Raw genomic sequence first — 56,720 nt, 5'->3', positions numbered from 1 at the left:
ACGCACAGCGACCCGAAGATCCGCCAGAAGGCCATCGACCACCACTTCGCCTGCATCGACGTCATGCACGCGACGGGGTCGCAGGACCTCAAGATCTGGCTCGCCGACGGCAGCAACTACCCGGGCCAGCAGGACATCCGGGGCCGCCAGGACCGCCTCGCCGACTCCCTGCAGCAGATCTACGCCCGGCTCGGTGACGAGCAGCGCCTCGTGCTCGAGTACAAGTTCTTCGAGCCGGCGTTCTACCACACCGACGTCCCCGACTGGGGAACCTCCTACGCCCAGGTGGTCGAGCTCGGCGACCAGGCGCTCGTCTGCCTCGACACCGGACACCACGCGCCCGGCACGAACATCGAGTTCATCGTCGCGCAGCTGCTCCGCCTCGGGAAGCTCGGCTCCTTCGACTTCAACTCCCGGTTCTACGCCGACGACGACCTCATCGTCGGCGCGGCAGACCCGTTCCAGCTGTTCCGCATCCTCTACGAGGTCGTGCGCGGCGGCGGCCTGGACGACGACTCCCCCGTCGCGTTCATGCTCGACCAGTGCCACAACGTCGAGGACAAGATCCCCGGTCAGATCCGTTCGGTGCTGAACGTGCAGGAGATGACGGCCCGCGCGCTACTCGTCGACCGCGACGCCCTGACGACGGCGCAGGAGGCCGGCGACGTCCTCGGCGCGAACGGGATCCTCATGGACGCGTTCTACACCGACGTCCGGGGCCCGCTCGCCGCGTGGCGCGAGAGCCGCGGACTGCCGGCGGACCCGTTCGCCGCCTACCTCGCCTCGGGCTACCAGCAGCGGATCGCCGAGGAGCGCGTCGGCGGCACGCAGGCCGGCTGGGGCGCGTAGGCACCCGAGGACGACGAAGCCCCGCGACCATCCCGGTCGCGGGGCTTCATCCACATCCAGACGTCCACAATTCAGGACGCCCGCGGCGTGTCACGCCCGGCGCGCCGGCCGAGGTCGCCGACGCGCCGGAGCGGTCCTGAATTGCGAACCGACAGTGCCGCCTACTTCGCGAGGAAGGCGAGCAGCTGCTCGTTGACCTCGCGGTAGTGCGTCCACAGCATGCCGTGCGGTGCGCCTTCGATCTCGACGTACTCGGCCGACGGCAGCGCCTTCGCGAACACGCGGCCGGTCGAGTCGATCGGGAGGACGCGGTCGCCCGTGCCGTGCACGATCAGCGAGGGCACGTCGATCTTCGCGACGTCGGCTCGGAAGTCCGTCAGCCAGGTGGGCTGCGCGGCGAGCGAGGCGAACGGCGAGGCGTTGTACGCGAGCTGGGTGTTGGCCCGCAGCGCCTCCTCGCTCAGGCGGGAGCCGAGGTTCTCGTCGGTGTTGAAGAAGTTCTCGAAGAAGCTCGTGAAGAACGCGTAGCGGTCGTCGGTCGCCGCCGCGAGGAGTCCGTCGAACACGTCCTGCGGCACGCCGGTCGGGTTGTCGTCGGTCTGCAGGAGGTACGGCTCGAGCGAGCCGACGAAGACGGCCTTCGCGATCCGCTCGGAGCCGTAGGTGCCGAGGTAGCGGCCGACCTCGCCGGTACCCATCGAGAAGCCGACGAGGACGGCGTCCTGCAGATCGAGCCCGTCGACCACGGCCTTGAGGTCGGCCGCGAAGGTGTCGTAGTCGTAGCCGACGGTGGGCTTCGAGGACTTGCCGAAGCCGCGGCGGTCGTAGGTGATGACGCGGTAGCCGGCGTCGAGGAGCGCGGCGGTCTGCTTCTCCCACGAGGAGCCGTCGAGCGGGTAGCCATGGATGAGGACGACCGGCTGGCCGGTGCCGTGGTCTTCGACGTAGAGCTCCACGGAGGTGCTGTTCTCGGTTCCGACGGTGATGAACGACATGGTTCGATTCCTTTCGTCTCGGCGCCCGAGCTGATCGCCCGGTCCCGCGCCTCGAATGAGAACGCTCGTTCTCCTCGATGGACACCAGCATAGGGAACGATCGTTCTCAATGCAAGTACACTGAGGGGATGACGACCGAACAGACCACGACCGCGGCCCGCCTGCCCGCCCCGGCCGCGACCGCGCTCGTCCGCGACACCATCGTCGATGCGGCCGACCGCCTCTACTACGCCAAGGGCATCCAGGCCGTGGGGATGGACGAGTTGCGCGCCGCAGCGGGCGTCTCGCTCAAGCGTCTGTACGCCGAGTTCCCGAGCAAGGAGGACATCGTCCTCGCCGTGATGGACCACCGGCACCACCTCTGGACCACGGGCGTGAGCGCCCTCGTCGACGACGCAGGCACCCCGCGCGACCGCATCCTCGCCGTGTACGACTACCTGGCCGGCTGGTTCAGCGAGGACTCGTTCCGCGGCTGCGGCTTCATCAACACCTTCGGTGAACTCGGCGGCGTCTCGCCGGCCGTCGCGACGATCACCCGGGAACACAAGGCCTCCTTCCAGGCCTACGTGGCCGACCTCGTCGCCGACGCGGGCGCTCCGGCGTCGCTCGCACCTCAACTCGCGATCCTCGCCGAGGGCGCCCAGACCACCGCGGCGATCACCGGTTCCCCCGAAGCGGCCCTGCACGCCCGCCGTGCGGCCGAGACGCTGATCGACGCCTCCACCTGACACCCGCTGTGACATCCTGTTGAGACGGACAGGAACGGACGCGTCCGACACCGGCGGACAGGGGACGACATGGCAACGACGGGGACGCTCGGCGCCGAGGAGCGACGCGCCCGCCTGACCGCGATCCTCGAGCGCGACGGCAGCATCCGGCTCGACGACGCGGCCACCGAGCTGGACGTCTCGTCGATGACGGTCCGCCGGGACCTCGCCGACCTCGAACAGGCCGGCATCGTCCGCCGCGTCCGAGGTGGTGCCATCCCGACCCTGCGACCGCGCACCTTCACCGAACGATCTGCGACGGGCGTCCGGGAGAAGGGCGTCATCGTCGAGAAGCTCCGCGCCCTCCTCCCGACTGACGGCGCGATCGCGATCGACGCGTCGAGCACCGCCGGCGGCATCAGTCGCCTGCTCGCCGATTCGCGCCTCACGGTCGCGACGAACTCCTACCCGAACTTCCTGCTTGCCACGGCGAACCGCGACATCTCCGCGATCCTCGTCGGCGGCCAGGCCGAGTCGCGAACCGACAGCTTCATCGGTCCGATCGCCTGCCAGGCGGCGTCATCCCTCCTGTACCGGCGGTTCTTCCTCTCCGCCGCGGCGGTCGATCCCGTGATCGGCAGTTCGGAGGTCACCCTCGAGGAGGCGCAGGTCAAGCAGGCCTTCGCACGCGCCTCGGACGAGACGATCCTCGTCGCCGCCTCCGCGAAGCTCGACCAGCGGGCGATGGCGACCGGCTTCGCGCTGGCCGACGTCGACCTGCTCGTCACCGAGCTGGACCCGGCCGACCCTCGCCTCGACGCCTACCGCGACGCCGTCGACCTCCTCTGACTCCCCCGTCCACAATTCAGGACGACTGCGGCGCGCCGCACGCGACACCACGGACACCGGGGGCGACACGCCGGAGCGTTCCTGAATTGCGAACGGACTTCCGCCATTGCGTCGCCTGTCACTTCTTGTCATACTTAACACGAATGAACATCGGGCACGGACGTGCCCCGACGAAGGAGTGCGAATGTCCGTGAACCCAACAGCTGCAGAGCTCATCGCCCGCAGCAACCGCCTCGGCAGCGACCCGAAGAACACGAACTACGCGGGCGGCAACACCTCCGCCAAGGGCACCGGGACCGACCCCGTCACGGGCGAGCCGGTCGAACTGCTCTGGGTGAAGGGCTCCGGCGGTGACCTCGGCACGCTCAAGCCAGCAGGGCTCGCCGTCCTCCGCCTCGACCGCATGCGCGCCCTCCAGGACGTCTACCCCGGCCTCGACCGCGAGGACGAGATGGTCGCAGCGTTCGACTACACGCTCCACGGCAAGGGCGGCGCCGCGCCCTCCATCGACACCGCCATGCACGGCCTCGTCGACGCGGCCCACGTCGACCACCTCCACCCCGACTCCGGCATCGCCATCGCGACCGCCGCCGACGGCCCCGAGCTCACCGCGACGATCTTCGGCGACAAGGTCGTGTGGGTCCCGTGGCGTCGCCCCGGCTTCCAGCTCGGTCTCGACATCGCCGCCATCAAGGCCGACAACCCGGAGGCGATCGGCACGATTCTCGGCGGCCACGGCATCACCGCGTGGGGCGACACCTCCGACGAGGCCGAGGCCAACTCGCTCTGGATCATCGACACCGCGGCCGCCTACATCGAGGCGAACTCGCGTCCCGAACCGTTCGGGCCGGCACTCGACGGCTACGCGGCACGCCCCGAGGCGGAGCGACGCGCGAAGGCCGCGGCCCTCGCCCCCACCATCCGCGGGCTGGCCTCCACCGACCGCCCCGTCGTCGGGCACTTCACCGACAGCCCCGAGGTCCTCGACTTCCTCGCCGCGGCGGAGCACCCCCGCCTCACCGCGCTCGGCACGAGCTGCCCCGACCACTTCCTCCGCACCAAGGTGAAGCCGCTCACCGTCGACCTGCCGGCCACGGCGCGCGTCGAGGAGATCGTCGAGCGACTTGGCGTGCTGCACACGGCGTACCGCGAGGACTACCAGGCGTACTACGACCGTCACGCCACGTCCGACAGCCCGGCCATCCGCGGCGCGGATCCGCTCATCGTCCTCGTCCCCGGTGTCGGCATGTTCAGCTTCGGCAAGGACAAGCAGACCGCGCGCGTCGCCGGGGAGTTCTACGTCAACGCCATCAACGTCATGCGCGGCGCGGAGGGTCTCTCCACCTACGCACCCATCGATGAGGCCGAGAAGTTCGCGATCGAGTACTGGGCGCTCGAGGAGGCGAAGCTGCAGCGGATGCCGAAGCCGAAGCCACTCGCCACCCGCATCGCGCTCGTCACCGGAGCCGCGTCCGGCATCGGCAAGGCCATCGCGACCCGCCTCGTCGCCGAGGGCGCGGTCGTCGCCATCGCCGACCTCTCCCTCGAGAAGGCCCAGGCGGCCGCGGCGGAACTCGGCACCACCGACGTCGCGATCGGGATCGCCGCGGACGTCTCGAACGAGGCCGCGGTGCAGGCCGCGATCGAGGAGACGGTCCTCGCCTTCGGTGGGCTCGACCTCGTCGTCAACAACGCCGGTCTCTCGCTCTCGAAGTCGCTGCTCGAGACCACCGAGGCCGATTGGGATCTGCAGCACAACGTCATGGCGAAGGGCTCGTTCCTCGTCTCGAAGGCGGCGGCGCGCGTCCTCATCGACCAGAAGCTCGGCGGCGACATCGTCTACATCTCATCGAAGAACTCCGTCTTCGCCGGACCGAACAACATCGCGTACTCCGCGACGAAGGCCGACCAGGCCCACCAGGTCCGTCTCCTCGCCGCCGAGCTCGGTGAGTTCGGCGTGAAGGTGAACGGCATCAACCCCGACGGCGTCGTCCGCGGCTCGGGCATCTTCGCCTCCGGTTGGGGCGCGAACCGGGCGAAGACGTACGGCATCGAGGAGCAGGACCTCGGCAAGTTCTACGCGCAGCGCACCATCCTCAAACGCGAGGTCGTCCCGGAGAACGTGGCCAACGCGGTCTTCGCGATCTGCACGAGCGACTTCAGCCACACGACCGGCCTGCACATCCCCGTCGACGCGGGCGTCGCCGCGGCCTTCCTGCGATGAGCGCGACGGCGACGGGTGCGGCGAGCGCCGTCGGCTCCAGCGGCACGGTCGCGGCGGTCGACCTCGGGGCGACGAGTGGCCGGGTCATGCTCGGTCACGTCGGTCCGGGCGAGCTCCGCCTCGTGCCCGTCGCCCGGTTCCCCAACACCCCGGTCCGCACGCCGGACGGCCTCCACTGGAACATCCTCGAGCTGTACCGCTCGGTCGTCGCCGGGCTGTCGGGGGCGGCGAGGCAGGAACCGCATCTGTCGAGCATCGGCATCGACTCGTGGGCGGTGGACTACGGGCTCCTGCGGCAGGGGCGGCTGCTCGGCGCTCCGTTCCACTACCGCGACGAGCGGACGGCGGCCGGGGTCGAGGCGGTGCACGCGCGTGTGCCGTTCGCCGAGCTCTACCGGGGCAACGGGCTCCAGTTCCTCCCGTTCAACACCGTCTACCAGCTGGCGACGGAGCGCGACGCCGGCATGCTCGACGTCGCCGACACCGCCCTGCTCATCCCGGACCTCATCGCGCACTGGCTGACCGGTGCGCGCGTCGCCGAGGCCACCAACGCGTCGACGACGGGACTCGTCCGCGCCGGTGGATCGACCGACTGGGACTTGGAGCTGCTCACCAGACTCGGCATCCCGGCCGCGATCCTGCCGCCCATCGTCCAACCCGGCGATCCCATCGGGACGCTGCTCCCGGGCGTCGCCGCCGAGGTCGGTCTGTCGTCCTCGACGCCCGTCACGGCGATCGGTTCCCACGACACGGCGTCGGCGGTCGTCGCCGTCCCGATGACGAGCCAGGACGCCGCGTACATCTCCTGCGGCACCTGGGGCCTCGTCGGCGTGGAGCTCGAACATCCCGTGCTCACCGAGGCGAGCCGGGCCGCGAACTTCACGAACGAGGGCGGTGTCGACGGTCGCACCCGGTTCCTCCACAACGTGATGGGGCTCTGGCTCCTGAGCGAGTCGGTGCGCACCTGGGAGCGGGGCGGCGAGACCATCGACCTCCCCGGGCTCATCGCCCAGGCGGCCGCCGTCGACACCGCGGTCTCCGTGTTCGACGCGAACGACCCGCGCTTCCTCGCCCCTGGCGACATGCCGGCCCGCATCGCGGAGGCCCTCGTCGAGCAGGGCTCCCCGGTGCCGCGGTCACGCGCCGAGTTCGTCCGGTGCATCGTCGAGAGCCTGGCGCAGGCGTTCGCCGATGCGGTCCACACGGCCTCCGAGCTGTCCGGCGTCCGGGTCCGCACGATCCACGTCGTCGGCGGCGGATCGCAGAACGCCCTGCTCTGCCAGCTGACGGCCGACCGCGCCGGCATCCCGGTCGTCGCGGGCCCCGTCGAGGCCACCGCGCTCGGGAACGTGCTCGTGCAGGCGCGTGCCGTCGGGATCATCGACGGCGACCTCGAGACCCTGCGCGCCCTCGTCGCGCGGAGCTTCGAACCGACCCGCTACGAGCCGCGCAAGTCTTCGGGCCACGACGCGGTCACCCGGTAGCGTCGCAGCATGACTGCTTCTCCGCTCATCGTCAGCCTGCCCACCGAGCTCCGCGAGGAGGTGCTGTCGCAGGGCCCGGCTCCTGAGGGGGTCGAGTTCGTCGAGTGGGACCTCCGGACGGAGCCGCCGGTGGAACACATCGACCTCGTGGTGCCCGTGTACCTCGGTTCGAACAAGCCGCTCGCGAACGTGGCCGCCGTGACGCCGCAGCTCGTGCAGGTCCAGTCGATCGGCTACGACGGCCTGGAGGACCTCCTTCCCGAGGGCGTCGTGCTGGCGAACGCGGCGACCGTGCATGAGGCGTCGACGGCGGAGCTCACGGTGGCCCTGATCCTCGCCTCACAGCGGGGTCTCCCCGACTTCGTGCGCGCCGAGCGGACGGGCGAGTGGTTGCAGAGGCAGCGTCCGAGCCTCGCGGACCGTCGGGTCCTCCTCATCGGCTACGGCGGTGTCGGCGCGGCCATCGAGGCGAGGCTCCTGCCGTTCGAGGTCGAGGTGACCCGCGTCGCCTCCACGGCTCGTGAGGACGAGCGCGGCACCATCCACGGCATCGACGAGCTGCCGGAGCTCCTGCCCCAGGCGGAGATCGTCATCGTCGTCGTCCCACTCACCGACAGCACCCGCGGTCTGGTGGACGACGCGTTCCTCTCGGCGCTTCCCGACGACGCCCTCGTGGTGAACGTCGCCCGAGGACCGGTGGCCGACACCGAAGCGCTGGTCCGGCACGCGAGCAGCGGCCGGATCCGCCTCGCCCTCGACGTCACCGATCCCGAGCCACTGCCGGTGGACCACCCCCTGTGGTCGCTGCCGAACGTGCTCGTCTCGCCGCACATCGGCGGTGCGACGAGCGCGATGCTCCCCCGGATGGCGCGGCTGTTGCGTCGGCAGATCGAGCACCTGCAGGCCGGCGAGGAACCCGAGAACATCGTCCTCCGCACCTGATCGGCCCGCTCGATGGGTCCGGAGCGGAAAAGTTCGCGTCAGGGCTCGCCTTGAATCGGTTCAAGAGGTATGGTTTGTGGTCTGACCACATCGAGGTGCCGAAGGAGGACCGATGAGCGCAGCAGCACCCGCACCGACGACGGAGGCCGCACCGGGATCGATCGCACCCGCAACACCGGCCCCCACACCCCCGCGTCCCGAGCCCCGCGCCTGGGAGGTCGTCCTCGCCCGCATCGAGTCGGACCTCCTCAGCGGCGTCCTGAAGCCCGGCGACCGACTGCCCGGCGAACGCCAGCTCGCGATCGACCTCGGCGTCGGCCGGTCGAGCGTCCGTGAGGCGATCCGCGTCCTCGAGGTCCTCGGCCTCATCCGCACGCACACCGGTTCCGGCCCCACCGCCGGCGCGATCATCGTCGCGACGCCCTCCGGCGGCATGGCGACGCTCATGCGCTTGCAGGTCGCCGCTCAGGGGTTCGCCGTGCAGGACGTCGTGGACACCCGACTCGTCATCGAGACCGCCGTCGTCCACAGCCTCGCCACGCGCGCCGGCGAACGCGCCGCGGACCTCAAGCACCCCGAGTCGCTCCTCGACGCGATGGACCAGCCGACGCTCACCGAGGCGGAGTTCCTCGCGCTCGACGCCCAGTTCCACCTGTCGCTCGCCGAGGCGGAGGGCAACCAGGTCCTCGTCGCCACGATGTCCGGTCTCCGCGACTCGATCGAACGCTACGTCCTCGCCGGTGTGCCGCAGCTGTCGTCCTGGTCCGCCACCGCCGACCGACTCCGGGCCGAGCACCGCGGCATCGTCGAGGCGATCCGCTCGGCCGACCCCGACCTCGCCCGTCAGTCCGTGCGCTCCCACATCACCGGTTACTACGACGCCCTGAACCCCGCACCCTCCCGTGAGAAGGAAGAACAGACCCATGGTTGAACGCCGCATCCCCAAGCCCCACGACCTGCTGCCCCTCATGCAGTTCAAGAAGCCCGAGTTCAACGCGCGCCGCCGCCGTCTCGCCGCGGCGACGACCATCAGCGACCTCCGCACGATCGCGAAGAAGGTCACGCCGACGGCCCCGTTTGACTACACCGACGGCGCGGCCGAGGGCGAGATCTCGCTGGCCCGCGCCCGTCAGGCCTTCCAGGACATCGAGTTCCACCCGGCCGTCCTCAAGAACGTGGCGAACGTCGACACCGGCTGGGACGTCCTCGGCGAGCGCGTCGCGTTCCCGTTCGGCATCGCCCCGACCGGCTTCACCCGCATGATGCAGACGGAGGGCGAGCGCGCCGGTGCGTCGGCGGCCGCGGCGGCCGGCATCCCGTTCACCCTCTCCACCATGGGCACGACGTCGATCGAGGACGTGCAGGCGGCGGCTCCCGGCGGCCGCAACTGGTTCCAGCTCTACATGTGGAGCGAGCGCGAGCGGTCGATGGCCCTCGTCGACCGCGCAGCCGCGGCCGGGTACGACACGCTCGTGGTGACGGTCGACACCCCGGTGGGCGGCGCTCGCCTCCGTGACGTCCGCAACGGCATGACGATCCCGCCGTCGCTCACACCGAAGACCATCGTCGACGCGCTCCCACGGCCTGCCTGGTGGATCAACTTCCTCACGACGGAGCCGCTGGCGTTCGCGAGCCTCGACCGCTGGTCCGGCACGGTGGCCGCCCTCATCGACACGATGTTCGACCCGACCGTCGGGCCCGACGAGGTCAAGTACATCCGCGAGCAGTGGAAGGGCAAGCTGATCGTCAAGGGCGTCCAATCGGTCGCCGACGCGAAGCTCGCCGTCGACCTCGGTGCCGACGCCGTGCAGCTGTCGAACCACGGCGGCCGTCAGCTCGACCGCGCGCCGATCCCGTTCCACCTGCTGCCGAGCGTCGTCCGCGAGGTCGGCAAGGACGCCGAGGTGCACCTCGACACGGGCATCATGAACGGTGCCGACATCGTCGCGTCCGTCGCCCTCGGCGCCCGCTTCACCTTCATCGGCCGTGCGTACCTCTACGGGCTCATGGCGGGTGGGCGCGAGGGCGTGGACCGCGCGATCCAGATCCTCTCGGGCGAGATCGTGCGCACGATGAAGCTCCTGGGCGTCGCCTCGCTCGAGGAGCTGCAGCCGCACCACGTGACCCAGCTCTCGCGGTTCACGACGCTGCAGCCGCTCCCGGAGCAGTCGACGCTGAGCGCGTCACGGCCGGCCGCGCCCAAGGCGGCTCCGGCCCCGCGCAAGGCTCCGGCCCGCAAGCCGGCGTCCGCGGCGAAGGCCTGACCACCCGAGCGACACGAGGAAGCCCCGGACCACCACGGTCCGGGGCTTCCTCGTTCCGACGGAGGATGAACGTCCGCCACGGCGGCATGCGCATCATCGTGGTGAGGCGCTCCCGCGGCGCTGGTCACGTCTCGGGTTGTCCCCGATGCCGCACGGCGCGCTCTGGTCCACGATGGGAACGTCCCTCGGTCCGAGCCGCCCGCGTCCATCCGGGCCCGACTCCCGGAAGGAGCGCTGTGGCCCACCTCCTCGTCATCGGCGGCAGCGGACGCACCGGTCGACTCGTGATCTCCGAGGCGCTGCGCACCGGCCACTCGGTGACCGCCCTCGTCCGCGACCCCACACGGGTCGTCCCGGGCGATCGACTGACGATCACCCAGGGATCACCGTTGCGGATCGACGACGTCGAGGCGGCCATGCACGGCACCCAGGCGGTCGTGGTCGCGCTCACCAACCTCGGCACCTCCGACTGGCCGTGGGCGCGCCAGGTGAGCCCGCCGGACCTCATCACGAGCGCCATCGACACGGTCACCGCCGCCATGCGCTCGCACGGCCTCCGGCGCATCGTGCTGCTCTCCGCACTCGGCACCGGGGAGTCACGGCGGAGCGTGCCGTCCCCGCTGCGATGGACGACGCGATTCCTGCGGCTCGGCACCGTCTACGCCGATCACGAACGCGCCGACGCCTCACTGCGGAGCTCGGCCCTCGACTGGACGATCGTGCGCCCGACCCTGCTGTCGGGGAGCGAGCGGCGCCGACCGGTCGTGACCTCGCCCGCCGGCCGTTGGCCGAGCTCCGTGCGGATCAGCCGCTCCGACGTCGCGGGGTACCTCGTCGACGCGGTCGACGACGAGACGCTCATCCGCTCGGCTCCCGTGATCTCCTCAGGCCCGAGCCGCGTCTGAGGCTCCGGCTCAGGAACCGGCGGTGGCGCGTGACGCCTCGGGGTGCCGCCCGATGACCCGGTCGGTCGCCTCGCAGATCCCCCACCAGGTGACGCGCAGCATGGCCTCGACGACGATGCCACCCGTCATCTTCGAGGCTCCGAGCGCACGCTCCGTGAAGGTGATGGGCACCTCGACGATGCTGAGGCCCGCCCGGTTCGCGTGCCACAGCATGTCGACCTGGAACCCGTAGCCGTGGGAGTGGACCTCGTCCAGCTGGAGCCTGCGCAGCGCATCCGCGCTGAACACGCGGTAGCCGCCGGTCACGTCGCGCGCGGGGAGCCGGAGCGCGAACCGGGCGTAGCCGCTGCCCACCCGCGAGATGGCCTCGCGGTGCTTGGGCCAGTTCACGACCGAGCCGCCCGGCACCCAGCGCGATCCGAGGACGACGTCGGCGGTCGCGGCGGCGGCCAGGAGCGACGGCAACTGCTCCGGGGCGTGCGAACCGTCGGCGTCCATCTCGACCACGCTGCCGAACCCGCGCCCGAGCGCCCAGGCGAAGCCGGCCTTGTAGGCGGCGCCGAGGCCCTCTTTGCCCGTCCGGTGGAGCACGTGCACCGCGGTGTCGGCTGCGGCGAGGCGATCGGCGATGTCGCCGGTGCCGTCGGGTGAGTTGTCGTCGACCACGAGGATCTGGACGTCGGGGGTGGCGACGCGGACGCGCGCGACGATCCGTTCCAGGTTCTCGCGTTCGTTGTAGGTGGGGATGATGACCACCGTGGAATCCATGTGCCGTCCTCGTGTCTGCTCAGTCAGCGTAGCGCGCTGGACAGGACGGTATCGGCGGTACGGGGCGGTCGATCGAACGCTCAGCCAACCATCGGCGAACGTGCGGCGGAGCGTCAGTTCCGGCTGGCGAAGTGCGCCGGCACGAAGAGTGCGAGCGCGATCATCAGGATGCCGCCGAGGAACCACACCGTCTGGAAGGCCTCGTTGCGGAACGCCTCACCGAACGACCACATGCCGCCCGCGAAGAGCGCGAGGGCGATGACGACCCAGAATCCGGTCGCGTCCCCCAGGGTGCTCGTCCGTCCCGACTTGTCTCGTTCGTGGTCACGTCGTTCTGCGGCGTCCATGGGTGCCCTCCGTCGGCGGTCGATCGTTCACAGCAGGTATACGCGGTGCCGCGCGTGACCCGCAACCCCTCGACAGCCTGGCCCTGAGCCCGACCCCGGTCCCTGAGCCCCACTCCGGTCCCTGAGCCTGTCGAAGGGCTAGCCGCGGAGTTCGAGGGTGCAGCACTTCACGCCGCCACCACCGAGCAGGAGCTCGGACAGGTCGACGCCGATCGGGCGGTAGCCGCGCTCCCGCAGCTGGCGCTCGAACCCGACGGCGCGAGCGGCGATGACGACCTCGCGACCGTTCGAGATGGAGTTGAGGCCGAGCACCGCCGCGTCCTCCGTGCTCACGTGGATCGCATCCGGGTACCGCTCCTCGAGGATGCGGTTGCTCGCCTCGTCGAACGCGGTCGGCAGGTAGGCGATGTTCGCGGGTGAACCGTCGCTGGGGGCCACCGGGTCGAGCACGGCGATGGCGGTGTCGAGGTGGTAGAAACTCGGGTTCACGAGATTCAGCGTGACGACCTCTCGGTCGAAGATGCGTCGCACCTCGTCGTGGCTGCGCGGGTCGGTGCGGAATCCGGTCCCCGCGAGGATCGTGTCGCCGACGAGCATGATGTCGCCCTCGCCCTCGTTCACGAACTCGGGGCGCTCGACGCGGAAGCCGTTTGCCTCGAACCAGTCCATGTAGGCGGGGCCCTCGGGGATGCGCTCGTCGTAGGTGAACTTGGCACCGTAGGCGACACCGTCGAGCGTGAACCCGCCGTTCGCCGCGAACACCATGTCGGGCAGGCCGTCGATGGGGTCGATGAGGTCGATCGTGTGCCCGAGGTCGAGGTACGCCTGGTGCAGCCGCTCCCACTGCGACACGGCGAGCGAGGTGTCGGTGGGGTCGTCCGGGTTCATCCAGGGGTTGATCCGGTAGCTGACCGTGAAGCGGTCGGGGCGGCACATGAGGTACCGGCGGCGATTCGCGATGCGACCCGCAGCGGCGGAATCCTGCGGGGCTGGGGTGGGGTGGTTGAGCGTCGACGACACGTCGGCCTCCAGATACGAGCGAGGAACGGCGGACGATGTCCAGGGGCCCGAAGGCACGCCACGTTCATCATCGCACGCAGTTCGCAGCGGTTTCACGGACTTTGGCGCAGGATTGCTGCGAAATGGCAGATTCTCACGCAATGATTGCGCTTACACTGACCCTATGGACAATCTCGACCGCGGCATCATCGACCTGCTCCGGCAGAACTCTCGCGCCGGATACGGCGACATCGGCGCGGTCGTCGGCCTGTCGGCTTCCGCGGTGAAGCGACGCGTCGACCGACTGGTGGCCGACGGCGTGATCCAGTCGTTCACGATCCAGGTCGACCCCACGGTGGACGGCATGCAGACGGAAGCCTACGTCGAACTCTTCTGCCGCGGCACGGTCTCCCCCAACGAACTCCTGCGGATCCTGTCCGGGGTGCCGGAGGTCGTCGACGCCGGCACCGTGACCGGGAGCGCCGACGCGATCGTCCACATGCGCGCCCGCAACATCCCCGCCCTCGAGGACGCCTTGGAGCGGGTCCGGATCGCCCCGAACGTCGATCACACCCGCAGCGCGATCGTCCTCACCCGCCTCATCCACCGGCACGTCGACTGATGCCGTTCCGGATCGAACCGACCTCCGGTGTCGCCGTGTTCGAGCAGCTGCGGACGCAGGTGATCGACGGGGTGCGCGAGGGCTCGATGCCGACGGGGTCGAAGCTCCCGACGGTACGGGGGCTGGCCGACGAGCTGGGCATCGCACCCAACACGGTCGCGAAGGCGTACCGACTCCTGGAGGCCGACGGGGTCATCGAGACCCGAGGCCGCGCGGGCACGTTCGTATCGGCGCACGGCGACGCGATCGAGCAGCAGGCGCAGCGTGCGGCGGCCGCGTACGCGGACCGCATCCGCGAGCTCGGGGTGCCGGCCGACGAGGCGCTCGAGCTCGTCGCCGCAGCCCTTCGGGCCTGAAGCGCTCGGTCGCTCCTCGCTCAGATGACGCCGTGGGACCATGGGTCCGGCGTGCCGAACCGGTGCGCGGTGATCGAGATCGCCTGCTCGTGCAGGAACGGCAGCAGCTCCACGCGCCCCGCCTGGGTGACCGGCCCCGCCCAGATCGCGATGTCCGGGTCGCCGCCGAGCGCCTCCGCGAGTCGCTTCGCCAACGGTTCGGAGTCCGAGGCCTCCGAGCCGGGCTCGGCTTCCGCGACGGTCTCCGGGCGTGGCACGACGATCCGCACCCGGGTCGCGAACGGGGCCTCCTGGCCGGATTCACCGGTGTCGATGGAGCCGCGGGCAGCCATGCGGGTGAGCCACTGCGCATCCGTCTCGAGCGAGACCGGGATGTTCAGCTCGGACAACCAGTCACGGACCTCACGGGGCAACCGCCCGCCGAGGCTCACGGTGAACCGCGACCGTGACCGCACCGCCGCGATGAGCACCCGGAGCGCGTCGCCCAGGTCGGCACCCGCCGCCACGCGCACGGAGACGGCGACCGGCCGGTATCGGAGGAGGTTCCGCTCCACGCCGAGCTGCGAGACGTCGGTGACCTCGCCGAACTCGTTCCCCCACGCCACGGCGTCGCTGAGCGCCGAGCGCCGCAGGACGTCGAAGGCCTCGTAGGTGAGGGACGGCTGCGCCGCCTCGATGAGCTTGACGATGCGGGTGTCGAGCCCGCGGAGATGCAGACTCTGGCTCGCGGAACCGGGATCGGGCTGCCAGTCGCCGAGCCCGAACAGGGCGTTCGGCCCGCCGGGCTTCGCGCCGGTGCCGACGGAGGAACGCTTCCAGCCGCCGAACGGTTGACGCTGGACGATCGCACCCGTGATCCCACGGTTGACGTAGAGGTTGCCCGCCTCGACCGTGTCGAGCCACTCGTCGAGGTCCGCGGGATCGAAGGTGTGCAGTCCGGCGGTCAAGCCGTACGGCGTCGCGTTCTGGAGGGTGATCGCCTCGCTCAGGGTCGCCGCGCGCATGACACCGAGCACCGGGCCGAAGTACTCGGTCAGGTGGAACGGCGAGCCGGGCTGCACTCCCGTGCGCACCCCCGGCGACCACAGACGCTCACTCGGTGCGCCGAAGTTGACCGAGGAGTCGTCCAGCAGCTTCGGCTCGACCAGCCACTTTTCGCCGAGTCGCAGCTCGGTGAGCCCCGCGAGAAGCTTCGCCCCCGCCGGCTCGATGATCGGACCCATCTGCGTGCGGGCGTCCGACGGCCAGCCGACGCGGAGGGAACGGACGGCGTCCTCCAGCTGCCGGAGGAAGCGGTCGGAGCGGCCGACGGATCCGACGAGGATCACGAGGGACGCCGCGGAGCACTTCTGGCCGGCGTGCCCGAACGCGCTCTTGACGATGTCGGCGACCGCGAGGTCGAGGTCGGCGCTCGGCGTGACGATGATGGCGTTCTTGCCGCTCGTCTCGGCCAGGAGCGGGAGGTCGGCCCGCCAGCTGCGGAACAGCCGGGCGGTCTCGTACGCCCCCGTGAGGATGACGCGGTCGACGGCCGGGTGCGAGACGAGTCGACGACCCAGCTCCCCCTCCTCGACGTCGGCGAGGACGAGCAGGTCCCGCGGGACACCGGCGTCCCAGAGGGCCTCGACGACGACCGCCGCACAACGCTTGGCCTGTGGGGCGGGCTTGATGATGACGCCACTGCCGGACGCCAGTGCCGCGAGGACACCGCCCGCCGGGATGGCGACGGGGAAGTTCCAGGGCGGCGTCACGACGGTGAGTCGGGAGGGGACGAAGCGTGCGCCGCGCACTCGCTCGAGTTCCGGCGCCGTGCTGGCGTAGTAGTGGGCGAAGTCGACCGCCTCGCTCACCTCCGGGTCTGCCTCGGCGATCGTCTTGCCCGTCTCGCTGGCCATGACCTCGATGAGCTCGGCTCGGCGGGAGGCGAGCACACGGCCGGCAGCGTGCAGGACGGCAGCGCGCTCGGCGGCCGGACGGGCACCCCATCGGGTTCCGGCGGCCTGCACCATCGTGATCGTGCGCTCGAGGACGCGTTCGTCGGTGAGGGCCGCGGCGGCGACCGCGGTGTTCCCCAGGGTCGACGCCGGCACCCGGGAGAGGATGGCCGCACCCCAGGCGCGGTTCGCCGCGAGGGACGGGTCGGTGTCGGCGGTGTTCTCGAAGCCGGGCGCGCCGTCCACGATGCCCCCACGCTCCGAGCGGGAGAAGACCGCGGTCTCGACGTAGCTCGACGACTCGGTACGGAACCGGTCCTCGCGGTCCGATCCGCGGTCCAGGCCGAGGACCTGCTGGGTGAGGCCGGCGTCCGAGTCCTGGGCGGGGTCGCGGAACCGTTCATCGGCCTCGCTGTCGTCGCGGACGGGCTCGACGGCCTCCTGGGAACGATCCTGCGTCCGGTTGGGGGTCGGCACGAGTCCGGGGGTCTCGTGCAGCGCTTCGACCGAGGCCAGGAAGCGACGACGCTCCCGCGCGAACAGGGTCGGCTTCTCGGCGAGGTCGAACACCGCCGACATGAAGTTCTCCTCGCTCGCGTTCTCCTCCAGCCGCCGGACGAGGTACGAGATCGCGACGTCGAACTCCTTCGGGTTGACGACCGGCGTGTAGAGGAGCACTGCGCCGACGTCACGCTTGATGGCCTCGACCTGGCCGGTGGCCATCCCGAGGAGCATCTCGAAGTCGACCCGGTCGCGCACGCCGCGGTCGCCCGCCAGCAGCCAGGCGTAGGCGATGTCGAAGAGGTTGTGGCCGGCGACGCCGACCCGGACGACGTCGGTGCGCGCGGGGGTGAGCGCCCAGTCGAGGACGCGCTTGTAGTTGGTGTCGGTCTCCCGCTTGGAGGCGGTCGTCGCGAGCGGCCACCCGTGGATCGCCGCGTCGACGCGCTCCATCGCGAGGTTCGCGCCCTTCACCAGGCGGACCTTGATGGGCGCTCCGCCGGCGGCCACGCGCTGCTTGGACCAGGCGGTGAGCTGCATCATGGCCTCGAGGGCGTCCGGGAGGTACGCCTGGATGACGATGCCGGCCTCGAACCGGAGCAGCTGCGGGTGGTCGAGGAGACGGGTGAAGACCGCGATGGTCAGGTCGAGGTCGCGGTACTCCTCCATGTCGAGGTTGATGAAGGTGCCGGTCGCCAGGCCCTCCTCGTACAACGGGACCAGGCGGCGGACGATGCGGTCGACGACCTGCTCGAACGACCACATGGAGAGTTGGCTGGCGATGGACGACACCTTGATCGACACGTAGTCGACGTCGGGCCGCTGCAGGAGTTCGCGGGTCCCGGCCAGTCGCCTGGCGGCCTCCCCCTCGCCGAGGACGGCTTCACCCAGGAGGTTCAGGTTGAGTCGCGAGCCGTCGGCCCGCAACTTCGCGATGGCCGCACCGAGTTCACGCGGTCGGCTGTCGACGATCAGGTGGCCGACCATGCCGCGCAGCACTCGACGGGAAGCCGGGACGACGACCCACGGCAGGACCGGCCCGACGAGGCCGCCGGTGCGGATGGCGGCCTGCTCGTACCAGGGGAGGAAGCTCGGCGTCCGGGCGGCGAGGGCCGCGAGGGCGTTACCGGCCACGAAGCCGTCCTCCGGCCGCATGACCCCGTCGACGAAGCCGACGGTGAACTCGAGCCCATCGGGATCGCGCAGGACGCCGGCCAGCCGGGCCGCCGCCGGGTCCACGGGCTCCTTCGCTCCCTCGGCCACCCACTTCGCGGCGAGGGCGACCGCACGATCCGCGAGGCCGACCGTCTCGGTGGGATCCTCGTACGCTTCGTTCGCCATGCCGCTCAGCCTATTCGCGGATCCGGCGTTCCCTCTCGAGGCTCGCGAGGGGTCGTGTGCGTCTGGCAGCCCCGGTCCCGCTCCCATCCCGGTCCTCGAGCCGGTCGGAGCGACGCCCGGGTCGCTCAGTGTCGGCGGTGGTCCTGGATCGTGATCTTCGGCCCTCGGCGCGGCTTGTGGATCCCGCTCCGGCCGATGAGCCGGAGCACTCGCTGCCGCTGCCCGTTCCACGGCGAGAGGAGTTCGAGCATGCCGTCGTCGTCGACCGGTGCCCCGGCGAGGGCCTGACCGACGGACGCCGCCAGATGGTAGTCGCCGACGCTCACGGCGTCCGGGTCGCCGTGCGCGCGGAGGGTCACCTCTGCGGCCGTCCACACCCCGATGCCAGGGAGGCTGCGCAGCCGCCGGGAGGCGTCGTCCGGGTGCTCGTCGACCGTCCGCTCGATCGCGCTCGCGAGACGGGAAGACCGCACCACCGTTTCGGAGCGCTGCGGCCCGACCCCGGCCTCGTGCCACTCCCAGCTCGGGATCATGCGCCAGGTGTCGGCCGCCGGCGCGACGATCATGCCCTCGGGCGCCGGGCCCGGTGCGGGTTCGCCGTGCCGCCGCACGAGCTGCCGCCACGCCCGCCAGGCCTCTATCGCGGTGACCTTCTGCTCCATGATCGACGGCACGAGCATCTCGAACACGAGCCGGTTCCGGCTGAGGCGCATGCCCGGGTTCCGGCGGAGCACCTCCGTCAGCAATGGGCTTCGGCTGACGTCGAGCCCGCTCCAGTCGTCGTCGCGACCGAGGAGCTCGGGCACGCCGTCGATCATCCACTCGGCGCCGGGTCCCCAGGCCGTCGCCTCGACCTCGCCGTCACGCATGGCCGACACGTACAGGGTCGCCCCACCCTGGGGTGTGCGCGCCGTCAACCAGACACCGCCGGGGGTCTTCCGGTAGCAGGGGCCATCGCCACCGCGGGACATCAGGCGCAGCGTCGCGTGGACATCCAGTGGCCCGGTCGGCCGGTACACCGTCCGCACGCTCGTCGACGTCGTCGCCCCCTCGCTCGGCACGCCGGCCAGCGGCGGCGCCGAGGGTCGCGGGCCCTGTTGGATGGATGGTGCGACTGCCGACATGCCGCTCACCCTACGTGGTGACCACCGACATCCGAGCGCACCGCACGACGACGCCCGGGTGGCGGACGCGGACCGGAGGGAACCGGTGCCGCGTCGCCACCCGGGCGTGAGTGGTCGACGGCTAGTTGCCGCTGCCGTGGAGGATGAAGTCGTACGCGAACTGATCGACGACCGTCCCGTTCACCGCCTGCTTGACGTGCCCGCCCGCGTACCGCCCGGGCTTGTAGTCGGTCGGCCACAGGATGCTCCAGGTCCCGTCGGGACGGACGACGTCGGAACCGAGGTCGGTGCCCCAAGCGCCCACGATCGAGATGGTCGAGCCGGGCGTCGCCGTGCCGGTGAACTCCGGCCGGGTGCCCGAGATCGTCTCGCCGACCGTCGGGGAGGTCACCACGAGCGGCTTGGCGATCGTGAAGTCGTACGTGACGCTTCCGGCCTGGACACCCTCGATGTACTGCTTGACGGTGCCACCCACGTATCGGGCGGGGAGGAGCGACTGGTCCCAGGTGATCGACCAGGTTCCGGTGCTGTCGACCCGGTCGACCGAACCGGCGACGCGTCCCCACTGGGTGCGGATCTCGACTCGCGCACCGGGCTGAGCGGTACCGGTGAACACGGGGACGGGACCGAGCAGCGCGCCACCGATCTTCGGCGAGGTCACGACGAGCGGCGCGGCTCCTGCACCGGGGCGCATGACGAAGTCGTAGGGCACTCGGGACTGCTCGACGCCCGAGATCTCCTGCACGACACGACCGCCACGGTAGGTGCCCGGGGTGATCGACTTGTTCCACTCGACGCGCCAGGTGCCCTCCTTCGTGACGAGGCCGTTGCCGAGCTCGGAGTTCCAGGAGCCGATGACCCGCACCGTGGCGCCGGGCTCGCCACGCCCGGTGAAGACCGGGACCGGCGTGGTGATGACGGCACCGATGGCGGGCGATTCGAGGGTCACGTCGACCACCGGACCCGGTTCCGGCGTGGGTTCGCGGTAGGTGAAGCGCACCGGTGCCGTGGTGCGCTGCTGCTCGAACAGCTGCGTCGCGGTCGCGACGTAGTCGCGCTCCTCCAGGGCGCGGAGCGACTGCTGCTCCCACGTGCCGGAGCTGGTGACCGTCGTGTCGACGAGGGTGACGTCGTCACGGTCGTCGAGGATCGTGATGGCAGCGCCGGGCTCTCCGCGACCGGAGAAGATCGGGCGATCGACCTCGACCGTGCTGTCCAGCGCCGGTGACTCCACCGTGATCGCGCGGACCGCGGCGTAGGTGAGCGACCAGGGCACCGTCGTGTCGTCGGCCACCTGCCGGACAGTGCCGGCGTGCGCGCCGGCGGCCAGTGCCGCCGACACCGGAGCGGTCCACGACCCCTGCGGATTCACGACGCCGGAGGCGATGACACCGCCACGAGCCTCGACGACCTCGATCGCCGAACCGGGGTGGCCCGTGCCGGTGAACGTGGGCTGGGGGATGCGGACGGTGGAACCGACAGCCGGTGCCGTGAGGACGAGCGGTTCGAAGACGGGCTGGGGGGCGTGTCCGTCCGGAAGGATCACCGCTCCCTCCGAGGGGATGCCGATGCCGCCGACGGCCAGCATGCCGGCGAACTGTCGCAGGAACCCGCCCTGTCCGCCGCTGGACACCAGACCGGAGCCGGACAGCTCCGAGGTTTCGATGTCCTGCCATGCCCACTCCTGGGCGAGCGAACCGTTGCAGGTCGCCGGGTACACGTACTTGTACCGCTGCTCGGGGTTGGGTTCGAGGCAGCGCTCCCACCCGTTCACGACACCCCGGATCGGGCCGACGCCGTCGAGTTCGGGGAAGGTCCATTCCGTGGCAGCGGCGAGCGCTTCGCCGACGGAGGTGTGGACCGATGCCGGCGTCGGGTTCGAGGTGTTCCCGGACGAACCCACGGCGAAGTACGAACCGACACCGCCGGCACGGACCTGCCCGACGAACCGGCCGGAGATCGACGCGGTGACACTGCTGTCGGGTGGGGCGACGTCGGCCGTGGTCGCTGAGGCCGGGGCACCCACCAGGCCGGCGGCGAGGACACCGACGAGCCCGATGGCGGATAAGGGGGCGAGGCGTTTCATAGGCGGAGTGGACCTTTCACGGATCTGTGCATCGGCAGGGGTGCCGTCGATGCACGCAAGAGTGTTCAGCTGAACTCCGTGAGCCTACAGATATACCAGTTGGTCAGGTGTGGGGTATCTCCGATCTGTGGAAAACTCACCCCCCAGGTACGCGACAACCGCCGATCCCCGGCGTCTGGGATCGGCGGCTGCAGTGGCGTCGGGCTATTCGGCCGCGACGAGGTTGTCCTGACCGCCGTCGGTGACGGCGGGGACAGACGGGGTGACGACCTTGTTGCCGTTGGCGCCCTCGCTGAACGTGACGTTCGCCACGTCGGCCACGGTCACGAGCGAGATGGAGCTGTTGAACGTGAGGTTCGAGACGGTCCCGGTGACGGTGACCATGCTGTTCGAGCCTTCGACGACGACGTTGTCGCAGTCGCCCTCGAGCGTGATGTTCGAGCTGTCCTCGACGATGGTGGCGGTGCCGTCGACACAGGTGCCGTCGATCTCGGGGACCACGTAGTCGGAACCGGCTTCGGCCGAAGCCGTGCTGTCGGCGGGTGCACCCGATTCGGTGGCCGTGCAGCCGGCGAGGCCGAGGGCGATGAACGCCGCAGCGGCGAAGATGGGGAACTTCTTCATGAGTTGATGTCCTTTCGGGAGGTTCGGGACCCTGTCTGCCGGCCGGGGGTACCGGCCGACAGACAGGGGTGCTGCAGGGGTGGCGCTGGAGTGGTGCTACGGACTACTTCGTGAGGATGAAGTCGTAGGTGAACGAGCCGATGACCTTGCCGTTCACGGACTCCGTCACCGTGCCGCCCGAGTAGCGGGCAGGCTTGTAGTCGCTCGGCCAGGTGATCGTCCACTCACCGTGCTCGTTCGCCGCCGTGTGCCCGAGGTCGGTCCCCCACGCCCCACGGATCTGGATCTCCGCGTTCGGGATTGCGGTTCCGGTGAACACCGGACGGGTGCCCGATATCGTCTCGCCGATCTTCGGCGAGCTCACCACGAGCTGGGACGGGACGATGGTGAAGTCGTAGATGAACTTCCCGCGCTCCTCACCGTTCACGAACTGCTTCACCGTGCCGCCCGAGTAGCGGGCGGGCAACACGGTCTTGTTCCAGGTGATGCTCCACTGCCCGTTGCTCGCAACGCTCTCGACACTGCCGAGGATCGTGCCGGACGCGCCACGGATCTCGACCTTCGCCCCCGGCTGTGCCGAACCGGTGAACACCGGCGTGGTCTCGTGGGTCGTCTCGCCGACCTTCGGCGAGGTCACCAGGAGCGGTGCGACGGTCGTGTTGCCGATCGTGAAGTCGTAGACGAACTTGCCACGCTCGACACCACCGACGAACTGCTTCACCGTGCCGCCCGAGTAGTGGCCAGGCACCACCGTCTTGTTCCAGGTGATGCTCCACTGCCCGTTGCTCGCGACGCTGTCGACACTGCCGAGGAGGCTCCCCGACGCGCCACGGATCTCGACCTTCGCGCCAGGCTGCGCGGTCCCGGTGAACACCGGCTTCGTCTCCTCGATCGTCGCACCGACCTTCGGCGCCGTCACGACCAGCGGCGCGACCTCGGCGGACTCGACGGTGAAGTCGTAGACGAACTTGCCACGCTCCACACCGTCGACGAACTGCTTCACCGTGCCACCCGCGTAGCGGCCAGGCACCACCGTCTTGTTCCAGGTGATACTCCACTGACCGTTGGAGGCGACGCTGTCGACACTGCCGAGCAGGTCACCCCAGCCGCCACGGATCTCCACCCGTGCGCCAGGCTGCGCCGTCCCGGTGAACACCGGCGTGGCCTCCTCGATCGTCTCACCGATCTGCGGCGAGGTCACGACGAGTGGTGCGACCTCGGCGGCCTTGACCGTGAAGTCGTAGGGCACGCTCGTGTAGGGCTTGTCGCCGACGTACTGCCGGACGGTGCCGCCCGAGTAGTGACCCGGGGTCAGCGAGGAGCTCCACGTGAGCGACCACGTTCCATCCGACTCGACCTCGGTCTCGCCCATCAGCTGCTGCGAAGCGCTGTAGACCTGGATCTTCGCACCCGCCTGGCCGGTTCCGGAGAACACCGGAGCACCGGGCTCGAGCACGGCACCGATCTCCGGCGACACGAGCACGATCGGCTCATCGGGGATGGGCGTACTCGCCGTGATCGTGGCGGACCACGGCACGTCGACGAGGCCACCACCGGTCACGGCACCGTCGAAGGTGCCCACGGCGGCGTCAGGCGCCGCCGCCAGGTGCAAGGTGATCGCCCGGTTCGCATCGGTGACCGTGCCGGTGAAGCCGTGCACACCCTCGGACCAGAAGAACCCGGCAGGAGCGTTTCCGACCGGTGAGAGTCCCTGCGGAACGATGATCCCGACCAGGCCGTTCACTCCGGCGTTGAAGATGACCGGCACGTCGACCGATTCACCCTGCTGCACGGTGACGGACTTGATCGTCACCGCAGGAGCGATCGGCGCCGCTTCGATCATCGCGGTGAAGTCCGCGATCTTCGTGTGACCCGAACCATAGGTGACCTTGCCGCCCGTGGCCGCACCGATCGGCGCGTCCGTGTTCGCCGTCAGGGTGAACTTCAGCGACGTCGTGCCGACCGGCAACGTCCCGCCCATGCCCAGCGCGTCGATCGTGAACGCCGAGTTCTGGACAGCCGTGATCTTCGTACCAGCGGGGTGGTAGACATCGATCCGCTTCCCACCCGCAGCAGTGTTGAACGTCGCCTCGACCTGAACCGACTGTCCCTGACGCAACGTCGGCGTCGGGATCGTCACCGCAGGCGGGATCGGGGCCGCAGTGATGGTCGCGGACCAGGGCTGCTCGAGGTGTGAACCGCGCACGACACCGTCGAAGGTGCCCACCGCGGCATCGGCAGCGGCGGTCAGGTTCATCGTGAACACCCGGTTGGCGTCCGAGACCGTTCCGCGGAAGCCGCCGATACCCGGCATCCACGTGAACCCGGTCGGCGCCGCCCCGGTCGGGGCGAGACCCTGGGGCAGGAGGATGTCGGTCAGCCCTGAAGCCGTCGCGTTGAATTCGACGTCGACACCAACCGACTGGCCCTGCTGCACAGTGACGGACTCGACCGTCACCGCAGGAGCGACCGGGGCCGCCGTGATCGTCGCGGACCAGGGCTGGTTCAGCCCAGCGCCGCGCACGACTCCGTCGAAGGTGCCCACCGCGGCATCGGCAGCGGCGGTCAGGTTCATCGTGAACGCCCGGTTGGCGTTCGTGACGGTGCCACTGAATCCGTTGATGCTCGGCAACCAGGTGAACCCGGCGGGCGCGTTGCCGGTCGGGGCGAGGCCTGCCGGTACGACGATCTCGACCTGGCCGGACACCGACGCGTTGAACTCGACGTCGACACCCACCGACTGGCCCTGCTGGACGTTAACGGACTCGATCGTCACCGCAGGAGCGATCGGGGCCGCCGTGATGGTCGCGGACCATCCCTGCTCGAGACCCGAACCGCGCACGGCACCGTTGAAGGTCCCGACCGCCGCATCGGCGGCCGCGGTCAGGTCCATCGTGAACACGCGGTTGGCGTCCGTGACCGTTCCCCGGAAGCCCTTGATGCTCGAGTTCCAGGTGAAGCCGGACGGCGCCGCCCCTGTCGGGGCGAGACCCTGCGGCAGGATGATGTCGACCTGACCGGACACCGACTCGTTGAACTCGACGTCGACATCGACCGAATCGCCCTGCTGCACGGTGACGGAGTCGATCTCCACCGCCGGTGCGACCGGAGGGGCTTCGATGTTGGCCGTGAAGTCGGCGAGCTTCGTGCGGTTCGCGCCGTAGGCGATCTGACCACCGCGGGCGGTGCCGATCGGAGCGTCCTGATCAGCCGTGAGCGTGAAGGTGACGGAGGTCGTGCCGCTCGGCAGCGTGCCGGTCATGCCCTGGCTGTTCAGGGTGAAGGCCGAATCGTCGACCGCGGTGATCGTCGTGTCGGCGGGGTGGTCGATGTCGATCCGCTGTCCGCCTGCGGCGGCGTTGAACGTCGCCGTGACCTGAGCAGACGCGCCAGGCTGCAGCGTCGGCGAACTGATGGACGCTGCGGGCTCCTCCACGGGAGCCATCTGACTCATGACCAGGCGGTCCTCATACGCCTCTCCGCCTTCGGCGACTGACCTCCATTCGAAGGTGCCTTGGATCATGTCCAACCGCCGGCCCACCTGGTTCCGGATCGTGCCGTCGGCCTCAACGTACATCCCGTCCGTGAACGCTGCGTCGCAGCTGGTCAGGAAGACTGGGCGATACTCGTTTGCAGATGGCACGCACAAGCCTTCGAACTGGATCTTCCCGGTGGTGCCGACCGCTGGGACGGTCAGCGGAGGAGCGACCTCCAGCGTCTCCTCAAGGGTTTTGAAGCCCCTGGAGATGAAGCCGAACGACGCGGGATAGCTCGTCCAGTAGTACGACGATGCCGAGTTCTTCAGAACGAACTGCCCCGTGAGCTGGGCCGATGTCGTGTCCGCGACGGTGACCTCGGGCGAGACCGCGCTTGCGGCGGCCGGGCCGGTGAGGACCCCTGACGCCGTGATGGCTATCAGGCCGAAGGCCGACAGCGTTTTCTTGAGCTTCATAGGGAGGAAGCTTCCTTTCGTGAGCAGGCGCTACGGCGGAGACCGACTCGATCTTCGGGTCGAGCGGGGCGTCGTAGCTGGGGAGGTGTTCGGGAGCCGAACACCTTTGATCGTAACAGATATTTTAGTATGTATAACATGAGTCCGATATGCCGGACCGGATTCCGATGCCCCTGGACAGACGAAACCGCCGACCCCGGGGAGGGATCGGCGGCTGCGCACTCGCCGGATCACTCGGCGGCGACGAGGTTGTCCTGCCCGCCGTCGGTGACGGCCGGGGTGGAGAGGGTGACGACCTTGTTGCCGTCGGCGCCCTCACCGAACGCGACCGTGGCCACCTCGGTCACCTTGACGAGCGAGATGGAGCTGTTGACGGTGAGGTTCGAGACGACGCCGGTGATGGTGACCATGCTGTTGGAGCCCTCGACGACGACGTTCTCGCAGTCGCCCTCGAGGGTGATGTTCGAGCTGTCTTCGACGATGGTGGCGGTGCCGTCGACACAGGTGCCGTCGATCTCGGGCACCACGTAGTCGGAGCCGGCCTCAGCGGAGGCGGAGGCACTGCTCTCCGTCGGCCCGGTGGACTCGGTGGCCGTACAGCCGGCGAGCCCGAGAGCGACGAACGTAACAGCGGCGACGACGGGGAATTTCTTCATGGGAGGTGTTCCTTTCGGGAGATGCTGGAGAATCCTGCCCACCCCGAGGCCGACAGGGTGTTCGGCGAGTTTCGTAGGGGCTTCCGTTCATGGACAGGCACCGCGGCACCGAGTGACTCGGCCTCCGGGTCGTCGGGGAGGACCGCGCAGCTGGAGAGGCGTCCGGAGACCGGACATGTTTGATCGTAACAGATATTTTAGTAGATATTACATGAGTGTGGTATTCAGGGTGGTCCGGGAGTCGGATCCGGTCCCAGAACTCGTCGAAGGGCACGCGAAACACCCCGCCGAGACGGGCTCGGCGGGGTGTGGGTGCAGCAGGCGTCAGCTGACGGGGACGTGCCGCTCGTCAGGACCGACGTACTCGGACAGGGGGCGGATGAGCGCGTTCGACGCCAACTGCTCCGCGATGTGCGCCGTCCAACCGACCACGCGGGCCGCGACGAAGAGCGGCGTGAACGTCTCCGTGTCGAAGCCGATCAGGTTGTAGGCCGGGCCGGACGGGTAGTCGAGGTTCGGCTTGATGTTCTTCCGCTCGACCATGTCGGATTCCAGCGCCGTGTACAGCTCGAGGACCTCCGGCTTGCCGTAGTGCTCAGCGAGCTTCTCCAACGACGCCAGCATCGTCGGCACCCGCGAGTCGCCGTTCTTGTACACGCGGTGACCGAAGCCCATGATCTTGCGCTTCTCGGCGAGCGCCGCATCGAGCCAGGCGCTGGCGCGGTCGGCCGTGCCGATCTCGTCGAACACGTGCATGACGGCCTCGTTCGCGCCGCCGTGCAGCGCACCCTTGAGGGCACCGATGCCGCCGACGACCGCCGAGTAGAGGTCGCTGAGGGTCGAGGTGATGACGCGGGCCGTGAACGTCGAGGCGTTGAACGAGTGCTCCGCGTACAGGATCATCGACACGTCGAACGCGTCCACGACGACCGGGTCCGCTTCCTCACCGAAGGTCATGAAGAGGAAGTTCTCGCTGTACCCGAGGTCGTCGCGCGGCGGGACGAGCTCAAGGCCGTGTCGGCGACGCTGGTCGTAGGCGACGATCGCCGGCAGCTTCGCGTACAGGCTCGCCGCCTTCACCGCGTTCGCCTCCACGGTGTTGGCCTCGGCGGTCGGGTCGTTCGCGCCGATGACGCTCACCGCGGTGCGGAGCGCGTCCATCGGGTGCGAGGTGGTGGGGAGGAGGTCGATCGCCGCCTTCACGTTGTCGTCGAGGGCGCGCTGCGACCGCTCCGATGACGTGAACTCGGCCAGTTCGGCCTCGCTCGGCAGCTCGCCGTTCCACAGGAGGTACGCCACCTGCTCGAAGGTGCAGTGCTCCGCGAGCTCCTGCACCGGATACCCGCGATAGAGGAGGGAGTTCGTCTCCGGGTTCACCTTCGAGACGCTCGTCACGTCGACGACGACGCCGGCGAGACCCTTCTTGATGTCGCTGGTCGCTTCGGTCATGCGGTGCTCCTTTGCGGTGGTGCAGTGGTCATGCGTGGGTCGAGCTTGGCACCCGGGTCGCCCCTCGACAAGCGCGGGGAGCGGAGACCCAGGTGGTGTTCATCGGGGCGATCGAGCGAGTGGCCTACCGGTCGACGGTGAAGTTGAACACCGAGGTGTCGAACCGGTTGTAGCCCTCGTAATCGATGAGTTCGTAGAGGTCGGCTCGGTGCTGCATCTCCCCTAACTTGCCCGTGAGCGAGCCCTCCTCGTTCAGGGTGTCCAGTGCGCGACCCGCCGCGCCCATGGCGATGCGCAGGAGCGAGACCGGCCAGATGACCAGGTTCACGCCCACGTCGGCGAGCTGTTGCGAGGTGAACAGCTCACTCTTGCCGAACTCGGTCATGTTGGCGAGGATCGGCACGTCGACGGCCGCACGGACGGCGGCGAACTCCTCGAGTGACCGCATGGCCTCGGGGAAGATCGCGTCGGCTCCCGCGTCGACGAGTTGCTTGGCCCGGTCGATCGCCGCGTCGAGACCGTCGACCGCAGCGATGTCGGTCCGCGCCATGATGAGGAGGTTCGGGTCGCGACGCGCGTCGACGGCGGCGCGGATGCGACCGAGTGCGGTCGAGGTGTCGACGACCTGCTTGCCGTCGAGGTGCCCGCAGCGCTTCGGGTTGACCTGGTCCTCGATGTGGAGGCCGGCGAGCCCGGCGTCCTCGATCTCCTGGACGGTGCGCGCGACGTTCATCGGCTCACCGAAACCGGTGTCGGCGTCGACGATGGCCGGCAGCTCGGTCATGCGCGCGATCTGCTTCGCCCGACCGGCGACCTCGGTGAGGGTCGTCAGGCCGATGTCGGGCAGGCCGAGGTCGGCCGAGAGGACCGCTCCCGAGATGTAGACGCCGTCGAAGCCCTTCTGCTCGATGAGGCGAGCCGACAGCGGGTTGAACGCGCCGGGGAATCGGAGCAGCTCACCGGTGGCGAGCCGCTCGCGGAACGCCCGGCGCTTCTCGGCCGGCGTGGTCTGGCTGTACAACATCAGCGGTGTCCCGTCTGGTCGTCGGCCGGCATCAGAAGAGACCGGTCGGGTGCGGCGCCGAGGCGAGGACCCCGGAGGACGCTTGGATGCTCAGCTGCTTGACCTCGTCCGCATCGAGCTCGGGCAGGCGTTCGGCGAGCGCGAGGAAGCGGTCGATCTCCTCCGGGTCGAGGACGCCGGCGGCGAGGGTGCGGAACTTCTGCACGTAGTCGGCGCGCGCGAACGGTCGGGCACCGAGCGGGTGGGCGTCGGCGACGGCGATCTCGTCGACGATGGTCGAGCCGTCGGTCAGCGTGATCTCGATGCGACCGCCGAAGGCCTGCTCGAACGGGTCCAGCGAGTGGTACCGGCGCGTCCACTCCGGGTCCTCGGCCGTGGTGATCCGGTGCCACAGCTCCACCGTGTCCTCGCGCTGCGCCCGCTCCGGCCGGTAGGAGTCGACGTGGTGCCACGCGCCGTCCTGCAGGGCGACCGCGACGATGTACGGGATGGAGTGATCGAGCGTCTCGCGCGAGGCCGTCGGGTCGTACTTCTGCGGGTCGTTCGCTCCGGAGCCGATCACGTAGTGCGTGTGGTGCGAGGTGTGGAGGACGATCCGGTCGACCGCGCCGGGGACGAGGAGCTCCGGGTGCTCGTGGTGCAGCTTGCGGGCGAGGTCGATCCAGGCCTGCGCCTGGTACTCGGCCGAGTGCTCCTTCGTGAAGGAGTCGAGGATCGCGAGCTTCGGCTCCCCTGCACCGGGCAGGGGGATGTCGTAGGAGGCGTCCGGGCCGTCGAGCAGCCAGGCGACGACGCCGTCCTCGCCCTCATAGATGGGGGACGGGCTGGTCTCGCCGCGCATCGCCCGGTCGACGGCTTCGACCGCGAGCTTGCCGGCGAACGCGGGGGCGTGAGCCTTCCACGTGGAGATCTCGCCCTTGCGCGACTGCCGCGTCGCCGTGGTCGTGTGGAGGGCCTGACCGATGGCCTGGTAGATGGTCGCCTGATCGAGCCCGAGCATGGTGCCGATACCCGCGGCGGCACTCGGGCCGAGGTGCGCGACATGGTCGATCTTGTGGCGGTGCAGGCTGATCGCCTTCGCGAGGTCGATCTGGATCTCGTAGCCGGTCGCGATGCCACGCACGAGGTCGGCTCCCGTGCACCCCACGTGCTGGGCGACCGCGACAATGGGCGGGATGTTGTCGCCCGGGTGCGAGTACTCGGCAGCGAGGAAGGTGTCGTGGAAGTCGAGCTCGCGGACCGCGACGCCGTTGGCCCAGGCCGCCCACTCCGGCGAGACGCGGCGGGCGAGGTCGGGACCGAACACGGTGGCTCCGTCGCCGCCGGTGCTGATGGGGTGACTGAGCGCCTGCGCTCGCGCCGAGGAGACCGGGCGACGCGTGAGCGACGCCGCCGCGACCGCCGCGTTGTCGATGACCCGGTTGATGATCATGTCGACGACCTCTGGCGTCACCTCAACGGGATCGGTGGCGACCCGGGCGAGCTGCCAGGCGAGCTGGCCCTCGCGGGCGAGGTTCTCGTCGCTGCGGTGGACACGCAGGTGGTGCTGGATCACGGGTGTTCCTCTCAGGTGCTGCGGGCGCCGGCACCTCCTCCCAGCCTACGCCCGCCGGTCCCGCCTCCAGAGGCATGAGAACCGGCCGGGAACAGGACATTTCCGCGATGACGGCCTCCGGCGCGAGGCGAACCTCCTCCCCGCTGACATACCAGGCGTGTTCTCCAGGTCCGTTCAGCCGACGCACACCGCGCATCCGGCAGGGGCGGCCAGGCTGGCACCGGCCTGCGCGAGCCGGCCCGCGTCGAGACCGTTGCGAGGTCGACCATGCTGCACGAGACACACCCCTGAGGAGACGACCATGACCGACCAGACCGCCGACGGAGCGCGCACCCCGCAGCTGTTCGCCAAGGTGGTGCGCGCCGACGCCCTCCACTACACGACGATGTTCGCGGAGAAGCCGTTCGAACCGGCATTGCTCCTGTTCTGCGCGAACGGCGCCTACCGGATCCTGTCACCGGGCGAGGACCACCCGGGAAGCTACGTCGCCGAAGGGCCGCTCGACGCCGATCGGGTTCGGGTGAACTTCATCTCCTGGCCCTCGGAGGACTGGAACCGGAACGTCGCCTTCCACGTCCTCGACTTCGACCGGACCTCCGGGCGGTTTACCCAACAGCTCCGGCTGCCCGGCGACCCCGAGCCCAAGCACCAGGCCGGACGGCACACCGAGGTGACGGCGCTCGGGCGCTGGGACGCGGACACGACGTGGGAGTCCGCGGCTCCCCGGCTCGCCTCGGTGTTCGCGGCGCTCGCTGCCGGCTGAGCCCGGAGTCGGTGCACCCGGCATCGGCCCCGCCGGAGCCGGGCGCTCGGGACGCGCCTCAGGCGGCGAGCAGCCGCGGGTCCGCCGGGGGACGGAGCACGGTGACGGTCGCTTCGGCGAGCGGGGCGTCGGTGAGCGGAGCCTCGACGTGCGCCGGCACGGTCGCGGCGTCGAAGCGGTCGGCGATGTCGAACATGAGCGTGTCGAGCCCGGTGCGGAGGGCGTCGGCGATGGTCACGACGACCTCGGACGAGGCGTCCTTCCGGCCGCGTTCGATCTCGGACAGGTAGGGCGTCGAGACGGCGGCGGCCAGGGCGACGTCCTGCAGGGTCCGCCCCTGTTCGAGACGGCGCGTGCGCAAGGCGGCGCCGAGGGCTTCGCGGTACAACATGGCGTCCCCTTCCGGCTCGTTGGTCTCACTGTAGGCGCGAGCCGACCGGAGGCGGGGAGCCCGCGTTCTGCCGTCAGCGGACACTCCCCCGCCCTCGGTCCCCGAGCCTGTCGAGGGGCCCCGGTCCCTGAGCCCCACCCCCGGTCCCTGAGCCTGTCGAAGGGCTACAGGAAGATGTCCGGGTAGAGCTCCGACTCGTCGACCCCCGGCGAGTACTTCGCGAAGTCCGTGACGCCGGCCTCGGTGAGCACGTCCTCGACGATGAGCGACCGGCCCGTGAGCTCCCGCGACGGCGAGATGAGCACCTCGTACGCCGCGTCCGCGTAGATCTCCGGGGTCCGGCTCTTCGCCAAGAGCGCCTCGCCGCCGAGGATGTTGCCGACGGCCGCCGTCTTGATCGTCGTCTTCGGCCACAGCGTGTTGGCCGCGATGCCGTCCCGGCCGAACTCCGCCGCGAGGCCCAGGGTCACCATCGACATGCCGTACTTCGCGAGGGTGTAGCCCGTGTGGGCGCCCAGCCACTTCGGGTCGAGGTTCAGCGGCGGCGAGAGCGAGAGGATGTGCGGGTTCTCCGCGTCGCGCAGCATCGGGATGGCCGCGCGCGACAGCATGAAGGTGCCGCGGACGTTGACGTCCTGCATGAGGTCGTAGCGCTTGGCGTCGAGGTCGAGCGTGCGCGCCAGGCTGATGACGCTGGCGTTGTTCACGACGATGTCGATGCCGCCGAACTCGCCCGCCGTCTCGAACACGGCGCGCGTGATGTCGTCGTCGTTCCGCACGTCGCCGAGGATGGGCAGCGCCCGCCCACCCGCCTCACGGATGGCCTCCGCCGCAGTGTGGATCGTGCCCTCGAGCCGCGGGTCCGGGGTGTCGGTCTTCGCGAGGATGGCCACATTGGCGCCGTCGCGGGCGGCTCGGAGGGCGATCGCGAGGCCGATGCCACGGCTGCCGCCCGACATGAGGATGGTCTTGCCGGCAAGGGTGGTCATGCGGTGGGCTCCTTCGAGGTGGTGGCGGTTGCGCGTTTGGCTGAGGCGGCGGCGAACGCCGAGACGCGGGCGACGGACTCCGGTGTCTCGATGGCGGCGCCGATCGTGCGGGCCTCGTCGTCGAGTGCGTCCTGGTACGTCCTGCCGACGCCTGCCCGGAGCAGACGTCTCGCCTGTCCGAACGCGGCCGTCGCGCCCGCCAACCAGAACGCGGCCACCTCGCGGGCCCGCGCGACGAGCTGCTCGGCCGGGACGACCTCGGTGACGAGCCCCCAGTCGAGCGCCTCCTCGGCACTCAACATCCGCGGGCTCAGCGTGAGTTCGAGGGCCCGGCGCATCCCGACCGCCTCGGGCAGGAGCGTGCTCACCCCGCAATCCGGCGTGAGGCCGATGTCGGCGTACTTGCTGACGAACTTGGCGCGGTCCGAGGCGATGATCACGTCCGCGACGAGCATGAAGCCCAGCCCGCCTCCGGCGACGGCGCCCTGCACCGCGGCGACGATCGGCTTCGCGGCCTGCTGCAGCGTCCGGTGCCCCTCGTGGATGAGGTCCGCGAGCTCCGTGACGAAGGCGCCGGTCGACCCCGGACTGCCGTCGCCCATGCCCGCCATCGCGAGGACGTCACCGCCCGCGCAGAACGCCGGACCGTTGGCGTCGAACAGGACCGCCTCGACGTCCTCCCGCTCGGCGATCTCGATCGCGAGGTCGCGCCACCGCCTGGCCGCGCGGTCGTCGATCGCGTTGAGACTCTTGGGACGGTTGAGCGTGAGGTGCGCGAGGCCGTCGCTCACCTCGAAGAGGATCGTGTCGTCACTGGTCACGTGGTGCTCCCTGGTCGGTGATGGGTCGATGCGTCGATCGGTGGGCGGCCGCTCACTTGGGCGCCATCCGGATCGCGCCGTCGAGGCGGATCGTCTCGCCGTTGAGGTAGCCGTTCTCGATGATGTGGAGCGCGAGGGCGGCGTACTCGTCGGGCCGGCCGAGCCGGGCCGGATACGGGACCTGCTGCCCGAGCGACGCCTGCGCCGCTTCCGGCAGCCCCGCGAGCATGGGCGTCTCCATGATCCCCGGCGCGATCGTCACGACCCGGATCGCGTGGCGCGCCAGCTCGCGGGCGATCGGCAGGGTCATCGAGTGCACGGCACCCTTCGACGCGGCGTATGCGGGCTGGCCGATCTGGCCGTCGAACGCGGCGACCGAGGCCGTGTTGACGATGACGCCGCGATCCCCTCCACCGTCGGAGGCGTCGCCGTCCGGTTCGTTGTGCTGCATGGCGTCGGCCGTGAGTCGGATGACGTTGAACGTACCGAGGACGTTGACCCGCAGCACCCGTTCGAACGCTCCGAGGTCTGCGGGACCGTCGCGCCCCAGCACCTTCGCCGGTGGTGCGATCCCCGCGCAGTTGACGACGACCCGGAGCGGGCCGCGCGACGTCGCCGCCTCGACGGCCGCCTGCACCTGCTCACCGTCGGTCACGTCTGCCGGGACGAAGGTGGCGAAGCCGCCCAACTCCTCGGCCCGCTCCTCGCCCGCGGAACCGGGCAGGTCGACGAGCACGACGCGCGCGCCCGCTCCGGCCAGGCGGGTCGCGGTCGCGAAGCCGAGTCCTGAGGCGCCGCCGGTGACGATCGCCGAGCTTCCGGTCACATCCATGTCGGTGATCCCTTCCTGCAATGGTGGCCCCTCGACACGTGCGAGGGACGGGGAACAGAACGCGCGGCGGTCACAGCCGCTCGATGATCGTCGCGTTGGCCATGCCGCCGCCCTCGCACATCGTCTGCAGGCCGTAGCGCCCGCCGGTCGCCTCCAGCTGACCCAGCAGGGTGGCGAGGAGCTTCGTCCCGGAGGCGCCGAGCGGATGTCCGAGGGCGATCGCCCCGCCACGCGGGTTGAGCCGCTCGTCGTCCACGCCGAACTCGCGCTGCCACGCGAGCGGCACGGAGGCGAAGGCCTCGTTGACCTCGAACGCGTCGATGTCGTCGACGTCGAGTCCGCTGCGCTCGAGGATGCGACGGGTGGCGGGGAGGATGCCGGTGAGCATCTCGATCGGATCGCTGCCGACCGCGGCGAAGGAGACGAAGCGGGCACGCGGGGTGAGCCCGAGCTCCGCCGCCCGCACCTCGCTCATGATGAGCGCGGCCGAGGCGCCGTCCGTGAGTGGCGAGGCGTTCCCCGGCGTGATCCGCCAGGCGATCTCGGGGAAACGGGCCGCCAGGCGGTCGTCGTGGAAGACGGCGGGGAGCCCCGCGAGTCCCTCGGGCGTCGTCCCGGCACGGACCGTCTCGTCGGTAGTGACGACCGAGCCGTCCGGGAGGGTGACCGCGACGACCTCACGGTCGAAGCCGCCGGACGCCCAGGTGGCCGCGGCCCGCTCGTGGGAGCGCGCGGCGAAAGCGTCGAGCTCGTCCCGGCCCAGGTTCCACCGGGCGGCGATGAGCTCGGCCGAGATGCCCTGGCCCACCAGTCCGTCGGGGAACCGAGCGCGGAGCGCTGAACCGAACGGATCCGCCCCCTGCACGTTGGACCCCATGGGCGCACGACTCATCGACTCGACGCCGCAGGCGATCACGACGTCGTTCCCCGCCGCCATGACGCTCTGCGCGGCGAAGGTCGTCGCCTGCTGGCTGGAACCGCACTGGCGGTCGATCGTCGTGCCGGGGGTCTCCTGCGGGAGGCCTGCGGCGAGCGCCGCGTTCCGCGCGATGTTCTGCCCCTGCTCGCCGGACTGGGTGACGCAGCCGGCGTAGACGTCCTCGACGACGGCCGGGTCGATGCCGGTCCGCTCCACGAGCGCGCGGATCGTGCCGGCGAGGAGGTCCGTCGGATGCACCGTGTTCAGCGCTCCGCCCGGTTTGCCACGGCCGGACGGGGTCCGGATCGCGTCGACGATCACTGCTGTGCGCATAGCCATCTCCTTCGAGGTCTGCGTCCACCCTAGGCGCGCGGTGCGCGGGGGTCACGAGGCTTGTCGGCCGCACACAAGGCGGGAGGCGGATCGGGGCGGGTGCCCTTCGACAAGCTCAGGGACCGGACGGGGGACCTCCGGGATCGGACGGGGCGGGAGCTCAGGGACCGGAGCCGGGGCCGGACGCGGGAGTGGGCCGTGCATCGGCGATTACGATTGACCGGTGGCCGACCCGAAGATCCTCCTGTACTACGCGTTCGCGCCCCTCGCGGACCCGGAGGCGATCCGCTTGTGGCAGCGCGACCTCTGCGAGTCGCTCGGTCTCCGCGGCCGCATCCTCATCTCGAAGGACGGCATCAACGGCACCGTCGGCGGCGAGCTCGACGCCTGCAAGCTCTATGTCCGGAAGACGACGGAGCACCCCGCGTTCCGCGGCCTGGACGTGAAGTGGAGCGACGGTTCCGGCTTCGTCGAGGACGACACCGTCCGCACGGCAAAGCACCGGCCCGCGCCGTGGCGGCGGATCAGTGATTTCCCGAAGCTCAGCGTCAAGGTGCGCGAGGAGATCGTGTCCTTCGGCGCCCCCGGCGAACTCCAGGTGGACGACCACGGCGTCACCGGCGGAGGGGTGCACCTCCAGCCCACCGAACTGCACGAGCTCGTGGCCGAACGCGGCGACGAGGTCGTCTTCTTCGACGGCCGCAACGCGTTCGAGGCGGAGATCGGCCGGTTCGCGGGCGCGGTCGTGCCGGACGTCGCGACCACGCGGGACTTCGTCGCAGAGCTGGACAGCGGCAAGTACGACCACCTCAAGGACAAGCCAGTCGTCACCTATTGCACCGGCGGCATCCGCTGTGAGGTGCTGTCGGGGCTCATGCGCTCGCGCGGCTTCGGCGAGGTCTACCAACTCGACGGCGGCATCGTCCGGTACGGCGAGCAGTTCGGCGACGACGGCCTCTGGGAGGGTTCGTTGTACGTGTTCGACAAGCGCGGTTCGCTGGACTTCAGCGACCACGCCGCCGTCATCGGGCACTGCGTCGTCTGCGACACGGCGACGAAGCACCTGCAGAACTGCGCCGACCCGTCGTGCAAGACGCAACTCGTGGTCTGCGAAGCGCATGCGGACGGCCCGACCGGTGGCCCCCGGTGCGTCGTCCACGCCGACGCAGCGCCGGCCGCGATCGCCTGAGCGAGCACCCGTGACCTCCCACTTCATCCTCCGCACCGAGCTCGACGGCACCATGGAGCAGGCATTCGAGCTCTCGCGTTCGATCGACGCGCACCTCGGCTCGATGCAACACACCGGCGAGCGCGCGATCGGCGGAGTGACCTCCGGCCTCATCGGCCTGGGCGAGACGGTCACCTGGCGCGCGCGGCACTTCGGCATCCCGTGGACGATGACGAGCCGGATCACCGAGTTCCAGGAACACGACCGCTTCACCGACGAGCAGGTGAGCGGCCCGTTCCGCAGCTTCCGGCACATCCACCTCTTCGAACCACTCGAGCGCCCGATGGGCACGGCGCGCACCATCATGCTCGACGACATCACCTTCTCGGCACCGCTCGGCCCCCTGGGGGTCGTCGCCGAGCACCTCGCCCTGACGAGGCACCTGCAACGACTCATCCGCGCACGGAACCGGTGGCTGGCGGACGCCCTTCGACACGCTCGGTGACCGGAGGGGCTCCCTGAGCCTGTCGAAGGGCGGGCGATACCTCGACATCGAGACAACCCGAACGCTGACAGGCTCGACTCCGACCACGCACATCCGCCCCTGCCAAGATGGTGCCATGGGTGTTCGCACGAAGTCGAAACTGGCCATCATCGGGGCGGGAAGCGTCGGTTCGTCCCTCGCCTACGCCTCGCTCATCCGCGGCAGCGCCCGTCGGGTGGCGCTCTACGACATCGACGGCAAGCGTGCCTCCGCCGAAGTCCTCGACCTCGCGCACGGGACGCAGTTCACCGGGTCGAGCAGCATCACCGGTGGTGACGACATCTCCGTCGTCGCCGACGCCGACGTGGTCGTCATCACGGCCGGCGCCAAACAGGAACCCGGCCAGACCCGCCTCGACCTCGCGGGGACGAACATCCGCATCCTCGAACAGCTGCTCCCGAAACTCGTCGAGCACGCGCCCGACGCCGTCTACATGCTCGTCACGAACCCGTGCGACGTCCTCACCGTCGCCGCCCAGCAGATCACCGGCCTGCCTCGGGAGCGGGTCTTCTCCTCCGGGACCGTCCTCGACACCTCCCGCCTGCGCTGGCTCCTGGCCGAGCGCGCCGGGGTCGCGACCTCCGCCGTGCACGCGCTCATCGTCGGCGAGCACGGCGACAGCGAACTCCCCCTGTGGTCACAGGCGACCATCGGCCCCGTGCCGATCCTCGACTGGGAGCTGCCCGACGGTTCACGCTTCACCGAGCAGCAGCTCGACGAGATCGCCGTCGACGTCCGAACCGCCGCCTACCGGGTCATCGAGGGCAAGGGGGCGACGAACTACGCGATCGGCCTGTCGGGGGCGCGCATCGTCGAAGCCATCCTCGGCGACGAGCACGCGATCCTCCCGGTGAGCACCGTGCTCGACGGATACCACGGCGTGAGTGGCGTGGCACTGTCGGTGCCGAGCATCGTCGACCGCTCCGGGGTGCGCTCGGTGGTCGAGGTCGCCATGTCGCCGCGTGAGGAGCAGCAGTTCGCCGACTCGGCCGCGGCCGTCCGCGCATCGCTCGACTCCCTCGGGCTCTAGCGGGCCGATCGGATCTCCCCCCAGCGGCCGATGCGCGACCGGCATCGCCCCCGGTAGCGTGGTCGGACGAGGTGCGGATCCGGCCGCGCCCGTGGGGAGGCACCGGATGACCGCTGGCGTGACGATCGAGTTCGACGGACTCTCGAAATCCTTCGGGGCGGTGCAAGCGGTCGACGACCTGACGTTCCACGTGGAACCGGGGAAGGTCACCGGCTTCCTCGGGCCGAACGGCGCCGGGAAGACCACCACCCTGCGCATGCTGCTCGGACTCGTGCAACCCAGCTCGGGAAGCGCGACCTTCGGTGGCGTGCCGTACGCCAAGCTCCCGGTGCCGGCGGCGACCGTCGGCGCGGCCCTCGAGGCGGCGAGCTTCGTCCCCGGGCGCACCGCCCGCAACCACCTGCGGGTGCACGCCTCGGCAGCACGGCTGCCGTCCGACCGCGTCGATGCGGTGCTCGCGCAGGTCGGACTGCTCGACGTGGCGGACCGCCGCGTCGCCGGGTACTCCCTCGGTATGCGGCAACGCCTCGGTCTCGCGACCGCGTTGCTCGGCGACCCCGGTGTGCTGGTCCTCGACGAGCCCATCAACGGCCTCGACCCCGAGGGCATCAAGTGGATCCGCGGGTTCCTGACCGCGCTCGCGGCGGAGGGCCGGACGGTCCTCATCAGCTCCCACCTGCTCAGCGAGGTGCAGCAGTCGGTCGACGAGGTCGTCATCATCGCGAAGGGACGCCTCGCGCACGTCGGCACCCTCGCGAGCCTCGATGCCGCCGACACCCTCCGGGTCGTCGTCAACTCGCCCGAGCACGAACGCCTCGCCGAGGCACTCACCGCCGCCGGCTACACCTTCGACCAGGCCCGCTCGGGGCTCGTCGTGCACGACGTCGAGTCCATCGACATCGGCCGCGTCGCGCTCGCCGCAGGCATCCCGCTCAGTGCACTGTCGCGGCATCGATCGGGGCTCGAGGATTCGTTCCTCGCCCTCGTCAGCGGTGGGGAGGACCACGCATGACCTCGCTCCTGGCAGCTGTCCGTTCCGAATTCCTCAAGGTCTTCACCACCCGCGTGTGGTGGGGGCTCGCGCTCATCCTGTTCGTGTACGTCGGTTTCGCCGCGGCCGGGGCCGCGCTCCTGTTCGCCAACATCCCGGGGGCCGCGGAGTCCAGCGGCGGCGGCGCTCAGGCGACCAGCGAGATGCTCACCCAGCCGAGCCTCATCTACGGTTTCGCGACGAGCATCGGCTACGTGTTCCCGGTCCTGCTCGGAGCGCTCGCCACGACCGGTGAGTTCCGGCATCAGAGCCTCACGCCGACGTTCCTCGCCAACCCGAACCGCGGCCATGTGCTCGTCGGCAAGGTCCTCGCCCTCACCGGTGTGGGCGCGCTGTACGGCGTGATCGCGCTCGTGGCGTCGGTCGGTCTCGGTGGCGGGGCTCTCGCGATCAGCGGAGTCGATCCCCTGTTGACCGACCCGGACACCTGGGCGCTCATCGGCCGGGCGGTCCTCGCCATGGCGCTGTGGGGTGCGATCGGCGTCGGCCTCGGTGCCGTCCTCCCGAGCCAGGTCGGTGCGATCATCGTGGTGCTCGCGTTCACCCAGTTCGTGGAGCCGCTCCTGCGGCTGGCGTCATCGTTCTCCGAGGTCACCGCGTCGATCGGCCGGTTCCTCCCCGGAGCCGCGACCGACGCGCTGGTCGGCCCGAGCTTCTACTCGATGATGTCCGCGCAGCAGGACGCGCTGACCTGGTGGCAGGGCGGGCTCGTGCTGCTCGGGATCGGCGTTGTCGTCGCCCTCATCGGCTACGCCACCACCTGGCGACGCGACGTGACCTAGCCCGAGCCTGAAGCGTAGGCTCGACGAAGCCAACCACCGGCGCCAACGCCGGAGACGGGAGCACCATGGGCCGCGCATACGTCATCGAGCAGGTCGAGCACGAGGGCGGGAAGCCCACGCGGACCGTCGAGCTCCGCGATCTCGCCGACGCCGAACTCCCCGACGAGTCGGTCACCGTCGACGTCGAGTTCTCCAGCATCAACTACAAGGACGCCCTCGTCCTCACCGGGAAGCCGGGTGTCGTCCGCGAGTTCCCGATGGTCGCCGGTATCGACCTCGTCGGCGTCGTCGCGGAATCGAGCGATCCCGCTTGGACGGCCGGCGACCGTGTGGCCCTGTTCGGCGACGGTCTGAGCGAGACCCGGTACGGGGGGCTCTCCGAGCGCGCTCGGGTCCGCGCCGACGCGCTCGTCCGGGTGCCCGATCACGTCTCGAGCGCACGGGCCGCCGCGATCGGCACCGCCGGGTACACCGCTGCCCTCGCCGTGCTCGCGCTGGAACACGGCAGCGCGACCTCCGGCGCCGTCCGTGTCGGCGGGCTCCCCGTACTCGTCACGGGAGCAGGCGGTGGGGTCGGGAGCATCGCGATCGCCCTACTGGCCTCCGCCGGGTTCGAGGTCGCCGCCTCGACCGGCCGGGTCGACGAGCTGGGCGACGCCCTGCGGACGCTCGGTGCCTCCTCGATCGTCGACCGGGCGGAGTTCGCAGAAGCCGGCCGGCCGCTCGGCAGCCAGCGCTGGGCGGGAGCCGTCGACTCGGTCGGTGGGCAGACGCTCGCGACGGTCCTGTCGCAGGTCGAGTACGGCGGGACGGTCGCCGCGTGCGGTCTCGCGGGTGGGTCCGACCTCCCGACGTCGGTCATGCCGTTCATCCTCCGCGGGGTCACCCTCGCCGGCGTCAACTCCGTCGAGGCACCCCTCCCCCTGCGGCAAGCAGCGTGGGAGCGGGTCACCAGCGGGCTCGACCTCGACGTCCTCGACACCCTGACCGAGACGGTCGCCCTCGCCGACGCGATCGACGCCGCCGAGCGGGTCCTCTCTGGCTCGGTCCACGGCCGCATCGTCGTCGACGTCCGCGCCTGACCCCGCGTTCACAATTCAGGACGGACCCGGCGAGCCGCCCCACTACTCACGCGATCCACGGCCGACACACCGGCACGCTCCTGAATTGCGAACAACCGGAGCTGAGTCCCCTCGGCGTTCGCAACTCAGGACGGGCCCGGCGAGTCGCGCACTGATCGCACCGCGCGATGCCGACACGCCGGCGTGCTCCTGAGTTGCGAACGCGGGAACGCGACAGCGGCCGGTACCCGAAGGCACCGACCGCTGTCGACGGAACTGCTGAGACTCAGTAGCCGGCGGTCGACATGACCGAACCGAGGGCGACGAAGTAGAGGATCGAGCCGATGATGCCGAGCACGAGGAGGATGGCGCCGATGATGACACCGATCTTCGCGAGCTGGTTCGGGTAACCGGCGGCCTTGGACTGGTTCTTCGCGACGAGGCTGATGATCAGGCCGACGAGCGGCACGACGATCGCGAGGATGAGGCCGACGAGGCCGAGGGTCTTGCCCGGGTAGTCGGCGGGCAGTGCCGCGCCCTGCTGCTGGCCGGGGTTGTACTGAGGTGCGTTGGTCATGATGGTTCCTCTCGAGGATGGTTGATGCGCCAGGGGCGCGAGCCAACAGTAGTGGGTGAGATACCCGACAGGGGATGGGGACAACTCCCCAATATCCGACGGGCGTCGCGGAACTACGGGCAGGTGATGGTGGTGGTGCCGTCAGTGTGGACGCCGCTGCCGAGCGACTCGCACGCCTCGTTGAACGCCGCCGCACCGATCGCGACTGCGGCGATCGTGATGATGATGCCGAGGACGATGAAGACGATCGAGAGGATGAGGCCGACCTTCGCGAGGGTGTTCTTGACCCCGGCGTTCTTGGACTGCACGAGAGCGACGATGCTCAGGATGAGACCGATCGGCGGCGCGAGGAACGCGAGGATCAGGCCGACGATGCCGAGGGTCTTGCCCGCGGTCGCGTCGCCGGACGGAGCCGAACCGCCGGAGTAGGCCGGAGCCGAGGAGCCGTACTGATCCTTCGGCGGCTGCGGTGCCTGCGGGGCCTGCGGCGGCTGGCCGGGGTATTCACCGGGAGGAGGAGTCGACATGGGCTGTGGTCCTTTCGAACAGGCGGGTCTTCGGAGGTTCGAGCGGCCCCAGGATACCGGTCAGATGCCGTTTTGTGCCCTGTTCGAGGGAATTGGTCGCGAACGACCCTGATCAGCGTCACGGCGCGAGTGCGTCGGCTCCGAGGGTGCGGCCAGGACCGGGAAGCCCACAAGGCCTCCCGAGGAGCGCCTAGTGCAGGTCGAGCGCGGCGATGAGTTCGGCGCTCCGCCGGGTCGTGATGATGAGCCGCGAGTACTCGGTGTCTTCCAGATCGATGACGACCGACGGCTTCGTGCCCTTGATGACGAGGAAGTCCTTACCGCCGTGGAACTTCCACTGCCCGATGGCGAGGGTCAGCGGGATCGCCGTGCCGGGTGCGCGGATGCCGCGGACCCAGATCCACGGGTCGTCGGTGATGGTGGCGGAACGGATGCTCGACCGTGGCACGACGACGTTGCTCCGACGCAGGGAGAGTGCCTTGTCGTACGCGGACAGTTCGATCTCCAGTCGGTCGGGGTGCAGACGCAAGGAGGCCATGCCTCTAGTCTGCCAAGCCCCACCGACGTTCGCGTTGCCGGAAGTTCACAAAGCGGTAACGCATGACCTGTCCCCGGACCGACGACGCCCCGCCACTGCCACCCGCCTCAGCGGATGGCCGCCGCGGCCGCGCGTGCGGCAGCGGGGAGCGCGTCGACGATGCGCCCGATCGCCTCGTCGTCGTGCGCCGCGGAGACGAACCAGGCCTCGTAGACGCTCGGCGGCAGGGACACCCCGGCGTCGAGCATGCGGTGGAAGAACGCCGGGTACCGGAAGGCGTCCTGGCGGAGGACGGCCGCGTAGTCGGTCGGGGCCGTCTCGCTGAACGCGAAGGAGAACAGGTTCCCCGCATGCTGGACGGTGTGGGCGACGCCGGCCTCCGTGAGGGCGTTCGACGTGGCCTCCGAGACGATCGCGGCCGCGGTATCCACCCGACGGTAGACCTCCTGGTCGGCCAGGCGCAGCGTCTCGATGCCCGCGGCGAGGGCGACCGGGTTCCCCGAGAGGGTGCCAGCCTGGTAGACCGGGCCGAGTGGTGCGAGCAGATCCATGAGCTCCGCCCGCCCGCCGAGCGCCGCGAGCGGCATGCCGCCGCCGATGACCTTGCCGAAGGTGAAGAGGTCGGGCTGGTACACCCCGACCGGGATGCTGATCGCACCGGTGGGGTTCGCGACCGCGTGGTTGCCGGCCTCCCAGTCCTCGGCACCGGGCGTCGGCACCGTGCCTGGCGCGACCGCGGCGAGGCCACGGTTGTCGAGTCCCCACCAACCGGCGGAGGAGACGCGGAAACCGGTGAGCACCTCGTCGATGATGACGAGGGCTCCGTGCTCGTGGGCGAGCTTGACGACCGCGGCGTTGAATCCCGGCGCGGGAGGGACGACACCCATGTTGGCGGAGGCCGCCTCCATGATGATCGCGGCGATGTCGGCCCCACGCTCCGCGAAGACCGTCTGGAGCGCCGCGCGGTCGTTGTACGGGACGACGATCGTCTGCGCGGCGGTCTCGGCGGTGACGCCCGCCGACCCCGGCAGGGCGAGCGTCGCGACGCCCGAACCGGCCTCGGCGAGCAGGCCGTCGGAGTGACCGTGGTAGTGCCCGGCGAACTTCACGATGAGGCTCCGGCCCGTGGCACCGCGCGCGAGACGGATCGCCGTCATGGTCGCCTCGGTTCCGGTGGAGACCATGCGCAGCTTCTCGATCGGCGCGACACCGGAGGCCTGGACGCGCTCCTTGACGAGCTCCGCGAGTTCCGTCTCGGCCGGGGTCGACGCCCCGAACGACAGCCCACGGGCGGCGGCCGCCTGGACGGCCTCGACCACCTGCGGGTGCGCGTGACCGAGCAGCGCCGGACCCCACGCGCTGACGAGGTCGACGTACTCGACGCCCTCGGAGTCGGTGATGTACGGCCCCGTGGCGGACACCATGAAGCGCGGCGTGCCACCGACCGAGCGGAAGGCGCGGACGGGCGAGTTCACGCCGCCCGGGATGGAGCGCTGGGCTCTCGCGAATGCTGCGTCGTTCATCGGGTTCCTCCCACGCGCAGGCCGCGCGACTCGTCCAGCCAGGCGGCGAGCTCGACGGCCCAGTACGTCAGCACGGCTTCGGCGCCGGCGCGCTTGATCGACAACACCGACTCCTCGATCGCCCGACGGCGGTCGATCCAGCCCTGGCGGGCGGCGGCCTCGATCATGGCGTACTCGCCGGACACCTGGTACGCCCACACCGGGATCGACACCGTGTCGGCGACGTCGGCCAGGACGTCGAGGAAGCTCCCCGCGGGCTTCACCATGACGATGTCGGCACCCTCGGCCTCGTCGATGAGCGCCTCGCGGAGTCCTTCACGACGGTTGGCGGGGTCGAGCTGGTACGTGCGGCGGTCGCCCTGGAGCTGCGAGTCGACGGCCTCGCGGAAGGGTCCGTAGAGGGCCGAGGCGAACTTGGCGGAGTACGCGAGGATGATCGTCTCATCGAATCCGGCGGCGTCCAGCGTCTCTCGGACCGCGGCGACCTGGCCGTCCATCATGCCGGAGAGGCCGAGCAGCGCCGAACCGGCTTCGGCCTGCGCGAGCGCCATGTCGCGGTAGCGGTCGAGCGTCCGGTCGTTGTCGACGCGTCCGCGGGCGTCGAGGACGCCGCAGTGGCCGTGGTCGGTGAACTCGTCGAGGCAGAGGTCGGTCTGGACCACGAGGGCGTCGCCCACCTCGGCGACGAGCGCACGCGTCGCGACGTTGAGGATACCCTCGGGGTCGGTCGCGCCAGAGCCGATCGCGTCGCGCTCCGACGGCACACCGAAGAGCATGACCCCGCCGATGCCGGCCTCGGCCGCCTCGACCGCCGCACGCTTGGCGCTGTCGATCGTGTGCTGCCTGACGCCCGGCATCGAGGTGATCTCGACGGACTCCGTGATGCCCTCACGGACGAACATGGGCAGGACGAGCTCCGCCGGATCCAGCCGGGTCTCGCTCACGAGGCGACGGATGGCCGGCTGTTGCCGGAGACGACGGGGACGGGTCTCGGGGATACTCACCCGTCAAGCCTACGCGTCACCACCGACGCACCCTCCCGGTTCGCGCAGGGCGTGATGCCGGTCGGGGCGTGACGTCGGTCAGAGTGTGACGTCGGTCAGGCCCTGCCGCCGTCGGCGCCGTCCTCGCGGTTCCGACGGAGCGCGGCCGCCACGATCGCCTCGATGAGCGAGTCGACCGTCTGCTGCTCGGCGACGACGTCGACCCGGAGGCCGTAGCCACGGGCGTCGCGGGCCGTGCGTGGCCCGATCGCGGCGATGACGGTGCTGTCGGGGATCTCGGGGAACTGCGACCGGACCTGCTCCGCGACACTGCCCGAGGTCACGAGGATGGCACGCACGCGCCCGCTCGCGACGTCGGCCACGATCTTCTCCGCGACCGGGACGCCCACCGTGCGGTAGGCGACGACCGACTGCACGTCGTGTCCGGCCGCGATGAGGCCCTCGGTGAGCAGTGGCTTCGCGATGGCCGAACGCAGCGTGAGGATGCGCTTCGGGTGCGGTTCGAGGACGGTGAGGTCCTGCACCATGCCCTTGGCCGAGTTGTCCTTCGCCGGGACGAGGTCGACGCTGTATCCGACCGCGGTGAGCGCCGCAGCGGTGGTCTCGCCGACCGCGGCGACGCGGGTCGTCTCGGGGATGCGGATCCGCTGCGAGGACAGGACGTCGACCGTGGTCGCGCTCGTCACCGTCAGCCAGTCGAACTCCCCGGCCTCGAGCGCGGCGAGCGCGGTCGCGAGGGTCTCGGGGTCATCGGTGCTGGCGAAGTTGATCATCGGGGCGACGACCGGGGTGCCGCCCTTGCCGCGGACCGTGCCGGCGACCGAGTCGCCCCACGGCCCGCCGCGCGGCACGAGCACGCGCCACCCGCCGAGGGGTTTGGTGGGGGTGGGCACGGTGTCCGGCTTCGTCCAGTCCTTCACGCGGTGCCTCCCAGCGGAGCCAGGTCGGCTGCGCCGGCCTCGATGAGTTCGTCGGCGAGCGAGACGCCGAGCGCGTCCGCCGCCTGCAGCAGCTCCCGCCCGTGGCCCTCACCCGAGAACCCCTCGGAGTGGCTCTCCCGATGGATCATCCGTGCGCCGTCGAGCGAGTACACGGCGGCCTGCAGCACGAGGACCTCGTCGTCGAGCCAGGCGGCAGCGCCGACCGGAGCGGAGCAACCCGCTTCGAGGCGTCGCAGCACGGCGCGCTCGGCGGTGGCCTGCCAGCGGCTCGGGGCGTGGTCGAGCAGGGCGATCGATCCCGCGATGGAGGACTCCTCGTCGGCGAGGCACTCGACCGCGAGCGCACCCTGCCCGGGTGCCGTCGGCCAGGTGTCGAGGTCGAAGAGACCGGTGACGGCGTCGAGTCGGCCCAGACGGGTGAGGCCGGCGGCGGCCAGGACGACCGCGTCGAGGTCGTCGTCGATGCGTCGGAGACGGGTGTCGATGTTGCCGCGGATGTCGACGACGTCGAGATCGGGACGGATGCGCTTCAGCTGGGCGATGCGGCGTGGGGAGCCGGTCCCGATGCGGGCGCCCTGCGGCAGATCGTCGAGCGAGCGGTCGCCGGAGGCGCACAGGGCGTCGCGCGGGTCCTCACGCATCGGCATCGCGGCGATCGTGAACTCCTCCGCCTGCGCCGTCGGGAGGTCCTTCAGCGAGTGCACGATGAGGTCGCAGGCACCGTCGAGCAGGGCGTCGCGGAGGGCGTTGACGAACACGCCGGTGCCCCCGATGGTCGCGAGCGACTCACGGCTGGTGTCGCCCTGCGTGGTGATGGTGACGATCTCCACGTCCTCGCCGGTGGCCGCCGTGAGGGCGTCCGCCACATGACCGGTCTGCGCCAGCGCGAGAGCGCTGCCGCGGGTTCCGATGCGAAGGGTCATGGGGCGATCCCGGAGAACGCCGGTTTGAAGCCCAGGCGGGCGTTCTCGCAGCACCCGGGGCGGCAGACGTCGTACCACGGACCGAGGTCGGTCATGTGCGGGCGCTCCTCGACCGGGGTCCCGTCGCGACGCTCCAGGACGAGGTCGATGAGCCCCTTCACGTAGGCGGCGGACGTGCCGGGGGTCGGCACGCGGACGGCCGCGAGGTCGTGCTCACCGGCGGTCTCGATGGCCTCGTTGTCGAGGTCCCACATGACCTCCATGTGGTCGCTCACGAATCCGAGCGGCACGATGACGATGGCCTTGCGACCGGCGGCGGGGAGCTCGGCGATGGCGTCGTTGATGTCGGGCTCGAGCCACGGCATGCTCGGCGGGCCGGAGCGGGACTGGTAGACGAGCTGCCACGGCACGGAGATGCCGCTGCCGACGGCGCCACCGAGGACGCCGTTCTCACGCAGCTGGTCGATCGCATTGGCCATGACGACCTCGGCCACCGCGAGGTGCTGGGCCTCGTAGGCACCGTGATCGCCGAAGTTCCGGAAGTCGGGGCCGGAACGGGCCGCGTCGCCGGTCGGGATCGAGTGGGTCGCGAAGAGCACCTCGATCTGGGTCTCGGCGACGAGCTCGGGCTGCTCACGCAGGTAGTCGGCGATCGCGTCGCGGACACCGTCGATGAACGGCGTCACGAAGCCCGGGTGGTCGAAGAACTGACGCACCTTGTCGATCTGGATCTCGCCCTGCAGGTTCGTCTCGTCGACCGCCATCGCGAAGTCCTCGCGGTACTGGCGGCAGCTGGAGTAGGACGAGTAGGCGCTCGTGGCGACGGCGATGAGCTTGGTGAAGCCACGCTCGTGGGCCTCCGTCAGCGCGTCCCTCAGATACGGGTCCCAGTTGCGGTTGCCCCAGAGCACGGGCAGGTCGATCCCGCGCGAGGCGAGTTCGAGCTCCATCGCGGCCTTGAGCGCCCGGTTCTGGTCGTTGATCGGGCTCACCCCGCCGAAGTGGCGGTAGTGGTGCGCGACCTCTTCGAGACGTTCCTCGGGGATGCCGCGACCACGCGTGACGTTGCGCAGGAACGGGATGACGTCGTCCTGCCCTTCCGGCCCGCCGAATCCGGCGAGGAGGATGGCGTCGTACTTCGTCGGCTCGGAGACGTGCTCGGGACCGGCTGCCGCGGCGTCGGTCGCTCCGCGGACGATGCGCTCCGGAGCGTCCGCCCCTGAGCTGCCCAGGTTCATCGCGGCCATCAGCGAACCACCTCCAGTGCCTCGGCGGGCGTGATGCGGCGTCCCGTGAAGAAGGGCACCTCTTCACGCACGTGGCGACGCGCCTCGGTGTTGCGGAGGTCGCGCATGAGGTCGACGAGCTCGACCACGTCGTCGGCCTCGAGCGGCAGGAGCCACTCGTAGTCGCCGAGGGCGAAGGAGGCCACCGTGTTGGCGAGCACGCCGGTGAAGGCGGCGCCCTGGCGGCCGTGCTCGGCGAGCATCTTGCGACGCTCCTCCTCGGGCAGCAGGTACCACTCGTAGCTGCGGACGAAGGGGTACAGGCAGAGCCACCCCTTCGGCTCGATGCCGCGGAGGAAGCCGGGGACGTGCTGACGGTTGAACTCCGCGTCGCGGTGGACGCCCATGGCGTTCCACGTCGGGGCGAGCGAGGCGAGGATGGCCGTGCGGCGCAGCTCGCGGAGACCCGCCTGCAGGCCTTCGGCGGTGTCGCCGTGGAGCCACAGCATGAGGTCGGCGTCGGCGCGGAGACCGGAGACGTCGTAGATGCCGCGCAGCGTCACCCCCTGGGCTTCGATGAGCGCGATGGATGCTTCGAGTTCGGAGACATGCTCTTCGCCGAGCGGCAGCGCACTCGCCGGCTCGCGGCGCAGGACAGCCCAAAGGGTGAATCCTGAGGGGCCAGTCGGGGTGGCTGAGTCGGTCGGGTGGTGCGATGCCTCGGCAGAGGCCGGGTGAGTCATAGTCCTATCCTCACCCAGTTCGGTCGAATGGGCAAAAGTGGCAGGTCACGATTGACACTGAGGTTGCCCTCACAGTCGATACAGTCAGCTGATGACCAGCTTGCACGCCCCCGTCGAGTACCACGTCGCCCACCTGGCGGAGATGGATCCGGTGACGCTCTACCAGGTGCTGAAGATCCGTGTCGACGTGTTCGTCGTGGAGCAGACGGCCCTCTTCGCCGACCTCGACGGGCGGGACCTCGAGGACGGCACCCTCATCGCGTGGGCTCAGGAGGGCACAGAGGTGCTCGCCACGATCCGCATCCTCACGGAGGCGGAGCACTCGGAGATCGGGCGCGTCGCCACCGCGTACACCGCACGCGGTCGGGGACTGGCCGCGGAACTCATCCGCCGCGCGGTCGCCGAACACGGACACCGTGAGCTCCGCATGGGGGCGCAGAAGCGACTCGCCGACTGGTACGGACGGTTCGGGTTCGTGATCAGCGGCCCGGACTACGTCGAGGACGACATCGTGCACGTGCCGATGACGCGGGCGGCGACCCCGCCCGCGTCCTGAGGCGCAGCGACCCGCGGCGGAACGCGCTAGCGGGCGATGGCGCGGACGATGCCCCAGACGGCGAGGCCGGCCGCACCGGCGAGACCGGCGACACCGGCGTAGAACACCGCGGGGCGTTCGACCTTGACGGTCGCGACCCGCACGATGGCACGACGCTTGGCGCGGTGCATCTGCTTCGGGACGTTGAGCTTGTCCTCGATGGCGTTCAGCGTGGCGACGAGCTCGGCGCGAGCCTGCTCGGGCGAGGGCGCGGCCCCCGGGAACTGGTCAACGGTCATACTCGCCGAGTCCCTTCACTGCCTTGATGTCTTCCTTCACGTTGTCCATCGGGCTCGGGTCCTCGTTGATCTTCTTGAAGTACCGCAACGCGATGAGCACGAGGACGGCCGCGACCAGCACGAACAGGACGAACACGCAGAGCGCGGCGAGCCACGACGGCATGACGAGTGCGAGCGCGAGGATCAGGACCGCGACGAGCACCCCGATCGCGAAGAAGAGGAACACGGCCGCGCCGGCGACGAACGCCGCGCCGATGCCCGCGTACTTGCCCTTGTGGGCGAGCTGCGTCTTGACGTTCGCGATCTCGGCCTTGACCAGGTTCGAGACGACGCCAGGCAGCTGACCGACGAGGGTCAGCAGGGACTCGTCGCGTTTGTCGTACCGGGGTTCCGACCGGTTCCGGTCACTCATGAAGCCCATCGTCGGCGCTACTCGCCGCTCTTGGGCTTCGGAGCCGCGGGCTTCCGTGCTGCGGGCTTCGAGGCCGTCGACGTGGAGGTACCGGAGGCCGTGCGGGCGTCGGAGACCGTGTCGGCGACGTCCTGGACGGTGTCCTCGGTCTTCGAGATCGCGCGGTCGAGCTTCTGGCCGGGCGTCGAGCCCTGCTGGCTGACGACCTTGGCGACGGCGCTGACGCCGCTCCACAGGGCTGCGGGGACCTCGCTGATGCGGGCCTTGGCGAAGTCCTCGACCTTGCCGCGCTGTGCGCGCACCGGCTTCGCGTTCCACAGCTTGACCCACTGGGTCTTGATCTGCTCGTAGCGTTCGCGTCCGGCGCGGGTTCCGAGCACGTAGCCCGTGAGCCCACCGACGACGAACATGACCTTGCCCTTCATGGCGCCTCCGTCTGTTCGAGTGGTGCTGGGTTGCTGCATCCAACGGGACCAGCGTAGTCGGGTGTCAGTCCGGCGCCACCATCGGGTCGGGGGTTGACAGGAAAAGATGCCGGGTCCGGCATATGGCCGACGCCCGGCCGTCTACCGCTGCAGTGCCTGGTGACGGAGCCGCGCGGCCGCCTCGTGGGCGTCCGGGACGACCGAGGCGAGTCCGGTGCCGGACAACCAGGCGCCGGTGACCGCCAGGTCAGGGACCTCCGCGACCGCCTCGCGGATCGCGTTCGACCGCTCGCGCTGCCCACGCGCCGCGGTCGGCTGCGTCCCCGTCCAGGAGATGCGGTGGAAGCCACGGACGGTCTCCGGGGAGAGCGGGACGCCGAGCATGGCCGACGCGTCGGCGAGCGCGACCGAGAGCAACTCGTCGTCGGACAACGCACTGGTCGCGTCGGCCTCCCCCTGACGACCGAACGACAGGCGGATCACGTGTCGGTGCTCCCCCTGTTCCTTCGCGCGTCCGGCGAGCCAGGCCCACTTGGCGGTCGAGTGCGTGAGCGCCTTCGCGTGGAGGGTCGAACCGGGCGCGACGAGCAGCCCGGAGCCACGGGGCGCCGCGTCCAGGGCCGGCTCGTCGAGCACGATCGTCACGAGTTCGATCGGGGCGGGGAGCAGCGGGTCGCCCGCGTCGTCGCCGGCCGCCGGCAGCTCGCGCAGGGACGGACCGACGTCTGCGAGCAGGGCGCGAGCGGACGGTTCAGGTGCCGCGATGAGGATGAGGTCGGCTTCGAGGACCCGCCCGTCCGTCAACGCGACGTACCAGGGCGCGGGCCTGGCTCCGGGGTCTGCCGCACGCTCGCTCATGCGAGGGAGTCCGGCGTCGCCGAGCCCGACACCTGGACCGTCGACGTCGATGTCGAACGGGTGTCGCGAGATCGCCGTGACGGCGACGCCCGTGATGAGTGTGGACGCCCACCGTTCGAGTTCGCCGACGAGCCCGTCGATGAGCACCGTCATGCCGCCGTCGAGCCCGCCGACCGCAGCACCCGCAGGAGCGTTCTCCCGGAGCGCCGCGACAGCGAGGGACAGCGCACCCGTGCGCGTGAGGGCCTGGTTCAGCCCGGGAGCCGCGCGGTCGACGTCGAGGTCGTCGGGAGCCGCGGAGTAGACGCCCGAGGTGACGGGGGCGACGAGGAGGTCGTGGACGGCGGTCCCCATCCGTTTCCGGACCAGCGCGCCGAGGTTGTGCTCGGCTCCGATCGTGAGCGGCGGACGGATGCGGTCGAGGTACGCGCGCAGCGCGCCCTTCCAGCCGATGACCCGCCGGACGTCGTCCGCCAGGGGGTTCGTCGGGATCCCGAGGAGACCGGCCTTGGGGAGCGGCACGCTCCGCTGGGCCTGACCCGGCTTGGCGACGTGCAACCATGCGCCGGCCCGGTTGGGTCGGACGACGCGGTCGGTCAGGCCGAGCTGCTCGATGAGTTCGGCGACCGAGCCGCCACGGGTGGCGAAGCTCTCCGCCCCGACGTCGACCCGGAGACCGGCGACATCGGCGGCCGCGAGTGCTCCACCGAACGACTCCTGCGCCTCGACGACCGTCACCGCGATCCCGACCCTGGCGCAGTCGACCGCGCCGACGAGCCCCGCCGCGCCACCACCGATGACGACGAGACGCTTCGGTTCGAGGCTCATGCCGGCTGCCAATCGTGGGCGAGCGCGACGATGCGGGTCAGGACGTCCGGGTCCGTCTCGGGTGGGACACCGTGGCCGAGGTTGAGGACGTGGGACGGCGCCGCCGTACCGCGCTGCAGGATCTCGAGGACATGGGCCTCGAGCACCGGCCAGGGTGCGGCGAGGAGCGCCGGGTCGATGTTGCCCTGCACGGGCACGGTCCCGCCGAGACGGCGGATGCCCTCGTCGAGCGCGAGCCGGTAGTCGATCCCGACGACGTCGGCGCCGACCCGGTGCATGGCCCCGAGCAGCTCACCCGTGCCGACACCGAAGTGCACCTTCGGTACCGGCAGGTCGGCGACGTGGGCGAGGGCCGCGCGCGAGGCCGGGGCGACATGCCGCTCGTAATCGTCGAGCGACAGGGCACCGGCCCAGGAGTCGAACAGCTGCGCGGCCGACGCACCGGCGAGCACCTGCGCCCGGAGGAAGCGGCCCGTGACGTCGGCGCACCACGCCATGAGCCGAGCCCAGGACTCGGGGTCGGCGTGCATGAGGGTGCGGGCGGCGAGGTGGTCCTTCGACGGGCCGCCCTCGACCAGGTAGGCGGCGAGGGTGAACGGTGCGCCCGCGAACCCGATGAGCGGCGTGGTGCCGTCGCCGATGCCGGCGAGCCCCGCCACCGTGCGCGCGACGCCGGCTCGGATGGGTTCCAGGGTGTCGTCGAGGACCGCGGGGTCGAGGGCGACGAGCGCGTCGACCTCGGCGGCCGTCCGCACGGAGGAGCCCATGACCGGTCCGCGGCCCGGCACGATCTCCACGGCGACCCCGGCCTGCTTCAGGGGCACGACGATGTCGCTGAAGAAGATGGCCGCGTCGGTGCCGTGGCGACGGATCGGCTGCAGGGTGATCTCACTCGCCATCTCCGGGTCGAGGCACGCGTCGAGCATGGCCGTACCGATCCGCAGCTCGCGGTACTCGGGCAACGACCGACCGGCCTGCCGCATGAACCAGACGGGCGTCCGCTCGGGACGGGTGCCGCGGTACGCGGTGATGAGGGGCGACGCCGCGGTGGTGCCGGTGACCAGGGGATGTTCGGGTGGGAGACTCACCCCTCCATCCTCCCATCTCCCTCCTGCACGAGTGCGGCGAGCCGGCCGCCCGGTGAGGGTCACCTGGGTGGCTTCCCGGAGAGGCCGACGTGCCCGCTCGGGTACACTCGACGGGTGCTCATGTGTGTGACGGCGAGCCATAAGAACGCCACCTTCGACCTCCTCGAACGACTCTCAGTCGGCGCGGAGGGCGTTGCCGCGCGCCTGGTCGCCCATCACGAATGCGTCTCCGGGGCCGTCGTCGTGGCCACCTGCAACCGCTTCGAGGCGTACATCGACCTCGACGAGCCCGTCACCGCAGCCGCCTCCGTCGCCTTCGAGGCCGCCGCAGAGGCCGTCAGCGAGACCACCGGCATCCCCGCCGAGCAGCTGCGCGAGGTGTTCGACCTCAGCGTCGGCACCGCGGCCGCCGAGCACCTCTTCGCCGTGTCGGCCGGGCTCGAGTCCGTCGTCGTCGGTGAGGGCGAGATCGCCGGGCAGGTCAGGCGTTCGCTCGAGTCCGCTCGGGCCGGCGGCACCACCAGCTCCGAACTCGAGCGCCTGTTCCAGCGCGCCTCGCAGACCTCCCGCGGCATCAAGAACCGCACGCCGCTCGGGCGCGCGGGCCGCTCCATCGTGCGACTCGCCCTCGACCTCGCCGAGAGCCGGATCGACGACTGGGCCACGCAGCGCGTCCTGCTCGTGGGCACCGGAGCCTACGCCGGAGCGAGCCTTGCGGCCCTCCGCGACCGCGGCGTCACCGACGTGCTCGTGCACTCGCCCTCCGGCCGGGCCGAGAAGTTCGCCCGGTCCCACGAGATCGGTTGGATCGGCCAGGACGAGCTCGCTCGAACCACCGGCGAGGTCGACATCATCGTCACCTGCACCACCGCCGACGGCCACGTCGTCGACGCCGCGCTGCTCCGCGCCGGTCGCGCAGCGGTCGCAGCCGACCACCGTGCCCGCGCCGGCGCCGCGCAGGACGCACCGGTCCTCTCCCTGGTGTCGGGTGCCGCCACGCCGGCCGCCGAGGTGGAGCCCACCGGGGTCTCGGAGCTCGTCCACGACGTCATCACCGAAGCCGCAGCGGAGTGCCCCGTGCCGCACGCCTCGGCCCAGCTCGTCATCGACCTCGGCCTGCCGCGCAACGTCGACCCCGACGTCGCCACGGTCGCCGGTGTCGTCCTCCTCGACCTCGAGACCATCCGGATCCACGCGCCGCTGGAAGAGCTGCAGGCCACCGAGGTCGCCCGCTCCATCGTCAGCCGTGCGGCCCAGAAGTTCGCCGCGGTGGGCGAGGAACGCAGCCTCGAACCCGCGGTCGTCGCCCTGCGGAGCCACGTGCACGCCCTCGTCGAAGCCGAGGTCGCCCGCGCGACGGCCCGCGGCGACGACGACGGATCGACCGCCCGCGCCCTGCGTCACCTCGCCGGAGTCCTCCTCCACGAACCGACGGTCCGAGCACGCAACCTCGCCCGCAACGGCGATCAGGCCTCGTACACCATGGCACTGCAGACGCTCTTCGGTATCGAGGTCGCGCAGGCTCCTGCGGTGGTCGTGCCGGTCACCGACGCCGACTCGGCCGCCTCAGCCTCCTAGCTCGTCGACGCACGACGCCTGGGCTCGCCGAGGCGCGGACCGCGACAACGACGAACGGGCACCGGCGCGATGCCGATGCCCGTCGTGATCCGCCTGCCGAGCAGGCCGTGGATCAGTAGCTGTCGTAGTCGTAGGTGGCCGCCGTGCCCATGATGCCGGCGAAGATGAGGATGTAGAAGATGATGACGATGACGCCGGCGAGGACCGACACACCGCTCACGATCGTGCCGGCGAGCGCGAGGCCACGGCCCTGCTCACCGGTGCGCTTGATCTGACCCAGGGCGATGATGCCGAGGACGAGGCCGACGACGCCGAACCCGACGAACGGCGCGATGAGCGAGATGATCGCCATGACGTTCGTCTTCTGGCCGGCGGGCTGCGCGTAGCCGTACGGCGCCTGTGGCTGACCATACGGGGCTGCGGGCTGGCCATAGGGGTTCTGCTGCTGACCGTACGGAGCCTGCGGCTGGCCGTAGGGGTTCTGCTGCTGCTGCCCGTACTTCGGCTGCTCGCCGTACTGCTGCGTCTGCTGCTCGCCGTAGGGCGAGGGCTGACCGTACTGCGGCGCCTGCTCCCCGTACTGCGGAGCCGGCGGGACCTGCGACTCGCCGTAGGGCGGCTGCTGGGGAGCCTGGCCCTGACCGTACGGGTCGTTCGGCTGGCCGGAGTTCGGATCAGTCATGTGGGTGCACCTCGCGCATAGGGGTTCGACGAACGGACTCATGCTTGCAGCGCGCCGTCGCCTTGTCAACACAGCGTACCCCGCGTTCCCGCAGGATCACTGGGCTCGCGCCGCCCCGGCCGAGCGCAGCGACCACGGCGCACGACGGCGGCAGCGCCGGCCGGTGGCAAGATGGACGAGGGGGTGCGGATGGACGAGGAATCGGTGGCGGATGCGGACGATGTCGCGCTCGCAGACGCCCCACCCGTGGCGGAACGTCCAGGAGCACTGAGGATCGCCGGGATCGTCGCCGTCGACTGGATCCACTCGGTGGTGTGGCACACCAGGGCCTTCTTCAGCGGCCGGATCCCGCGGGAGTACGGTCGTGGCGACACCAGCCGCCCGGTCGTCGTCCTGATCCCGGGCGTCTACGAGACGTGGGCGTTCCTCAAGCCGGTCGCCGACCATCTCAACGCCGCCGGGTACCGCATCCGCATCGCGCGCGGTCTCGGCTACAACCGCAAGCCCATCCGGGACACCGCGGCCCGCTTCGCCCGGGCGCTCGGCAGGCTGCCGAAGCCGAACGCGGGCTGCGTCATCGTCGCGCACAGCAAAGGGGGCCTCGTCGGGAAGGAACTCCTGCTGACCGATCGCGAACGTCTCGGGCTGCTCGGCGTCGTCGCGATCTGCTCGCCCTTCTCCGGGTCGGTGCTCGCCAAGTACGTCGTCGATCCGAGCCTCCGCGCGTTCCTGCCGACCGACGAGACCATCGTGGCCCTCGGTGCACCCCACG

Annotated in this window: 54 protein-coding genes (2 of these 54 cut by a window edge); 21 read left to right on the top strand and 33 right to left on the bottom strand. The window is 70.3% G+C overall.

What is annotated here, in order from left to right; all coding sequences use genetic code 11:
• Positions 1-849: the 3' portion of an L-rhamnose isomerase gene (gene rhaI, locus QRN26_RS16400; RefSeq protein WP_285037573.1), read on the top strand. 318 nt of this gene lie to the left of the window's left edge; 849 of the gene's 1,167 nt are visible here — the last part of the coding sequence; its start codon lies beyond the left edge, outside the window; its stop codon occupies positions 847-849.
• A 161-nt stretch (positions 850-1,010) separates the two neighbouring features.
• Here rhaI and QRN26_RS16395 read toward each other — a convergent pair whose 3' ends face one another.
• Positions 1,011-1,844: an alpha/beta fold hydrolase gene (locus QRN26_RS16395; RefSeq protein WP_285037572.1), complete on the bottom strand. Its 834-nt coding sequence runs from the start codon at positions 1,842-1,844 to the stop codon at positions 1,011-1,013.
• 128 nt (positions 1,845-1,972) lie between these two features.
• Between QRN26_RS16395 and QRN26_RS16390 the strand changes: the two genes are divergently transcribed.
• The 8 genes from QRN26_RS16390 to QRN26_RS16355 all read left to right on the top strand — a co-directional run bounded on the left by QRN26_RS16390 (position 1,973) and on the right by QRN26_RS16355 (position 11,219).
• A complete protein-coding gene (locus QRN26_RS16390; protein WP_285037571.1) occupies positions 1,973-2,572 on the top strand; it encodes a TetR/AcrR family transcriptional regulator in 600 nt (199 codons plus the stop codon).
• A 69-nt stretch (positions 2,573-2,641) separates the two neighbouring features.
• Positions 2,642-3,400 carry a DeoR/GlpR family DNA-binding transcription regulator gene (locus QRN26_RS16385; protein WP_285037570.1) on the top strand — a complete coding sequence of 253 codons (759 nt, stop codon included), beginning with the start codon at positions 2,642-2,644 and terminating at the stop codon, positions 3,398-3,400.
• A gap of 184 nt (positions 3,401-3,584) precedes the next feature.
• Positions 3,585-5,624 carry a bifunctional aldolase/short-chain dehydrogenase gene (locus tag QRN26_RS16380; protein WP_285037569.1) on the top strand — a complete coding sequence of 680 codons (2,040 nt, stop codon included), beginning with the start codon at positions 3,585-3,587 and terminating at the stop codon, positions 5,622-5,624.
• Entirely contained in the window at positions 5,621-7,108 is a 1,488-nt protein-coding gene (locus tag QRN26_RS16375; protein WP_285037568.1) for a rhamnulokinase, read from the top strand. The genes QRN26_RS16380 and QRN26_RS16375 overlap by 4 nt, the downstream gene beginning before the upstream one ends.
• A gap of 9 nt (positions 7,109-7,117) precedes the next feature.
• On the top strand, positions 7,118-8,050 hold the full coding sequence (locus tag QRN26_RS16370) for a 2-hydroxyacid dehydrogenase (RefSeq protein ID WP_285037567.1): 933 nt from the start codon (positions 7,118-7,120) through the stop codon (positions 8,048-8,050).
• Between the two features lie 112 nt (positions 8,051-8,162).
• Positions 8,163-8,981, top strand: a complete 819-nt coding sequence (locus tag QRN26_RS16365; RefSeq protein WP_285037566.1) for a FadR/GntR family transcriptional regulator — start codon at positions 8,163-8,165, stop codon at positions 8,979-8,981.
• Entirely contained in the window at positions 8,974-10,314 is a 1,341-nt protein-coding gene (locus QRN26_RS16360) for an alpha-hydroxy acid oxidase (protein WP_285037565.1), read from the top strand. Before QRN26_RS16365 ends, QRN26_RS16360 begins: the two co-directional genes overlap by 8 nt.
• 236 nt (positions 10,315-10,550) lie before the next feature.
• Complete coding sequence (locus QRN26_RS16355) at positions 10,551-11,219, top strand: NAD(P)-dependent oxidoreductase (RefSeq protein ID WP_056010731.1); 669 nt, start codon at positions 10,551-10,553, stop codon at positions 11,217-11,219.
• Between the two features lie 9 nt (positions 11,220-11,228).
• Here QRN26_RS16355 and QRN26_RS16350 read toward each other — a convergent pair whose 3' ends face one another.
• The 3 genes from QRN26_RS16350 to ddaH form a co-directional block, all read right to left on the bottom strand.
• The gene (locus QRN26_RS16350) at positions 11,229-11,987 is read right to left on the bottom strand and encodes a polyprenol monophosphomannose synthase (protein WP_157580048.1); all 759 of its coding nucleotides are present in this window, start codon (positions 11,985-11,987) and stop codon (positions 11,229-11,231) included.
• Positions 11,988-12,100: 113 nt separating this feature from the next.
• A complete protein-coding gene (locus tag QRN26_RS16345) occupies positions 12,101-12,334 on the bottom strand; it encodes a hypothetical protein (RefSeq protein WP_056782217.1) in 234 nt (77 codons plus the stop codon).
• A gap of 138 nt (positions 12,335-12,472) precedes the next feature.
• Positions 12,473-13,354, bottom strand: a complete 882-nt coding sequence (ddaH, locus tag QRN26_RS16340; protein WP_350223931.1) for a dimethylargininase — start codon at positions 13,352-13,354, stop codon at positions 12,473-12,475.
• A 163-nt stretch (positions 13,355-13,517) separates the two neighbouring features.
• On the opposite strand from ddaH, the gene QRN26_RS16335 reads away from it, so the two are divergent.
• Positions 13,518-13,955 (top strand): Lrp/AsnC family transcriptional regulator, encoded by a 438-nt coding sequence (locus tag QRN26_RS16335; RefSeq protein ID WP_056010729.1) that lies wholly within the window; start codon positions 13,518-13,520, stop codon positions 13,953-13,955.
• Entirely contained in the window at positions 13,955-14,311 is a 357-nt protein-coding gene (locus QRN26_RS16330) for a GntR family transcriptional regulator (RefSeq protein ID WP_285037564.1), read from the top strand. The genes QRN26_RS16335 and QRN26_RS16330 overlap by 1 nt, the downstream gene beginning before the upstream one ends.
• A gap of 20 nt (positions 14,312-14,331) precedes the next feature.
• Here QRN26_RS16330 and QRN26_RS16325 read toward each other — a convergent pair whose 3' ends face one another.
• From QRN26_RS16325 to QRN26_RS16285, 9 genes are all read right to left on the bottom strand, one after another.
• Entirely contained in the window at positions 14,332-18,087 is a 3,756-nt protein-coding gene (locus tag QRN26_RS16325; RefSeq protein WP_285037563.1) for a bifunctional proline dehydrogenase/L-glutamate gamma-semialdehyde dehydrogenase, read from the bottom strand.
• A 125-nt stretch (positions 18,088-18,212) separates the two neighbouring features.
• On the bottom strand, positions 18,213-19,211 hold the full coding sequence (locus QRN26_RS16320; protein ID WP_285037562.1) for a DNA-3-methyladenine glycosylase family protein: 999 nt from the start codon (positions 19,209-19,211) through the stop codon (positions 18,213-18,215).
• A 121-nt stretch (positions 19,212-19,332) separates the two neighbouring features.
• A complete protein-coding gene (locus tag QRN26_RS16315; RefSeq protein ID WP_285037561.1) occupies positions 19,333-21,297 on the bottom strand; it encodes an Ig-like domain-containing protein in 1,965 nt (654 codons plus the stop codon).
• Positions 21,298-21,501: 204 nt separating this feature from the next.
• Positions 21,502-21,921: a hypothetical protein gene (locus QRN26_RS16310; RefSeq protein ID WP_285037560.1), complete on the bottom strand. Its 420-nt coding sequence runs from the start codon at positions 21,919-21,921 to the stop codon at positions 21,502-21,504.
• 103 nt (positions 21,922-22,024) lie between these two features.
• Positions 22,025-25,873, bottom strand: coding sequence for a hypothetical protein (locus tag QRN26_RS16305; protein ID WP_285037559.1), 3,849 nt, complete (start codon positions 25,871-25,873; stop codon positions 22,025-22,027).
• 230 nt (positions 25,874-26,103) lie between these two features.
• Positions 26,104-26,529: a hypothetical protein gene (locus QRN26_RS16300; RefSeq protein ID WP_285037558.1), complete on the bottom strand. Its 426-nt coding sequence runs from the start codon at positions 26,527-26,529 to the stop codon at positions 26,104-26,106.
• Between the two features lie 324 nt (positions 26,530-26,853).
• Positions 26,854-27,978: a bifunctional 2-methylcitrate synthase/citrate synthase gene (locus QRN26_RS16295; RefSeq protein WP_285037557.1), complete on the bottom strand. Its 1,125-nt coding sequence runs from the start codon at positions 27,976-27,978 to the stop codon at positions 26,854-26,856.
• Between the two features lie 124 nt (positions 27,979-28,102).
• Complete coding sequence (gene prpB / locus QRN26_RS16290; RefSeq protein WP_056010708.1) at positions 28,103-29,002, bottom strand: methylisocitrate lyase; 900 nt, start codon at positions 29,000-29,002, stop codon at positions 28,103-28,105.
• A 31-nt stretch (positions 29,003-29,033) separates the two neighbouring features.
• The gene (locus QRN26_RS16285) at positions 29,034-30,557 is read right to left on the bottom strand and encodes an MmgE/PrpD family protein (RefSeq protein WP_285037556.1); all 1,524 of its coding nucleotides are present in this window, start codon (positions 30,555-30,557) and stop codon (positions 29,034-29,036) included.
• A gap of 301 nt (positions 30,558-30,858) precedes the next feature.
• On the opposite strand from QRN26_RS16285, the gene QRN26_RS16280 reads away from it, so the two are divergent.
• A complete protein-coding gene (locus QRN26_RS16280) occupies positions 30,859-31,320 on the top strand; it encodes a hypothetical protein (protein WP_285037555.1) in 462 nt (153 codons plus the stop codon).
• Between the two features lie 58 nt (positions 31,321-31,378).
• Here QRN26_RS16280 and QRN26_RS16275 read toward each other — a convergent pair whose 3' ends face one another.
• The 5 genes from QRN26_RS16275 to QRN26_RS16255 all read right to left on the bottom strand — a co-directional run bounded on the left by QRN26_RS16275 (position 31,379) and on the right by QRN26_RS16255 (position 35,605).
• Entirely contained in the window at positions 31,379-31,711 is a 333-nt protein-coding gene (locus tag QRN26_RS16275) for a helix-turn-helix domain-containing protein (RefSeq protein ID WP_285037554.1), read from the bottom strand.
• A 164-nt stretch (positions 31,712-31,875) separates the two neighbouring features.
• Positions 31,876-32,700, bottom strand: a complete 825-nt coding sequence (locus QRN26_RS16270; RefSeq protein WP_056010698.1) for an SDR family oxidoreductase — start codon at positions 32,698-32,700, stop codon at positions 31,876-31,878.
• On the bottom strand, positions 32,697-33,521 hold the full coding sequence (locus QRN26_RS16265; RefSeq protein WP_285037553.1) for an enoyl-CoA hydratase/isomerase family protein: 825 nt from the start codon (positions 33,519-33,521) through the stop codon (positions 32,697-32,699). Before QRN26_RS16265 ends, QRN26_RS16270 begins: the two co-directional genes overlap by 4 nt.
• Before the next feature lie 52 nt (positions 33,522-33,573).
• The gene (locus QRN26_RS16260; RefSeq protein WP_056010693.1) at positions 33,574-34,353 is read right to left on the bottom strand and encodes an SDR family NAD(P)-dependent oxidoreductase; all 780 of its coding nucleotides are present in this window, start codon (positions 34,351-34,353) and stop codon (positions 33,574-33,576) included.
• 70 nt (positions 34,354-34,423) lie between these two features.
• Entirely contained in the window at positions 34,424-35,605 is a 1,182-nt protein-coding gene (locus tag QRN26_RS16255) for a thiolase family protein (protein ID WP_285037552.1), read from the bottom strand.
• Positions 35,606-35,828: 223 nt separating this feature from the next.
• On the opposite strand from QRN26_RS16255, the gene trhO reads away from it, so the two are divergent.
• From trhO to QRN26_RS16225, 6 genes are all read left to right on the top strand, one after another.
• The gene (trhO, locus tag QRN26_RS16250; protein WP_082456208.1) at positions 35,829-36,794 is read left to right on the top strand and encodes an oxygen-dependent tRNA uridine(34) hydroxylase TrhO; all 966 of its coding nucleotides are present in this window, start codon (positions 35,829-35,831) and stop codon (positions 36,792-36,794) included.
• 10 nt (positions 36,795-36,804) lie between these two features.
• Positions 36,805-37,278 (top strand): SRPBCC family protein, encoded by a 474-nt coding sequence (locus QRN26_RS16245; RefSeq protein WP_327078821.1) that lies wholly within the window; start codon positions 36,805-36,807, stop codon positions 37,276-37,278.
• Between the two features lie 115 nt (positions 37,279-37,393).
• Positions 37,394-38,347, top strand: coding sequence for an L-lactate dehydrogenase (locus QRN26_RS16240; RefSeq protein ID WP_285037551.1), 954 nt, complete (start codon positions 37,394-37,396; stop codon positions 38,345-38,347).
• A gap of 106 nt (positions 38,348-38,453) precedes the next feature.
• A complete protein-coding gene (locus QRN26_RS16235) occupies positions 38,454-39,359 on the top strand; it encodes an ABC transporter ATP-binding protein (RefSeq protein ID WP_056010684.1) in 906 nt (301 codons plus the stop codon).
• A complete protein-coding gene (locus QRN26_RS16230) occupies positions 39,356-40,180 on the top strand; it encodes an ABC transporter permease subunit (protein ID WP_285037550.1) in 825 nt (274 codons plus the stop codon). Before QRN26_RS16235 ends, QRN26_RS16230 begins: the two co-directional genes overlap by 4 nt.
• A 65-nt stretch (positions 40,181-40,245) precedes the next feature.
• Positions 40,246-41,262 (top strand): MDR family oxidoreductase, encoded by a 1,017-nt coding sequence (locus QRN26_RS16225; RefSeq protein ID WP_285037549.1) that lies wholly within the window; start codon positions 40,246-40,248, stop codon positions 41,260-41,262.
• A 265-nt stretch (positions 41,263-41,527) separates the two neighbouring features.
• Here the strand turns inward: QRN26_RS16225 and QRN26_RS16220 are convergent, their stop codons facing one another.
• The 9 genes from QRN26_RS16220 to hemQ all read right to left on the bottom strand — a co-directional run bounded on the left by QRN26_RS16220 (position 41,528) and on the right by hemQ (position 49,243).
• The gene (locus tag QRN26_RS16220; RefSeq protein WP_056010675.1) at positions 41,528-41,818 is read right to left on the bottom strand and encodes a hypothetical protein; all 291 of its coding nucleotides are present in this window, start codon (positions 41,816-41,818) and stop codon (positions 41,528-41,530) included.
• A gap of 113 nt (positions 41,819-41,931) precedes the next feature.
• Positions 41,932-42,345: a DUF4190 domain-containing protein gene (locus QRN26_RS16215; protein WP_056010672.1), complete on the bottom strand. Its 414-nt coding sequence runs from the start codon at positions 42,343-42,345 to the stop codon at positions 41,932-41,934.
• A gap of 190 nt (positions 42,346-42,535) precedes the next feature.
• On the bottom strand, positions 42,536-42,883 hold the full coding sequence (locus QRN26_RS16210; protein WP_056010669.1) for a hypothetical protein: 348 nt from the start codon (positions 42,881-42,883) through the stop codon (positions 42,536-42,538).
• Positions 42,884-42,990: 107 nt separating this feature from the next.
• The gene (hemL, locus tag QRN26_RS16205; protein ID WP_056010667.1) at positions 42,991-44,406 is read right to left on the bottom strand and encodes a glutamate-1-semialdehyde 2,1-aminomutase; all 1,416 of its coding nucleotides are present in this window, start codon (positions 44,404-44,406) and stop codon (positions 42,991-42,993) included.
• On the bottom strand, positions 44,403-45,410 hold the full coding sequence (hemB, locus tag QRN26_RS16200) for a porphobilinogen synthase (RefSeq protein ID WP_285037548.1): 1,008 nt from the start codon (positions 45,408-45,410) through the stop codon (positions 44,403-44,405). Before hemB ends, hemL begins: the two co-directional genes overlap by 4 nt.
• A 95-nt stretch (positions 45,411-45,505) precedes the next feature.
• The gene (locus tag QRN26_RS16195; RefSeq protein WP_235526797.1) at positions 45,506-46,330 is read right to left on the bottom strand and encodes a uroporphyrinogen-III synthase; all 825 of its coding nucleotides are present in this window, start codon (positions 46,328-46,330) and stop codon (positions 45,506-45,508) included.
• Entirely contained in the window at positions 46,327-47,274 is a 948-nt protein-coding gene (gene hemC, locus QRN26_RS16190) for a hydroxymethylbilane synthase (protein ID WP_285037547.1), read from the bottom strand. Before hemC ends, QRN26_RS16195 begins: the two co-directional genes overlap by 4 nt.
• Positions 47,271-48,521 carry a ferrochelatase gene (locus tag QRN26_RS16185; protein WP_056782248.1) on the bottom strand — a complete coding sequence of 417 codons (1,251 nt, stop codon included), beginning with the start codon at positions 48,519-48,521 and terminating at the stop codon, positions 47,271-47,273. The genes hemC and QRN26_RS16185 overlap by 4 nt, the downstream gene beginning before the upstream one ends.
• Complete coding sequence (gene hemQ / locus QRN26_RS16180) at positions 48,521-49,243, bottom strand: hydrogen peroxide-dependent heme synthase (protein ID WP_056010659.1); 723 nt, start codon at positions 49,241-49,243, stop codon at positions 48,521-48,523. Before hemQ ends, QRN26_RS16185 begins: the two co-directional genes overlap by 1 nt.
• Positions 49,244-49,334: 91 nt before the next feature.
• On the opposite strand from hemQ, the gene QRN26_RS16175 reads away from it, so the two are divergent.
• Positions 49,335-49,799: a GNAT family N-acetyltransferase gene (locus QRN26_RS16175; RefSeq protein WP_285037546.1), complete on the top strand. Its 465-nt coding sequence runs from the start codon at positions 49,335-49,337 to the stop codon at positions 49,797-49,799.
• A gap of 26 nt (positions 49,800-49,825) precedes the next feature.
• On the opposite strand, the gene QRN26_RS16170 is transcribed toward QRN26_RS16175, so the two are convergent.
• The 5 genes from QRN26_RS16170 to hemE all read right to left on the bottom strand — a co-directional run bounded on the left by QRN26_RS16170 (position 49,826) and on the right by hemE (position 53,688).
• Complete coding sequence (locus QRN26_RS16170; RefSeq protein ID WP_285037545.1) at positions 49,826-50,077, bottom strand: DUF3618 domain-containing protein; 252 nt, start codon at positions 50,075-50,077, stop codon at positions 49,826-49,828.
• Complete coding sequence (locus tag QRN26_RS16165; RefSeq protein WP_162235765.1) at positions 50,067-50,489, bottom strand: phage holin family protein; 423 nt, start codon at positions 50,487-50,489, stop codon at positions 50,067-50,069. Before QRN26_RS16165 ends, QRN26_RS16170 begins: the two co-directional genes overlap by 11 nt.
• Before the next feature lie 17 nt (positions 50,490-50,506).
• Positions 50,507-50,914 carry a hypothetical protein gene (locus tag QRN26_RS16160; protein WP_056010646.1) on the bottom strand — a complete coding sequence of 136 codons (408 nt, stop codon included), beginning with the start codon at positions 50,912-50,914 and terminating at the stop codon, positions 50,507-50,509.
• Between the two features lie 141 nt (positions 50,915-51,055).
• Positions 51,056-52,600: a protoporphyrinogen/coproporphyrinogen oxidase gene (locus QRN26_RS16155; RefSeq protein WP_285037544.1), complete on the bottom strand. Its 1,545-nt coding sequence runs from the start codon at positions 52,598-52,600 to the stop codon at positions 51,056-51,058.
• Positions 52,597-53,688 carry a uroporphyrinogen decarboxylase gene (gene hemE, locus QRN26_RS16150; RefSeq protein WP_285037543.1) on the bottom strand — a complete coding sequence of 364 codons (1,092 nt, stop codon included), beginning with the start codon at positions 53,686-53,688 and terminating at the stop codon, positions 52,597-52,599. Before hemE ends, QRN26_RS16155 begins: the two co-directional genes overlap by 4 nt.
• A 114-nt stretch (positions 53,689-53,802) precedes the next feature.
• Here hemE and QRN26_RS16145 point away from each other — a divergent pair, with 114 nt between their 5' ends.
• Positions 53,803-55,266, top strand: a complete 1,464-nt coding sequence (locus QRN26_RS16145) for a glutamyl-tRNA reductase (RefSeq protein ID WP_502927657.1) — start codon at positions 53,803-53,805, stop codon at positions 55,264-55,266.
• Positions 55,267-55,378: 112 nt separating this feature from the next.
• Here QRN26_RS16145 and QRN26_RS16140 read toward each other — a convergent pair whose 3' ends face one another.
• The gene (locus tag QRN26_RS16140; RefSeq protein ID WP_285037542.1) at positions 55,379-55,948 is read right to left on the bottom strand and encodes a DUF4190 domain-containing protein; all 570 of its coding nucleotides are present in this window, start codon (positions 55,946-55,948) and stop codon (positions 55,379-55,381) included.
• 189 nt (positions 55,949-56,137) lie between these two features.
• Here QRN26_RS16140 and QRN26_RS16135 point away from each other — a divergent pair, with 189 nt between their 5' ends.
• Positions 56,138-56,720 carry the 5' portion of a lipase family alpha/beta hydrolase gene (locus tag QRN26_RS16135; RefSeq protein WP_285037541.1) on the top strand. The gene runs 218 nt beyond the window's last position, so only the first 583 of its 801 coding nucleotides appear in the window; it begins with the start codon at positions 56,138-56,140; its stop codon lies beyond the right edge, outside the window.

The organism is Plantibacter sp. ME-Dv--P-095, from assembly GCF_030209365.1.
In the GTDB taxonomy this organism is placed as follows: domain Bacteria; phylum Actinomycetota; class Actinomycetes; order Actinomycetales; family Microbacteriaceae; genus Plantibacter.
The sequence above is the reverse complement of the archived record's forward strand: the minus strand, read 5'-3'. Positions and strand labels throughout refer to the sequence as shown.

Coding starts and splice junctions, on each gene's coding strand:
- QRN26_RS16315 (WP_285037561.1), bottom strand. CDS start 21,297: ATGAAACGCCTCGCCCCCTTATCCGCCATCGGGCTCGTCGGTGTCCTC.
- QRN26_RS16165 (WP_162235765.1), bottom strand. CDS start 50,489: ATGAGTGACCGGAACCGGTCGGAACCCCGGTACGACAAACGCGACGAG.
- QRN26_RS16365 (WP_285037566.1), top strand. CDS start 8,163: ATGAGCGCAGCAGCACCCGCACCGACGACGGAGGCCGCACCGGGATCG.
- QRN26_RS16280 (WP_285037555.1), top strand. CDS start 30,859: ATGACCGACCAGACCGCCGACGGAGCGCGCACCCCGCAGCTGTTCGCC.
- QRN26_RS16215 (WP_056010672.1), bottom strand. CDS start 42,345: ATGTCGACTCCTCCTCCCGGTGAATACCCCGGCCAGCCGCCGCAGGCC.
- QRN26_RS16240 (WP_285037551.1), top strand. CDS start 37,394: ATGGGTGTTCGCACGAAGTCGAAACTGGCCATCATCGGGGCGGGAAGC.
- QRN26_RS16270 (WP_056010698.1), bottom strand. CDS start 32,700: ATGACCACCCTTGCCGGCAAGACCATCCTCATGTCGGGCGGCAGCCGT.
- QRN26_RS16300 (WP_285037558.1), bottom strand. CDS start 26,529: ATGAAGAAATTCCCCGTCGTCGCCGCTGTTACGTTCGTCGCTCTCGGG.
- QRN26_RS16220 (WP_056010675.1), bottom strand. CDS start 41,818: ATGACCAACGCACCTCAGTACAACCCCGGCCAGCAGCAGGGCGCGGCA.
- QRN26_RS16380 (WP_285037569.1), top strand. CDS start 3,585: ATGTCCGTGAACCCAACAGCTGCAGAGCTCATCGCCCGCAGCAACCGC.
- QRN26_RS16235 (WP_056010684.1), top strand. CDS start 38,454: ATGACCGCTGGCGTGACGATCGAGTTCGACGGACTCTCGAAATCCTTC.
- QRN26_RS16230 (WP_285037550.1), top strand. CDS start 39,356: ATGACCTCGCTCCTGGCAGCTGTCCGTTCCGAATTCCTCAAGGTCTTC.
- QRN26_RS16310 (WP_285037560.1), bottom strand. CDS start 21,921: ATGAAGAAGTTCCCCATCTTCGCCGCTGCGGCGTTCATCGCCCTCGGC.
- QRN26_RS16335 (WP_056010729.1), top strand. CDS start 13,518: ATGGACAATCTCGACCGCGGCATCATCGACCTGCTCCGGCAGAACTCT.
- QRN26_RS16260 (WP_056010693.1), bottom strand. CDS start 34,353: ATGGATGTGACCGGAAGCTCGGCGATCGTCACCGGCGGCGCCTCAGGA.
- QRN26_RS16160 (WP_056010646.1), bottom strand. CDS start 50,914: ATGAAGGGCAAGGTCATGTTCGTCGTCGGTGGGCTCACGGGCTACGTG.
- QRN26_RS16395 (WP_285037572.1), bottom strand. CDS start 1,844: ATGTCGTTCATCACCGTCGGAACCGAGAACAGCACCTCCGTGGAGCTC.
- hemC (WP_285037547.1), bottom strand. CDS start 47,274: ATGACCCTTCGCATCGGAACCCGCGGCAGCGCTCTCGCGCTGGCGCAG.
- QRN26_RS16225 (WP_285037549.1), top strand. CDS start 40,246: ATGGGCCGCGCATACGTCATCGAGCAGGTCGAGCACGAGGGCGGGAAG.
- QRN26_RS16305 (WP_285037559.1), bottom strand. CDS start 25,873: ATGAAGCTCAAGAAAACGCTGTCGGCCTTCGGCCTGATAGCCATCACG.
- QRN26_RS16360 (WP_285037565.1), top strand. CDS start 8,974: ATGGTTGAACGCCGCATCCCCAAGCCCCACGACCTGCTGCCCCTCATG.
- QRN26_RS16140 (WP_285037542.1), bottom strand. CDS start 55,948: ATGACTGATCCGAACTCCGGCCAGCCGAACGACCCGTACGGTCAGGGC.
- QRN26_RS16375 (WP_285037568.1), top strand. CDS start 5,621: ATGAGCGCGACGGCGACGGGTGCGGCGAGCGCCGTCGGCTCCAGCGGC.
- QRN26_RS16370 (WP_285037567.1), top strand. CDS start 7,118: ATGACTGCTTCTCCGCTCATCGTCAGCCTGCCCACCGAGCTCCGCGAG.
- hemL (WP_056010667.1), bottom strand. CDS start 44,406: ATGAACGACGCAGCATTCGCGAGAGCCCAGCGCTCCATCCCGGGCGGC.
- prpB (WP_056010708.1), bottom strand. CDS start 29,002: ATGTTGTACAGCCAGACCACGCCGGCCGAGAAGCGCCGGGCGTTCCGC.
- QRN26_RS16350 (WP_157580048.1), bottom strand. CDS start 11,987: ATGGATTCCACGGTGGTCATCATCCCCACCTACAACGAACGCGAGAAC.
- QRN26_RS16175 (WP_285037546.1), top strand. CDS start 49,335: ATGACCAGCTTGCACGCCCCCGTCGAGTACCACGTCGCCCACCTGGCG.
- QRN26_RS16330 (WP_285037564.1), top strand. CDS start 13,955: ATGCCGTTCCGGATCGAACCGACCTCCGGTGTCGCCGTGTTCGAGCAG.
- QRN26_RS16255 (WP_285037552.1), bottom strand. CDS start 35,605: ATGCGCACAGCAGTGATCGTCGACGCGATCCGGACCCCGTCCGGCCGT.
- QRN26_RS16275 (WP_285037554.1), bottom strand. CDS start 31,711: ATGTTGTACCGCGAAGCCCTCGGCGCCGCCTTGCGCACGCGCCGTCTC.
- QRN26_RS16170 (WP_285037545.1), bottom strand. CDS start 50,077: ATGACCGTTGACCAGTTCCCGGGGGCCGCGCCCTCGCCCGAGCAGGCT.
- hemQ (WP_056010659.1), bottom strand. CDS start 49,243: ATGACTCACCCGGCCTCTGCCGAGGCATCGCACCACCCGACCGACTCA.
- QRN26_RS16385 (WP_285037570.1), top strand. CDS start 2,642: ATGGCAACGACGGGGACGCTCGGCGCCGAGGAGCGACGCGCCCGCCTG.
- QRN26_RS16210 (WP_056010669.1), bottom strand. CDS start 42,883: ATGGCCTCCTTGCGTCTGCACCCCGACCGACTGGAGATCGAACTGTCC.
- QRN26_RS16325 (WP_285037563.1), bottom strand. CDS start 18,087: ATGGCGAACGAAGCGTACGAGGATCCCACCGAGACGGTCGGCCTCGCG.
- QRN26_RS16295 (WP_285037557.1), bottom strand. CDS start 27,978: ATGACCGAAGCGACCAGCGACATCAAGAAGGGTCTCGCCGGCGTCGTC.
- QRN26_RS16390 (WP_285037571.1), top strand. CDS start 1,973: ATGACGACCGAACAGACCACGACCGCGGCCCGCCTGCCCGCCCCGGCC.
- QRN26_RS16320 (WP_285037562.1), bottom strand. CDS start 19,211: ATGTCGGCAGTCGCACCATCCATCCAACAGGGCCCGCGACCCTCGGCG.
- QRN26_RS16155 (WP_285037544.1), bottom strand. CDS start 52,600: ATGAGCCTCGAACCGAAGCGTCTCGTCGTCATCGGTGGTGGCGCGGCG.
- QRN26_RS16185 (WP_056782248.1), bottom strand. CDS start 48,521: ATGGCCGCGATGAACCTGGGCAGCTCAGGGGCGGACGCTCCGGAGCGC.
- QRN26_RS16345 (WP_056782217.1), bottom strand. CDS start 12,334: ATGGACGCCGCAGAACGACGTGACCACGAACGAGACAAGTCGGGACGG.